The sequence below is a fragment of the Hydrogenovibrio sp. JE_KL2 genome, assembly GCF_009296185.1.
Taxonomy (GTDB): domain Bacteria; phylum Pseudomonadota; class Gammaproteobacteria; order Thiomicrospirales; family Thiomicrospiraceae; genus Hydrogenovibrio.
On record NZ_WBJR01000001.1, the window covers coordinates 688,952 to 746,622 of the forward strand.

The 57,671-nt window shown below is 42.3% G+C and carries 63 protein-coding genes (2 of these 63 running past the window's edge); 20 read left to right on the top strand and 43 right to left on the bottom strand.

The genetic code is table 11. The features are described from left to right. Positions 1–1,460, bottom strand: the 5' portion of a protein-coding gene (ycaO, locus tag F8R13_RS03245) for a 30S ribosomal protein S12 methylthiotransferase accessory factor YcaO (RefSeq protein ID WP_152831866.1). Its footprint begins 268 nt before the window's first position; only the first 1,460 of its 1,728 coding nucleotides appear in the window; its start codon is at positions 1,458–1,460; its stop codon lies beyond the left edge, outside the window. 133 nt (positions 1,461–1,593) lie between these two features. Between ycaO and F8R13_RS03250 the strand changes: the two genes are divergently transcribed. Further along, positions 1,594–1,884 (top strand): hypothetical protein, encoded by a 291-nt coding sequence (locus tag F8R13_RS03250; protein ID WP_152831867.1) that lies wholly within the window; start codon positions 1,594–1,596, stop codon positions 1,882–1,884. Positions 1,885–1,952: 68 nt separating this feature from the next. Here F8R13_RS03250 and F8R13_RS03255 read toward each other — a convergent pair whose 3' ends face one another. From F8R13_RS03255 to F8R13_RS03265, 3 genes are all read right to left on the bottom strand, one after another. Continuing rightward, positions 1,953–2,795 carry a hypothetical protein gene (locus F8R13_RS03255; protein ID WP_152831868.1) on the bottom strand — a complete coding sequence of 281 codons (843 nt, stop codon included), beginning with the start codon at positions 2,793–2,795 and terminating at the stop codon, positions 1,953–1,955. 157 nt (positions 2,796–2,952) lie between these two features. Beyond that, complete coding sequence (tsaB, locus tag F8R13_RS03260) at positions 2,953–3,633, bottom strand: tRNA (adenosine(37)-N6)-threonylcarbamoyltransferase complex dimerization subunit type 1 TsaB (protein ID WP_152831869.1); 681 nt, start codon at positions 3,631–3,633, stop codon at positions 2,953–2,955. Then, a complete protein-coding gene (locus F8R13_RS03265) occupies positions 3,626–5,560 on the bottom strand; it encodes an ATP-dependent DNA helicase (RefSeq protein WP_152831870.1) in 1,935 nt (644 codons plus the stop codon). Before F8R13_RS03265 ends, tsaB begins: the two co-directional genes overlap by 8 nt. A gap of 219 nt (positions 5,561–5,779) precedes the next feature. Here F8R13_RS03265 and ykgO point away from each other — a divergent pair, with 219 nt between their 5' ends. Then, complete coding sequence (gene ykgO / locus F8R13_RS03270; protein ID WP_011370693.1) at positions 5,780–5,905, top strand: type B 50S ribosomal protein L36; 126 nt, start codon at positions 5,780–5,782, stop codon at positions 5,903–5,905. A gap of 88 nt (positions 5,906–5,993) precedes the next feature. Here the strand turns inward: ykgO and F8R13_RS03275 are convergent, their stop codons facing one another. The 15 genes from F8R13_RS03275 to rpsB all read right to left on the bottom strand — a co-directional run bounded on the left by F8R13_RS03275 (position 5,994) and on the right by rpsB (position 20,158). Then, positions 5,994–6,965, bottom strand: a complete 972-nt coding sequence (locus tag F8R13_RS03275; RefSeq protein ID WP_152832102.1) for a chemotaxis protein CheV — start codon at positions 6,963–6,965, stop codon at positions 5,994–5,996. A gap of 72 nt (positions 6,966–7,037) precedes the next feature. Beyond that, a complete protein-coding gene (gene rnhB, locus F8R13_RS03280; RefSeq protein ID WP_152831871.1) occupies positions 7,038–7,640 on the bottom strand; it encodes a ribonuclease HII in 603 nt (200 codons plus the stop codon). A gap of 9 nt (positions 7,641–7,649) precedes the next feature. Beyond that, on the bottom strand, positions 7,650–8,807 hold the full coding sequence (lpxB, locus tag F8R13_RS03285) for a lipid-A-disaccharide synthase (protein WP_253806308.1): 1,158 nt from the start codon (positions 8,805–8,807) through the stop codon (positions 7,650–7,652). A gap of 4 nt (positions 8,808–8,811) precedes the next feature. Next, positions 8,812–9,582 (bottom strand): acyl-ACP--UDP-N-acetylglucosamine O-acyltransferase, encoded by a 771-nt coding sequence (gene lpxA / locus F8R13_RS03290; RefSeq protein WP_216642580.1) that lies wholly within the window; start codon positions 9,580–9,582, stop codon positions 8,812–8,814. A gap of 22 nt (positions 9,583–9,604) precedes the next feature. Then, positions 9,605–10,045, bottom strand: a complete 441-nt coding sequence (fabZ, locus tag F8R13_RS03295; protein ID WP_152831873.1) for a 3-hydroxyacyl-ACP dehydratase FabZ — start codon at positions 10,043–10,045, stop codon at positions 9,605–9,607. 2 nt (positions 10,046–10,047) lie between these two features. Further along, positions 10,048–11,088, bottom strand: a complete 1,041-nt coding sequence (gene lpxD / locus F8R13_RS03300; protein ID WP_152831874.1) for a UDP-3-O-(3-hydroxymyristoyl)glucosamine N-acyltransferase — start codon at positions 11,086–11,088, stop codon at positions 10,048–10,050. 11 nt (positions 11,089–11,099) lie between these two features. Next, positions 11,100–11,633: an OmpH family outer membrane protein gene (locus F8R13_RS03305; protein WP_029909101.1), complete on the bottom strand. Its 534-nt coding sequence runs from the start codon at positions 11,631–11,633 to the stop codon at positions 11,100–11,102. A gap of 82 nt (positions 11,634–11,715) precedes the next feature. Continuing rightward, positions 11,716–14,004 (bottom strand): outer membrane protein assembly factor BamA, encoded by a 2,289-nt coding sequence (bamA, locus tag F8R13_RS03310; RefSeq protein WP_152831875.1) that lies wholly within the window; start codon positions 14,002–14,004, stop codon positions 11,716–11,718. Beyond that, entirely contained in the window at positions 13,997–15,391 is a 1,395-nt protein-coding gene (gene rseP, locus F8R13_RS03315; RefSeq protein ID WP_152831876.1) for an RIP metalloprotease RseP, read from the bottom strand. Before rseP ends, bamA begins: the two co-directional genes overlap by 8 nt. Positions 15,392–15,395: 4 nt before the next feature. Further along, positions 15,396–16,199, bottom strand: a complete 804-nt coding sequence (locus F8R13_RS03320; RefSeq protein ID WP_152831877.1) for a phosphatidate cytidylyltransferase — start codon at positions 16,197–16,199, stop codon at positions 15,396–15,398. Further along, the gene (locus F8R13_RS03325; RefSeq protein ID WP_152831878.1) at positions 16,186–16,905 is read right to left on the bottom strand and encodes an isoprenyl transferase; all 720 of its coding nucleotides are present in this window, start codon (positions 16,903–16,905) and stop codon (positions 16,186–16,188) included. Before F8R13_RS03325 ends, F8R13_RS03320 begins: the two co-directional genes overlap by 14 nt. 118 nt (positions 16,906–17,023) lie before the next feature. Continuing rightward, positions 17,024–17,581 carry a ribosome recycling factor gene (gene frr, locus F8R13_RS03330; protein ID WP_152831879.1) on the bottom strand — a complete coding sequence of 186 codons (558 nt, stop codon included), beginning with the start codon at positions 17,579–17,581 and terminating at the stop codon, positions 17,024–17,026. A gap of 18 nt (positions 17,582–17,599) precedes the next feature. Beyond that, on the bottom strand, positions 17,600–18,313 hold the full coding sequence (gene pyrH / locus F8R13_RS03335; RefSeq protein ID WP_152831880.1) for a UMP kinase: 714 nt from the start codon (positions 18,311–18,313) through the stop codon (positions 17,600–17,602). A gap of 143 nt (positions 18,314–18,456) precedes the next feature. Next, positions 18,457–19,341: a translation elongation factor Ts gene (gene tsf, locus F8R13_RS03340; RefSeq protein WP_152831881.1), complete on the bottom strand. Its 885-nt coding sequence runs from the start codon at positions 19,339–19,341 to the stop codon at positions 18,457–18,459. Between the two features lie 76 nt (positions 19,342–19,417). Further along, complete coding sequence (rpsB, locus tag F8R13_RS03345) at positions 19,418–20,158, bottom strand: 30S ribosomal protein S2 (protein WP_152831882.1); 741 nt, start codon at positions 20,156–20,158, stop codon at positions 19,418–19,420. Between the two features lie 324 nt (positions 20,159–20,482). Between rpsB and map the strand changes: the two genes are divergently transcribed. Together map and glnD are read left to right on the top strand one after the other, a co-directional pair. Beyond that, on the top strand, positions 20,483–21,265 hold the full coding sequence (map, locus tag F8R13_RS03350) for a type I methionyl aminopeptidase (RefSeq protein WP_152831883.1): 783 nt from the start codon (positions 20,483–20,485) through the stop codon (positions 21,263–21,265). Between the two features lie 23 nt (positions 21,266–21,288). Next, positions 21,289–23,922, top strand: a complete 2,634-nt coding sequence (gene glnD, locus F8R13_RS03355) for a [protein-PII] uridylyltransferase (protein WP_152831884.1) — start codon at positions 21,289–21,291, stop codon at positions 23,920–23,922. Between the two features lie 2 nt (positions 23,923–23,924). Here the strand turns inward: glnD and F8R13_RS03360 are convergent, their stop codons facing one another. After that, complete coding sequence (locus F8R13_RS03360; protein WP_152831885.1) at positions 23,925–24,305, bottom strand: VOC family protein; 381 nt, start codon at positions 24,303–24,305, stop codon at positions 23,925–23,927. Positions 24,306–24,396: 91 nt separating this feature from the next. Further along, the gene (locus tag F8R13_RS03365; protein WP_152831886.1) at positions 24,397–25,296 is read right to left on the bottom strand and encodes a DapH/DapD/GlmU-related protein; all 900 of its coding nucleotides are present in this window, start codon (positions 25,294–25,296) and stop codon (positions 24,397–24,399) included. 181 nt (positions 25,297–25,477) lie between these two features. On the opposite strand from F8R13_RS03365, the gene F8R13_RS03370 reads away from it, so the two are divergent. From F8R13_RS03370 to F8R13_RS03385, 3 genes are all read left to right on the top strand, one after another. Continuing rightward, positions 25,478–25,819 (top strand): arsenate reductase, encoded by a 342-nt coding sequence (locus F8R13_RS03370; RefSeq protein WP_152831887.1) that lies wholly within the window; start codon positions 25,478–25,480, stop codon positions 25,817–25,819. 95 nt (positions 25,820–25,914) lie between these two features. Beyond that, the gene (dapE, locus tag F8R13_RS03375) at positions 25,915–27,048 is read left to right on the top strand and encodes a succinyl-diaminopimelate desuccinylase (protein WP_152831888.1); all 1,134 of its coding nucleotides are present in this window, start codon (positions 25,915–25,917) and stop codon (positions 27,046–27,048) included. Between the two features lie 234 nt (positions 27,049–27,282). Continuing rightward, positions 27,283–27,768: a Crp/Fnr family transcriptional regulator gene (locus F8R13_RS03385; protein ID WP_152831890.1), complete on the top strand. Its 486-nt coding sequence runs from the start codon at positions 27,283–27,285 to the stop codon at positions 27,766–27,768. A 55-nt stretch (positions 27,769–27,823) separates the two neighbouring features. Here the strand turns inward: F8R13_RS03385 and F8R13_RS03390 are convergent, their stop codons facing one another. Beyond that, complete coding sequence (locus tag F8R13_RS03390) at positions 27,824–29,176, bottom strand: sodium-dependent transporter (protein ID WP_152831891.1); 1,353 nt, start codon at positions 29,174–29,176, stop codon at positions 27,824–27,826. A 59-nt stretch (positions 29,177–29,235) separates the two neighbouring features. On the opposite strand from F8R13_RS03390, the gene murB reads away from it, so the two are divergent. After that, complete coding sequence (murB, locus tag F8R13_RS03395) at positions 29,236–30,267, top strand: UDP-N-acetylmuramate dehydrogenase (RefSeq protein ID WP_152831892.1); 1,032 nt, start codon at positions 29,236–29,238, stop codon at positions 30,265–30,267. 13 nt (positions 30,268–30,280) lie between these two features. On the opposite strand, the gene F8R13_RS03400 is transcribed toward murB, so the two are convergent. The 14 genes from F8R13_RS03400 to F8R13_RS03465 form a co-directional block, all read right to left on the bottom strand. Then, complete coding sequence (locus F8R13_RS03400; RefSeq protein WP_253806309.1) at positions 30,281–31,516, bottom strand: mechanosensitive ion channel family protein; 1,236 nt, start codon at positions 31,514–31,516, stop codon at positions 30,281–30,283. 8 nt (positions 31,517–31,524) lie between these two features. Beyond that, a complete protein-coding gene (gene nagZ, locus F8R13_RS03405) occupies positions 31,525–32,601 on the bottom strand; it encodes a beta-N-acetylhexosaminidase (RefSeq protein ID WP_152831893.1) in 1,077 nt (358 codons plus the stop codon). 91 nt (positions 32,602–32,692) lie between these two features. Further along, entirely contained in the window at positions 32,693–33,538 is an 846-nt protein-coding gene (locus F8R13_RS03410; RefSeq protein ID WP_253806310.1) for an ABC transporter permease, read from the bottom strand. An 8-nt stretch (positions 33,539–33,546) separates the two neighbouring features. After that, positions 33,547–34,470 carry a nickel ABC transporter permease gene (gene nikB, locus F8R13_RS03415; RefSeq protein WP_152831894.1) on the bottom strand — a complete coding sequence of 308 codons (924 nt, stop codon included), beginning with the start codon at positions 34,468–34,470 and terminating at the stop codon, positions 33,547–33,549. A gap of 18 nt (positions 34,471–34,488) precedes the next feature. Next, positions 34,489–34,968, bottom strand: a complete 480-nt coding sequence (locus F8R13_RS03420) for a L,D-transpeptidase (RefSeq protein WP_152831895.1) — start codon at positions 34,966–34,968, stop codon at positions 34,489–34,491. A gap of 75 nt (positions 34,969–35,043) precedes the next feature. Continuing rightward, positions 35,044–35,679 (bottom strand): DUF2238 domain-containing protein, encoded by a 636-nt coding sequence (locus F8R13_RS03425; RefSeq protein WP_152831896.1) that lies wholly within the window; start codon positions 35,677–35,679, stop codon positions 35,044–35,046. Between the two features lie 2 nt (positions 35,680–35,681). Beyond that, positions 35,682–37,217, bottom strand: coding sequence for an ABC transporter substrate-binding protein (locus tag F8R13_RS03430; RefSeq protein WP_152831897.1), 1,536 nt, complete (start codon positions 37,215–37,217; stop codon positions 35,682–35,684). 70 nt (positions 37,218–37,287) lie between these two features. Next, complete coding sequence (locus F8R13_RS03435) at positions 37,288–38,703, bottom strand: TolC family outer membrane protein (protein WP_253806311.1); 1,416 nt, start codon at positions 38,701–38,703, stop codon at positions 37,288–37,290. Next, positions 38,681–39,187, bottom strand: coding sequence for a CYTH domain-containing protein (locus F8R13_RS03440; protein WP_152831898.1), 507 nt, complete (start codon positions 39,185–39,187; stop codon positions 38,681–38,683). The genes F8R13_RS03435 and F8R13_RS03440 overlap by 23 nt, the downstream gene beginning before the upstream one ends. Positions 39,188–39,209: 22 nt before the next feature. Continuing rightward, positions 39,210–40,103, bottom strand: a complete 894-nt coding sequence (gene cysM / locus F8R13_RS03445) for a cysteine synthase CysM (protein WP_152831899.1) — start codon at positions 40,101–40,103, stop codon at positions 39,210–39,212. A 21-nt stretch (positions 40,104–40,124) separates the two neighbouring features. After that, positions 40,125–41,114 carry a prenyltransferase gene (locus tag F8R13_RS03450; protein ID WP_152831900.1) on the bottom strand — a complete coding sequence of 330 codons (990 nt, stop codon included), beginning with the start codon at positions 41,112–41,114 and terminating at the stop codon, positions 40,125–40,127. Positions 41,115–41,153: 39 nt separating this feature from the next. Further along, positions 41,154–41,993, bottom strand: coding sequence for a hypothetical protein (locus F8R13_RS03455; RefSeq protein ID WP_152831901.1), 840 nt, complete (start codon positions 41,991–41,993; stop codon positions 41,154–41,156). A 28-nt stretch (positions 41,994–42,021) separates the two neighbouring features. Continuing rightward, a complete protein-coding gene (locus F8R13_RS03460; protein WP_152831902.1) occupies positions 42,022–42,684 on the bottom strand; it encodes a glutathione S-transferase family protein in 663 nt (220 codons plus the stop codon). A gap of 223 nt (positions 42,685–42,907) precedes the next feature. Continuing rightward, a complete protein-coding gene (locus tag F8R13_RS03465) occupies positions 42,908–43,477 on the bottom strand; it encodes a DsrE family protein (RefSeq protein WP_253806312.1) in 570 nt (189 codons plus the stop codon). 163 nt (positions 43,478–43,640) lie between these two features. On the opposite strand from F8R13_RS03465, the gene F8R13_RS03470 reads away from it, so the two are divergent. After that, positions 43,641–44,069 (top strand): gamma-glutamylcyclotransferase family protein, encoded by a 429-nt coding sequence (locus tag F8R13_RS03470; RefSeq protein ID WP_152831903.1) that lies wholly within the window; start codon positions 43,641–43,643, stop codon positions 44,067–44,069. Between the two features lie 101 nt (positions 44,070–44,170). Here F8R13_RS03470 and F8R13_RS03475 read toward each other — a convergent pair whose 3' ends face one another. The 3 genes from F8R13_RS03475 to F8R13_RS03485 form a co-directional block, all read right to left on the bottom strand. Beyond that, entirely contained in the window at positions 44,171–44,428 is a 258-nt protein-coding gene (locus F8R13_RS03475; RefSeq protein WP_152831904.1) for a YfhL family 4Fe-4S dicluster ferredoxin, read from the bottom strand. Between the two features lie 13 nt (positions 44,429–44,441). Beyond that, entirely contained in the window at positions 44,442–45,920 is a 1,479-nt protein-coding gene (gene yegQ, locus F8R13_RS03480; protein WP_152831905.1) for a tRNA 5-hydroxyuridine modification protein YegQ, read from the bottom strand. Between the two features lie 74 nt (positions 45,921–45,994). Beyond that, positions 45,995–46,501 (bottom strand): DNA-deoxyinosine glycosylase, encoded by a 507-nt coding sequence (locus F8R13_RS03485; protein ID WP_152831906.1) that lies wholly within the window; start codon positions 46,499–46,501, stop codon positions 45,995–45,997. A gap of 121 nt (positions 46,502–46,622) precedes the next feature. On the opposite strand from F8R13_RS03485, the gene F8R13_RS03490 reads away from it, so the two are divergent. The 3 genes from F8R13_RS03490 to F8R13_RS03500 are packed head-to-tail and all read left to right on the top strand — an operon-like array spanning position 46,623 to position 47,975. Continuing rightward, entirely contained in the window at positions 46,623–47,042 is a 420-nt protein-coding gene (locus F8R13_RS03490; protein ID WP_152831907.1) for an SRPBCC family protein, read from the top strand. Further along, positions 47,035–47,514 carry a MarR family winged helix-turn-helix transcriptional regulator gene (locus F8R13_RS03495; RefSeq protein ID WP_152831908.1) on the top strand — a complete coding sequence of 160 codons (480 nt, stop codon included), beginning with the start codon at positions 47,035–47,037 and terminating at the stop codon, positions 47,512–47,514. Before F8R13_RS03490 ends, F8R13_RS03495 begins: the two co-directional genes overlap by 8 nt. An 8-nt stretch (positions 47,515–47,522) precedes the next feature. Beyond that, complete coding sequence (locus F8R13_RS03500; RefSeq protein WP_152831909.1) at positions 47,523–47,975, top strand: EVE domain-containing protein; 453 nt, start codon at positions 47,523–47,525, stop codon at positions 47,973–47,975. Here the strand turns inward: F8R13_RS03500 and F8R13_RS03505 are convergent. From F8R13_RS03505 to rimO, 3 genes are all read right to left on the bottom strand, one after another. After that, positions 47,965–48,459, bottom strand: a complete 495-nt coding sequence (locus F8R13_RS03505) for a hypothetical protein (protein ID WP_152831910.1) — start codon at positions 48,457–48,459, stop codon at positions 47,965–47,967. The two genes, F8R13_RS03500 and F8R13_RS03505, sit on opposite strands and share 11 nt — an antisense overlap. Before the next feature lie 75 nt (positions 48,460–48,534). Further along, positions 48,535–49,185, bottom strand: coding sequence for a peroxiredoxin (locus tag F8R13_RS03510; protein WP_152831911.1), 651 nt, complete (start codon positions 49,183–49,185; stop codon positions 48,535–48,537). A gap of 163 nt (positions 49,186–49,348) precedes the next feature. Further along, positions 49,349–50,725: a 30S ribosomal protein S12 methylthiotransferase RimO gene (gene rimO / locus F8R13_RS03515; protein WP_152831912.1), complete on the bottom strand. Its 1,377-nt coding sequence runs from the start codon at positions 50,723–50,725 to the stop codon at positions 49,349–49,351. 315 nt (positions 50,726–51,040) lie between these two features. Here rimO and exbB point away from each other — a divergent pair, with 315 nt between their 5' ends. Genes exbB through F8R13_RS03530 form a run of 3 tightly spaced genes read left to right on the top strand, consistent with a single transcriptional unit; the run spans position 51,041 to position 52,713 of the window. After that, complete coding sequence (gene exbB / locus F8R13_RS03520) at positions 51,041–51,496, top strand: TonB-system energizer ExbB (protein ID WP_152831913.1); 456 nt, start codon at positions 51,041–51,043, stop codon at positions 51,494–51,496. Further along, positions 51,483–51,869 carry a biopolymer transporter ExbD gene (locus F8R13_RS03525; protein WP_152831914.1) on the top strand — a complete coding sequence of 129 codons (387 nt, stop codon included), beginning with the start codon at positions 51,483–51,485 and terminating at the stop codon, positions 51,867–51,869. Before exbB ends, F8R13_RS03525 begins: the two co-directional genes overlap by 14 nt. Position 51,870: 1 nt before the next feature. Continuing rightward, positions 51,871–52,713: an energy transducer TonB gene (locus tag F8R13_RS03530; RefSeq protein ID WP_152831915.1), complete on the top strand. Its 843-nt coding sequence runs from the start codon at positions 51,871–51,873 to the stop codon at positions 52,711–52,713. Between the two features lie 432 nt (positions 52,714–53,145). Here F8R13_RS03530 and F8R13_RS03535 read toward each other — a convergent pair whose 3' ends face one another. Beyond that, the gene (locus tag F8R13_RS03535; RefSeq protein ID WP_152831916.1) at positions 53,146–53,562 is read right to left on the bottom strand and encodes a CopD family protein; all 417 of its coding nucleotides are present in this window, start codon (positions 53,560–53,562) and stop codon (positions 53,146–53,148) included. Between the two features lie 71 nt (positions 53,563–53,633). On the opposite strand from F8R13_RS03535, the gene F8R13_RS03540 reads away from it, so the two are divergent. The 5 genes from F8R13_RS03540 to F8R13_RS03560 all read left to right on the top strand — a co-directional run. Then, complete coding sequence (locus F8R13_RS03540) at positions 53,634–54,116, top strand: peptidylprolyl isomerase (protein WP_152831917.1); 483 nt, start codon at positions 53,634–53,636, stop codon at positions 54,114–54,116. An 86-nt stretch (positions 54,117–54,202) separates the two neighbouring features. Then, positions 54,203–54,898, top strand: coding sequence for a response regulator transcription factor (locus F8R13_RS03545; protein ID WP_152831918.1), 696 nt, complete (start codon positions 54,203–54,205; stop codon positions 54,896–54,898). After that, a complete protein-coding gene (locus F8R13_RS03550; RefSeq protein ID WP_152831919.1) occupies positions 54,895–56,247 on the top strand; it encodes a sensor histidine kinase in 1,353 nt (450 codons plus the stop codon). Before F8R13_RS03545 ends, F8R13_RS03550 begins: the two co-directional genes overlap by 4 nt. Before the next feature lie 136 nt (positions 56,248–56,383). Continuing rightward, positions 56,384–57,643, top strand: coding sequence for a TolC family protein (locus F8R13_RS03555; protein ID WP_152831920.1), 1,260 nt, complete (start codon positions 56,384–56,386; stop codon positions 57,641–57,643). Then, positions 57,640–57,671, top strand: the beginning of a protein-coding gene (locus tag F8R13_RS03560) for an efflux RND transporter periplasmic adaptor subunit (protein WP_152831921.1). The gene runs 1,165 nt beyond the window's last position; the window shows 32 of its 1,197 coding nt (coding positions 1–32); the start codon lies at positions 57,640–57,642; its stop codon lies beyond the right edge, outside the window. Before F8R13_RS03555 ends, F8R13_RS03560 begins: the two co-directional genes overlap by 4 nt.

Below are 57,671 nucleotides of genomic sequence, written 5' to 3' on the forward strand. Positions count from 1 at the left end.
ACGAAATAAAAACAGTCTTGCAGTCTTTCGTGTGCCTGCTCATAGTCTTTTACTGCCAGCAGACACCACATTTCAAGCTCAACAATCTTAAACTTTTTCCAATAACTATCACCGTCTGGCAACAAGCCAATGAGATTTGCCACACCTTGATGATCTGAAAAACCAAGTTCACTCAAAGCATCTAACGTTTTTTCAAACTGCTGCATTGAAAGGTTTTCGGCAAGACTGTTAAGCACTTCTCGTAACGCCCGTCCTCTATTTTGATTATTGTCCACCAATTCTTGAAGCGGAAAAACTTCAGACATGCCGGGCACCACAATTCTGCTTGCAGGCACCCCAAAATGTTCATATTCTGTCACATAAACATCACTACCTTCTTCGTGTATTGCTTTAACCAGAAAGTCGAACTGTTCCTGCGTCGTGCCACTAAAGTCCCACTCGCAGAACTCATAGTCGTATTGATCTGAAATGAATTTAGCGTGTATCAATCCGCTCGAATCAATAAAGTGATTTTCGATATTTTCATCATCTGCAACCAATTGTTCGTCAAATATTGGCGTTTGAAAACCATCAAGGTTGGAAAGACTTCGTCCCTGTAGAGATTCAGTTAAGGTGCGTTCAAGTGCGACTTCAAAAATGGGATGCGCGCCAAATGACGCAAAACATTGCCCCGAACTTTGATCAAAGAGTGTAACGTTCATAACCGGATACTTCCCGCCAAGAGAAGCATCTCTAATGGAAACCTCTACTCCCTGCTCAACCAGTTTTTTTCTTGCCTCGACAACCTGAGGGTACTTTAGGACAACATGTTCAGGAACCTCAGGGATACATAAGTTATCCACCAAAATTTTTCTTTTCACCCAGCGTTCAAACACTTCCGAAAGCCCTTGTACTTGAGCTTCAACATGCGTATTACCTGCACACAAACCATTGCTAGCGTATAGGTTGCTAAATAAGTTCATCGGGAAATATACAGTATCTCCTGTCGATACCTGTCTCATAGGTAAGCAACGGATAGTGTTGACATCATCATTCAGGCTGAGAAAATCTGTCGCGGCCATCTCCCCGTATGGGTCATAGAATTGCCAAAGACTTGGCGTCAAAACATCTTTAAACCTTTTAAGCTCAATCGCTTTTTCATTTGGAAAGTAGAGCCACTCATGAGCCCTATCAGCTTGTCCACCGAGGAAAAAATCTGAGAAAAAATAATTGGTCTCCAAACGTTCGAAAAACTCACCCAATGCACTTGCCAAGCAAGCTTTTCGACTTGCGCCTTTCCCGTTCGTAAAAAGTGCCGGGCAGTTTTTATCACGAATATGCAGCGAATACACGTTTGGCACAGGGTTTAACCATGAGGCTTCTTCAATTTCAAAACCAGCCTCATCCAATAATCGATGCATTTTCAAAATCGAATCTTCAAGACAGGCATCTTTGCCTTTTATATACGTTTGTTCAACCATGACCTTTCTCTCATAACCGTTTGATAATATAAGACTTATTTATTATAAAAATAAAAAAAAGCAATTGATGATATAGGAAAACCGAGTAAACTGATAGGAAATTAAGGATGAATTTTATCCCGCGAGGTGCGCTATGTGGAAACATTCTTTGATCATACTTACCTGTTGTTTTAGCTTTTCTGCTCAATCTGATGACAGCATTATGCCAGGAAAAAAACTTCATGATGATGCGAATTGCATGAGGTGCCATGCCAGATTAGGCTATAACACGGACAAAACCATCCGAATGAACATTCAGTCTATAAAAGACTTGAAGCGTGCAGTTGACTTTTGCAACCACAATTTGAATGTCGGCTGGTTTGATGATGAAGTCAGCGAAGTTGTCGACTACCTCAACAAAACCTATTACAAGCTACCGAACTAAATATTTGCCCATTCACAAATAAAAAATGCAGCGAACGCTGCATTTTTTATTCAAGGCAAAAAACCTGTTTATATTTTGATGCCTAAAGCCTTTAACTGAGACTTCAGTTTCTTCAACTCTTTAGGGTCGGCTTTTTCAGTATCTTCCGACAAACAGCCCTCTGCATTTGAAACAGCCTGATCAATCGCATCCACTAAAAAGTAGGTTTTCATGGATTCATTGATCTTCTTCCAATCACGTTTTTTTGCGCGCCATAGTTTGTTCAACTCAGGGTCTTGCTTAAGCTGAGTCTGAATATAATCAAACAACTTAACTAAATGTGGAATTGATTCTTCTGGTTGATATGGAATCCCTGTGACTTTATCGTAATAGCTTTGTCTGTCAAGAATTGCAATTTCCAATGCAGGAATCATAGGAGAAATACCCGCCATTTTGGCGTCGTTTTCAGCTGTTTTGATGCGGTCGATCGATAGCACCGGTGCATTGGACTTCCATCGAGAATAAAGCACATACACATTATAGCGATCAATAAAGTTTAACTGCCCTATACGCAATGGCATGGCTCTTTTGGCTGGCACGATATAATCCAAGCCTTGAGTACGAAGTTTGGTATGGTCTTTACCCCAAATTTGCCAACCAGACTGCCCAGTATCTTGACCTTCGCTGTTGACAGCAATTGGCTGACATGAAATACCATAATCATGTCCTTCTACAAAATCTTGAACAGCGATTTGATAGTCACCATTAGGTCTGATCTTTCTCACAACACCAACAATATAAGCATCATCTTTGATGTTATTCGCAGGGAAGGCGATCAAAATAGTATCATTCACTTTGAACTGCTGTGCGTAAGCAGAAGAGACCGCAGTCAGCATTACCGACAGCAAACTAAACATTAGAATTTTTTTCATAATTTTTCTTCTTTAATTTCTAATTAAAATCAAAGCCTTACCAACAATACCTGCTAGGTAAATTAAGCTCCAAGGCACAATATATGAAGGCATTATAATTTAAGTAATCGCTAGAAAGTGTGGATAAACTCTGCAATATCTTATTTGTTAGCCAATATCATTTAGGCTTCTCAGCCACATTATTTCTTAGATAAACAGGTAAAGGCACACTATCCAAAACACTTTTCGCAGATGGAACTCTTTGCTTGGCTATGTCCACTACTGCTTCAGCACTTGGCAACCTTTCTTCCCATTGATCGAACTTTGCTACAAGCTCAGAAAACTCAGTTGTGATATCCCCTGTACCTAACAAAACATTCTCAGATTGAATTTTGACCAATGCATCTGCTTCAGATAACAATTGTGCGGGTTCTGAAGTCATTTTCCCGTCTTGCAAATAGCAAATTTGCAAGTACAACTCTCTCATTCTGGCATCCAAGCACGCCGCAACCTTGCTATTTGAGTGATTGCTCAACATAGGCCATGCAACGGCTTCCAATGTTGAAATGGAAATTACAGGCTTGTTCCACCCAAAGGCCAGCCCCTGAACCACCCCAGCAGCAATACGGATTCCAGTAAATGCTCCTGGCCCCTCACTGAGCGCCAAGCAATCCAAATCATTGCCTTCAACTCCAGCTCGTTCAAGCACACTATCAACCATCTGTAAAACGTGATTGGCATGCGTTTGTGGTGTCATCGCAAACTCAGTATATGATGTGCTGTCATATTCCAAACTGACCGAACAGGCTTGGGTTGATGTATCAATTGCAAGTATTTTTGGTTCTATTGCTTTAGTCATTTTCTCTTTCCGACATACCTTTTAGCAGTTGCTTCGCCTCGGTGGGCTCATACACCCACCTGAACCTTGGCAAACTGTTTATTATCGCCTTTCCGTAAGGCTTTGTCATAATTCTGGGGTCACATAACACCAAAACCCCTTTATCTTCCGTGGAGCGTATAAGCCTGCCCGTGCCTTGCTTAAGGGCAATAATGGCTTCTGGAATTTGAAATGCATAAAAAGCATTCAAGCCTTGCTGCTTAAGGGCCGTTTCTCTTGCTTGAACCACAGGATCATCAGGCGGAATGAAAGGAATTCTATCAATCATCACCAATTTAAGGTCATCCCCTTTTACATCAACCCCCTCCCAAAAGCTGCTTGTTCCCAGTAAGATTGATCTCGAGGACTTACGAAATTGAAGCAATAAATCGTGCTTTGGTGCGTCACCTTGTACAAACAAGCTACCATCCCAATGATCTTTCAAAATTGAATTGGCTTCCATCAAGGCGCGATGACTGGTAAATAAAAGAAACGCATTTCCTTCACTGGCCTGCAGCAACGGCCATATAGCCCTTAAGCATATCTTGATATAGTCAGGCGATTTTGGATCAGGTAACCCGACAGGATGATAAATCAAGCCTTGTTTTAAATAGTCAAACGGACTGTCCCATTGCAATGCACGCCCTTCTTCAAGCCCCAAGCGCCTTGAGAAGTAATCGAACTGCCCATTTACACTTAAGGTTGCCGATGTAAAAATCCAAGCGCCACCTAAAATATCTCTTTGCTTGCTAAAGGGTTCAGACACGCTCATCGGCGTAAAGTTCAATCTAAAACGCGCTTGAGAAGAATCAACCCAACGTACTTCGTTTTGTGTACTTGAAGTTAGCCAACGCCTCAATTGGTCCGCCATATCCTGTGCGCGCTTTTGAACTGCGGCAATTGACTTTCCTCTATCCAAAAAAGGCTTAAGTCCATCTTCTATCTTTTTGAGACAATTCAGAATTGCATCCAAGCTCTCAATTGATTTAGGGTGCGCCGAAAAGGCTTCCCAGTTCCAACGTTTTTCCCATTTACCGAGTACTTCATTAAACTGTTGTACCGATAGCTCTAACTGCTTGGCGGCATCCAACATATCTGCCGCTTCTTTTGCCTCTTGGACAACGGCATTTCGCATATCACGAGCTAGTTCATCAAACTGACCTCTGGATAAGGTAAACCCGAGGAATTGTGCGGCAATGTCTGGTAACTGGTGTGCCTCATCAAAAATATACACATCTGCTTCAGGCAGTAGCTCTCCAAACCCGTTTTCTCTTAACGCCAAGTCTGCACAAAACAGATGGTGATTGACTATCAAAACATCTGACTCTACAGCATCCTGCTTCACCTTCGGGTAAAAGCAATCAGAGTCGGCGTGACAACCATTAGCCTGACAAAATTCTAATCTGGCACACACCTTGTGCCAAATGGGATCGTTTTCATCAAGGGTGTTTAATTCTGCTTTATCACCAGCATGCGTTTTCTCCATCCAGTCATGAATTAGAGATAGTTTCTGCCAGACAGAACGTGTATTTTGTTCTGTTGTTTCGGCAATCTCAAGCCGTTGCGGGCAAAGATAGTTTTCTCGACCTTTCAAAAGCTTAACGGAGCCCTTAAAGCCACAAAGTTGTTTAATTAAGGGTATGTCCTTTGATAGCAACTGCTCTTGCAGGTTCTTTGTTGCAGTCGAAATAATGACTTTTTTCCCTGAAAGCAGCGCGGGAATGAGATAGGCAAAGGTTTTCCCCGTTCCGGTTCCCGCTTCTGCCAATAAAACACTTTTTTCTTCAATGGACTTCGCGACCTCTAGGGACATTTCTAGCTGAGAAGACCGCACTTCAAAATCGGTAATCAATCGCTTAAGCTTTGAGTCGTTTGTTAGCAGATCTTGAGTTTCTGTGATTAAAGACAAAATTTAGTCTAGCCTTCCATGAAGATGTTTAGAGTTCTGTTTTTACAGATCGTAGGTGAGATAATGACTTCCTAACGAAACGAAAATCATTATTTTTGCCGAATTCTAATAAAAAACCTACGCTAAAACTAGACATTTCGTTGAAAATCGGTAAAATTCCCACTTTCAAATTTGAAAGTCTTGAAGAAGACACTAAACTTAAAAATTGGATATCTAGTTATGAAAATTTTATCATCATTAAAATCAGCAAAAACACGTCATAAAGACTGCCAAGTCGTTAGACGTCGTGGAAAGGTTTATGTTATCAACAAAACAAACCCACGTTTCAAAGCACGTCAACGCTAATTTAAAAGCATGACGAATAAAAAAGGCACCTGATCAGTGCCTTTTTTTATATCTGCTATTTAGGACGACAACCCCAACCTGGCAGATTTTATGCAAAATACTTTTCTTCTACCTTTTTAATGGTCTCGACAATTAATGTAGTATCGACCTTCCCCACAAAAAAGTCAGCGCCCATCGAAAGCACTTCACGGCTATTGTTTTCACTGGTCATCGAGGTATGAACTATAATCGGTAGCGCACTTGTCTTTTTATTTTGACGGATTTCTTTGATCACAGTATGTCCTGAAGCAACGGGCATTTCCAAATCGGTAAAGACCATTGAAACGCTGCTTGTATCTTCAAGACTATCCAAGTGGTTCAGTAACAACCTGCCATTATCAAACGCTTGATATTTCAACCCTAGCTGCTCAAACACCATGCCCATATATTTTTGTATTGCCTTGCTGTCTTCAGCAAAGAGAATAGTTCTCTCTTTAACTTGGTCACAAAAATCATAACTTTCATTACCAACCGATTTCGCTGAAGAAAATATTTTCTCCGCCATAGTCGGCATGGCTTCAATCAATAGCTTCTCAATATCTAGAATGAAGCAAAGCTTTTCACTGTTTTCGAGATAGGTGTGATTGATGACTTGATTAGTATTCACATTGATATTGTAGTTAGATGCGGGCTTGATATCTGACCAATTCTTTTCTTCAACACCGTGAATATGGGCAACTCTCAACCCAACAAAATTATGGCTAAAGTCTGATACGATGATGATGGACTTTTCTTTCTCTTCCTCCGTCATATCAAATCCCATCCATTTCGGCAAATCAATGACGGGAAGATAGACACCACGTAATTCAACCATTCCTTCTATCAACGGATTGGCCTCAGGCATTTCAGAAACTTCAAAGGCGCGACCTTCAAGGACTTCTCTAACCTTAAATACATTCATCCCATAATAAGGTGGTTCATACCCTTCTCTTGGAAATTGAACCTGGAAAATCATCAGACTAAGCTGGTTGTTTTTACTAAGCTGAGCTGTTTTTTCAACTTGTTCTAGTGTTGTACTCATGTCTTCCACCTTTGGAAATCGTATTCAAACCAAATATTAGATTAACAAAAATTACGTAAGGCGCAAGCAATATCAAATGCTTCCGTTCTCCAAAAGGGATTTTATTGGCTTAAAACTTTGCCGATATCCATCAATCAATCCATGCATTTCAATTGCTTCCAAATGCATTTTCGTCGGGTAACCTTTATGCTTGGCATAGCCATATTGAGGATAAATTTTATCCAATTCAATCATCTCTTCATCGCGTGCAACTTTGGCCAATATCGAAGCAGCACTGATCGAGGGAACTTTAGCATCTCCTTTTACCACTGCTTCACATGCATAGTGGATTTTCGGGCACCTATTTCCGTCAACCAAGACTTTATCAAAATCGGACTTTAATCCTTCAACTGCTCTTTTCATTGCCAACATCGTGGCGTGAAGAATATTTAACTCGTCAATTTCTGCGGGTGAGGCCGAGGCAATCACATAATCGACAGCGATGGACTTGATTTCTTTAGATAGCTGTCGAAGCTTTTGCTCACTTAGTTTTTTGGAGTCAACCAATCGCAATTTACAATCTGCCGGCAGAATAACTGCAGCTGCAACCACATTTCCAACGAGAGGGCCTCTTCCAACTTCATCAACTCCCACCAAGCGCTCAACAGGTAAGTCCAGCTGATAATTCACATCCATCAACGCACCTTACCTTTTTAAGCCTGCCCAAGACTCAATCGCATCTGCTGCCAGTTCAGAAGCATTTTGTTTGAGTTGTTTATACTGTTGCTCAAAAGCTTCAATTTGCTGCTGCCTCAACTCTGGTGTAGAGATTAAAGCTCCCAGTGCATGAGCTATTTTCTCAGGCGTTGCCTCTTGTTGTATTAATTCGGGAACAACTGATTTTTGAGCCAAAATGTTCGGCAATCCTATCCATTGGGTTGTTGCCAAAAATTTCATTATCCAATAAGAGATTTGATGTAACTTGATTGCCAAAACCAATGGTTTCTTGTGTAGGGCAACTTCTAATGTCGCCGTACCGGATGTAACAATAAGTTGATTTGAGGCGGTAATAACTTCATCTGACTGACGGTCAAATAGGTGAATATTCAATTTCTTACCATACTTGTCGACAGCTTCTTGTATGCGTTGTTTTGCCTTGTCATGCACACAAGGAACAATAAATATCATATCCGGATAAATTTTCGAAAGGATCACCGCAGCCTTAACATAGACTTCCGCCATCATATTGATTTCAGACATTCTTGAGCCAGGCATAAGCCCAGTTATATTCGCGTCAAAGGGCAATCGAAGAGTATTTCTAGACTCTTGCATATCAGATGCTTCAGGGATCTGATTCGCTAAGGGATGCCCTACAAACTTTACGGGAATATCATACTTGTCATAATAAGGCGTTTCAAAAGGGAATAAAACCAGCACACCATCTACTTGGTGCTTAATTTTATTTAAGCGCTTTTCTCGCCATGCCCAAACGGAAGGTCCAACATAGTGTATAGAGGTTATTCCTGATTTCTTTAAAGTCTCTTCAACTTTAAAATTAAAGTCTGGCGCATCAATACCAATAAACACATTTGGCTTTAATTCCAAAAAAGTTCGAATAATATCTTTACGGATTTTAAGCAACTCAGGCAGGTGTTTAATGACCTCAGAAACCCCCATGACTGACAGTTTTTCCATGGGATAAAGGCTTTCAAAGCCTTCGGCAATCATTTTTGGGCCACCGATACCAACAAACTTGGCATCGGAATAACGGAGCTTAAGGGATTTTATTAACTCTGCCGCCAATAAATCTCCCGAAGCTTCGCCTGCAATCATTGCAAAAACAGGCTTTTCGACTTCAGTCATAATATTATCTGACGATTCCACGAGAGGAGTTTTTTAAAAATTTAATTAGAGATGAAAGCGTATCTTTCTCATCGTTGATACATTCGATTTCTTTAATCGCTTCTTCTAGGCGGTAGCCGGTTCGATACAAAGCTCGATAGGCTTTTTTTACCAAGTTAATCTGCTCGCGGGTAAAACCTCGGCGCTTCAGACCTTCTACATTAAGGCCTCTGGGTCCTGCAAGGTTTCCGGAAACGGTAACAAAGTTCGGGACATCTTGATTGATGACACTTCCCATTCCACAGAAACTGTGCTCACCAATATGGCAAAACTGATGAACCAAAGTATATCCACCTAAAATAGCCCAATCACTTACCGTAACATGCCCAGCTAATGCCGAAGCATTAGCCATAATAGTGTTATTTCCGACAATACAATCATGAGCAATGTGCACACCAGCCATAACCCAATTATTATCACCAATAGTAGTCTCGCCTCTATCTTGTACGGTACCACGATTGACAGTCACATTTTCTCTAAAGGTATTGTTATTACCAATGGTTAATTTTGTCGGTTCATTGGTGTACTTTTTGTCCTGCGGCGCGGCACCGATTGAACAAAACTGGAAAAAGTGGTTCCCTTCTCCAATTGTTGTCGGACCTGAAATAACCACATGGGGTTCAACAATAGTGTTCTTTCCAATCGTAACACTTCCTTGAATGACTGCATAGGCGCCAACTGAGACGCCTTCATCCAAAATTACGCTATCGTCAATTATTGCTGTCGGATGAATCAAAACTCTCATTCCTTAAAGGTCATTAAACTTTACGTTCCGCACACAACATATCGCATGATGCGATAATCTTTCCTTCAACAAAAGTTTTACATTCAAACTTCCAAATGCCTTTTTTATTATTGACAGTTTTTACTTCAAATTCTAATTTATCACCAGGAATTGCTGGCTTTCTAAAGCGACAATTATCAACAGCAGCTAAATAATACATAGATGTACCATCAGGCTTAACTTCTTGCGTTTTAAATGCAAGAATTCCAGTACACTGCGCCATAGCTTCAATAATCATAACGCCAGGCATAATAGGATTATCAGGAAAATGCCCTGTAAATTGCGGTTCATTATAAGTGACGTTCTTATACCCTTTTAAATAACTACCCGCTTCAAACTCGGTAACGCGATCAACAAGTAAAAACGGATAGCGGTGAGGTAAATACTCAAAAATTTCTTTAACGTCTAATAACATGGTTAATCTTCCAATTGTTTTTTTATACTTTCCAATTCTTTTTCTAACTGCTTAATCTGTTTACTCATTTTTTCCAGATTTTTCAGTCTTACTGTCGTTTTTTGCCAACTTCCAGTTTCTACAGCAGGAAATCCAGAATAGCTACCTGGTGCTTTTATTGAATGTGTAACACCTGATTTTGCGTTAAACATTGCCTTGTCTGCAATTTCAATATGTCCATTTACACCGACTTGTCCAGCAAACACACAATAGTTTCCAATTTTTGTACTGCCTGCAATTCCTACCTGAGCAGCTGCAGCGCAACCAGCTCCCATTTCTACATTATGAGCAATATGAATTAAGCTATCTAATATGCAATTATCGCCAATAACCGTATCTTCTAGTGCACCACGATCAATAGTGCAATTATTACCGATCCAGCAATTACTGCCTATTATGACGCGCCCTAGCTGTGGAATTCTAATCCACTTCCCTTTTTGGTTTGCAAAGCCAAAACCTTGTCCTCCAATAACCGTTCCCGACTCAACAGTTACAGAGTTTCCCAGTACACAATTATCCATAATGGTTACATTAGGATAAATCCGGCAGTTATCACCTAAAACAGTTCCTTCTTCAATCACAGAACCATAGTTGACAACACAGTTTTCTCCCATTTGAACGCCTTCTGCTATATAAGCACCGGGGTCAACTTGGCAACTGCTTGGAATAATGGCACTAGAAGCGACAAAACTCTCTGGGTGGATTCCAGGATGAATTTTTGAGGGATTCAATTTTTGCGCAATGTAGGCATAAGCGACATAAGGAACATCTACCACTATTTTATTTGCATTCGTTTGATCAGCCATCTCCTTGGTAATCAAAACAGCAGAAGCCTTTGTAGATTTGAGCTCATTGCATCGACGCTTATCAGAAAAAAAGCTAATTTCTCCATCCTGAGCATCTGTCAAACCAGCAACTTGAACTATTTGTTGTGTTTCATCCCCTATCACATAGGAGCTAATGTCACATTCAGATAACCATTCAACGATTTCAGAAAGTTTCAAACCAATTCCCTTTATTTATTAAAACCTGCTCGTTGCTGTTTATCCTCTTCTCTCAAATAATCCAAAACTTTTTGCGTGACATCTAGACTATTATTGGTATAAGCAATGCCTTCATATAAAATCAGGTCAAATCCCTCTTTCTTACCTATTGCTTTAATGCCTTGATTGACGATTTTCTGGAGTTTAGCCAGTTCTTCATTTCTACGGATATTCACAAGCTCTTGGATATCATTCCTTTTTCTTTGAATATCTCTAGTCATTAGACTAATTTCTCGCTCTGACGCACTTTTCTGAGCATCGGAAAGAATTAGTTTGTTTTTTTGATAATCTTTTTGCTTTGCTTCCAGTTTTTTTGCAAGCTGAGTTAACTCAGCTTGCTGAGGCCCAAACTCTTTTTCTAGGCTTTTGCTCGCACTTTGAGCTTGAGGTGCCTTTTCTAATAGCAATCCGACATTTACGACACCAAGCTTCATATCCTTGGCCTGAACATTGGCTGAAAGGGAAAACAGCATAATGCTTGTTAGAACCACAAGTAAACGACGCATACCAATTCCTTATTTATTTAAAATCAAACGGATTAATTGTAAACGATTTTTTTTGTGCATACCTAGCTTTATAGGCAGCAAATTAAAGCGGGACGCCAAGGTTAAACTGGAACACTTGTGTTTTGTCTCCAGGTTTATCGTTAAGCGCTTTTGCCAAACTAAATGCCAATGGTCCTACCGGGGTAATCCAAGCCATTGATATCCCTGTCGAAGCCCGAAAATCTTTTATTTTTACAGTATCAAAACCATTGAAAACATTACCAGCATCCAAGAATACACTCATTCTGATATTACTTGAGTCTTCTATAAATGGCATCGGGAAAATTAACTCCGCACTTGTAATCAATTTTACATTCCCCCCAGCTGGACTATCTGATCCTTGAGTTGCCAAATCATAAACGGGACCTAAAGAGTTTGGTTCATACCCCCTAACGGATCCCATACCTCCGGCATAGAAGTTTTCATAAAATGGCAACCCTTTATAACTACCTAAGCCATCACCATACGCAGCATTGCCTTTAACCTTAAAGGTAAAATTATCTGACATAGGAAAATAAACACTTTCATCTAAGTACAATTTATAGAATGAAACTTCAGAACTGGTTGGAATAGTGACTTCACCTGTCACGCCTGTTGACTGCCCATCAGTCGGAAAATAAAAAGAGTTCTTTGAGTCATAACTCCAACCCATTGAATAACGCACTGAATTAAAATGACTCCCATAGGTCGTAGTGTAATCTTTACATACATTGAAAGTGTCGATACACACAAGCTTTTGATCATCAAACTTCAGCCCATAACTCAAGTTACTAAATTCACTAGTCGGATATCCTATATTTACACGAACTCCATAGTTATTCGTTGTATAGTCGGACACCCCTAGCTCTGCAGCATCTATTTCACTAGCATAAACCCCACCACCCAATGACACGCCATCAGGAGTAAAGTATGGGTTAGTAACACCCAAATCTAGGGATTTGGTTGAACTACTATAAGTACTATTAATATTGGCTTTATAACCACTACCAATGACATTACGCTCGGTAACGCCAATAGTAAAATTCACGCCATCCACTTGCGAATATCCAACCCCCGCATTGAATGAGCCCGTTGATTGTTCCTCGACATTTACAACCAAATCAACTTGATCCCTAGAGATACGCTTGGTATCAATATTGACCTTCTTAAAATACCCCAATCTATTCAGTCGAGTATTAGAACGTCTAACACCTTTTAAAGAGTAAGGCGCACTTTCAAACTGACGAAGTTCGCGGCGTATGACATAATCTCGTGTTCGAGTATTGCCCTTAATAACAATTCTTCGAACATAAACTCTATCTTTAGGCTCAACTCTGAAGTCAATACTAACCAATCGATTGTTTTTATCCAGAACAGTTATAGGTTTAACATTAGCAAATGCATACCCTTCTTCACTCAACCTATCTCTCAAAGCATTCACGGTTGCAACGATATGACTACGAGAAAATAGTTCTCCGGGGTGAATTTTCAGTAATTTGTTAAGCTCCTCTTTACGAAGAATAGTTTCTCCAGAAAACTTCACATTAGAAACTGTATATTGAGGACCTTCTTTCATATTGATAGTGATAAACACCTGAGTTTTATCTAGTGACAAACTCACCTGAGTGGATTCAAGCTTAAACTCGGCAAAACCCCGGTCCATATAATAAGACCTGAGGGATTCTTCATCAGATTGAAGCTTTGGCTTTGAATATTTATCATTATTACCAATGAGCACAGACTCAGAAAGCATCATTGTGCCTTTAAGTTTATTATCACTGTAGGTTTTATTTCCCACTAGAGTAATTCGACCAATATTGGCCGGCTGCCCTTCTTCAACCTTAACTTTCAATGAAACGCGATTTCTAGGTAGTTTTTCTACATCAATCTTGACGTCAGCCGCATAATAGCCCTGATTTTGATACTGACGACGCAAATCAACAATAATTTTTACAAGTTGATTCTTGTTAAAAATACGGCCTTTCTTTACACCAAGACCGTCAAGCGCCTGCTTCAAGTCATCGGTTTTTATTAACTCATTGCCTTCAAACGTAATATCTGAAATTGAAGGCCTTTCTTTCACAACCACCTTCAGCACCCCATTGGGAAGCTGGTAAAGAGCAATGTCCTGAAAAAACTTTGTCGCATATAATTGCTTTAAGCTCTCTCTTGTGAGTTTTGTAGTCAACGTGTCTCCGACATCAACCGGTAAGTAGCTTCTGACGGTTTCAAAGCTAATTCTATGGTTCCCTTCAACCTCAATTTTTTGTATTTTGAAATCTGCTGCATATGCAACGGGGCCCAGTAAACACGAAGCCATTAACCCAAGTATAAGAAAAACACGTTTAATCATTTGAAATACGAACCAAATCATTTATTAAAGCAAAAATAGTCAAGCTGACAATTATCATAAAACCCAGTTTCTGCACAAAAAGCTCTGCACCATCACTGATAGGCACACCTTTTATGGCTTCTATTGAATACAGCACTAAGTGCCCGCCATCTAACATAGGGATGGGCAATAAGTTCAATATTCCCAGACTTAAACTTAACAACCCTAATAAGCTCAAAAAGCTTACCCAACCATTTTCTAAGGCTTTACCAGAGTAATCTGCTATTGAGATTGGGCCGGACAAATTGCGAGGAGAAACTTCTCTGTTGAACATCTTTTGAATCATATCTAACGTCATTTCTATTAGATTGGCGGAATGCGTAAAACCTTCTTGAACGGCATCAAAAAACGGAAATGAAACCATCGTTTGATATGGAGAGAACAGCGTCTCATCTATATGAAGTTTTGCTCCAAAAACTCCCTTAGATTTACCTTCAACGACCTGTTCACCTAGCCTCAAACTAATAAAATGGTGATTTCCATTTCTTAAAAAAACAACACCAATCTCTTTTCCTGGGTTAGCACGAACTTCTGTCGCAAACTCAGACCAATTTGACAACTTCCTTCCATTAAACTCCTCTAGCCGATCTCCTGGTAAGAAACCTGCCGAAAAAGCTGGCGAATTAGGCACCACTTCTCCAATAACAGGAGGAAGACTTGGGGAAAACGGTACAAAACCAAGTTGAGCTAACCAATCCTGTTTAGGGTTATTTAAATCCAACGCATTTATTGACAGCAGAATATTTTTTTGAATTGGCAGAGTTTGGGTGTCTTCCGAAAATCTTCTTAATGTTACTGCAACACTGTCTTTACCAGAAAGCCTTTCCAGCAGTAACTGTTGATGCACTGCTCTCCAAGTTTTCGTAGCCTTCTGATCTATTGCTTCAATTTGCCATAGATTGCTCGAAACACTTTGAAAAGAAGATGACAATGCTGAGTTCGGAACAACCTTTTCAAAAATAGGCTTCATTCCAGGTACCCCCCAGAAATACAACCACGAAAAGACAAGCCAGGCGAAAACCAAATTAATCAAAGGTCCTGCTAATACAATTGCAAACCGTTTGAATACTGTTTGACGATTAAATGCTCTGGTCATATCTTCATCAGAAGAGACTGCATCACTATTCCGTTCGTCAAGAAACTTAACGTACCCACCAAGTGGAAACATTGCAAGTTGATATTGAGTCTCTCCAATACGTTTCTTTAACAGTGGCTTCCCAAAGCCAATAGAAAAAGTCAGGACTTTAACATTAAAAAGTTTAGCAACAATAAAATGACCCCACTCGTGTATTGCAACGAGTAATCCCATAGCAATAACAAACCCAAGTGCAGACCAAAGAAATGTCATTAAACTAACTCACCCAAAGCCAAAAAACATAAAAGATAGGCATCGCTAATAATAGACTATCTATTCTGTCAAGAATCCCACCATGCCCTGGCAACAACGCACCACTATCTTTAATATTAGCTTGACGCTTTAATAGGCTTTCAAACAAGTCTCCATAAATTGATAGAAGACCAATACCTGCCAACACTAAAGTGACTTGTAAAACACTTGATAGGAGATAAGGCTGAATAAAATACAAACCAAAGTAAGCAACAACGAAAGCAAAAAGAAAACCTCCAAGCACACCTTCCCATGTTTTACCTGGACTGACAAAAGAAGCCAGCCTTCTCTTGCCAAAACGTCTGCCTGAAAAGAATGCACCTATATCGATTGCCCAAATAATTGCTAGACATAACAACAACAACTCAGGTGAAAATGTTTCTCTAAAAGTAATCATTGAAAGTGAAAACGGAAGGATTGAAAAGGATCCAAGTAATAACACTAACGAGTTACCAACGAGTCGCTTCCCCTTCTTTAATTGATAAACAGTCACCATCAAGACCATGACAGCAACCTCAATTGGCACTAAAAGGAAAATAAAACTATCGTCAAAGTAAACATACAGTAGGTATGAGGTTGCTGTGATAATAAATGCGTAGAGCAATTTGAATAGTTTGTTATTAACACTAGCCAGCCCGGCCCATTCCCAGCCAGCCCAGAAAGTAGCAAATAAGATAAATCCAACCCATTGCAACAAGTCAAATTTAAACAGTGCTGCTCCAAAGATCAGAACTAAAACTATTGCTGTCAAAACCCTAGTCTGAATCATTGCTTACCTGTTCACTTGTTTTTCCAAATCGTCGCTCTCTATTCGAAAAAGATCTAATCGCTAAATCAATGGATTTTTCATTAAAATCCGGCCATAACTCATCTGTAAAGTAAAACTCCGCATAAGCCATTTGCCAAATCAAAAAGTTACTGATTCTTTGCTCCCCACCCGTTCTAATTAACAGATCAGGCTCACTTTGCCCCGCAAGAGAAAGCATTTCTGAAATATCTTCTTCTGTTAAATCATCAATTGAACGGTTTGAATTTAACTTCTGCCAAGCTTTTACAGCCTGAAGAACATCCCATCTTCCACCGTAATTCGCAGCAATATTCAACTTTAACCCGGAATTATTTTCAGTTAATTTTTCTGCCTCAACAATGTGTCTTTTTATTTCGTCGGAAAAAGGTGTTTGGTCACCGATTACTGTCAACTTAACATTATTCTTATGCAGCTTCCCAACTTCACTTTGAAGTGCTGTTAAGAAAAGCCCCATTAACTTTGAAACTTCGTCTTGTGGGCGTTTCCAATTTTCCGTGCTAAATGCAAACAGTGTTAAAGACTCAATACCCAGTTCGGCGCAATGGGAAACAACTTTTTTGACAGCCTTAAGCCCTTTTTGATGGCCGACAAAACGAGGCAAAAAACGTTTTTTTGCCCAGCGTCCATTTCCATCCATAATAATGGCTATATGTTTAGGCTGATTCATGAGGGTAAATATTTAAATAAAATTTATGCTTTCAAATAAAACAAAACGGCCCACCATTTGGGTAGGCCGATTATACGACTAGCGAACCATTATGCCGTAAAAGCATTCTAAATTCAGCTTATATTTCCATGAGACTGGCTTCTTTTTCAGATAGAAGCTTGTCAATTTGAGAGATAAAGGAGTCTGTCGTTTTTTGAATATTCTCTTCAGCTCTTCTCAGCTCATCATCCGTAATTTCTTTATCTTTATTTAAGTCTTTCAAATCCGAATTAGCATCTCGTCTAACATTCCTAATAGCAACTCTTGCTGACTCAGCTTCTGTTCTTGCTAGACGAATAAACTCTTTACGTCTTTCCTCTGTTAGCGGTGGCATTGGAATTCTTAGCATGTGCCCATTGGAAACTGGGTTAACTCCTAGCTCTGACTGCATAATAGCTTTTTCAATCGGCGCTACCATTGGCTGTTCCCATGGTTGAACCATTAAAGTTCTAGCATCCTCTATATTAATATTAGCCACCTGACTAATCGGGACTTCAGAACCATAATATTCCACCATTACAGCATCTAAAATACTAGGATGAGCTCGCCCTGTACGAATTTTGGCAAAATTAGATTCTAGATTTTCAACAGATTTCGACATGCGCCCTTTTGCATCGTCATGAATCTCATTTATCATTTTTCTCTCCTTAAATTATTATGGACGAACAAGAGTGCCTTCATCTTCACCCTTAACAATTCTGACTACTGCGTCTTTTTTAAACATATCAAACACACGTATTGGCATATTGTGTTCTCTACAAAGAACAAAGGCTGCCATATCCATTACCTGCAAGTTTTTGGCAATCACCTCATCAAATGAAAGTTCAGAATAACGTTCTGCACTGGAATCCTTCATCGGATCCGCTGTGTAAATGCCATCGACCTTTGTTGCTTTCATCACCAACTGCGCACCTATTTCTATTCCTCTAAGAGCCGCTGCAGTATCTGTTGTAAAGAAAGGACTACCAGTCCCTGCAGCAAAAATAACCACTTTACCTTGTTTCAAATCCTTTTGTACCTGATTAGCATGAAAACCGTGACTAATACCCTCTATCGACATGGCAGAATACACAACCGCATCCATTCCCATATCTTCAACAACATCCCTTAAGGCTAATGCATTAATAACCGTTGCCATCATTCCCATTTGGTCGCCGGTTGTTCTAGCAATACCCGCTCCAGCAATTTGAGCACCACGGAAAATATTGCCTCCACCAACAACAATACCTACTTCAACACCCAAGCCTTTGAGTGTTTTTACCTCTCCAACCACTTGACGCAATGTTGCTGCATCTAGGCCGAAGTCGCCTGGCCCCATCAGTGCTTCTCCACTAAACTTCAGCAACACTCTTGAATACTTCAATGACATACGCGCCCTCAACCAATTATTTTCTAAAAACTATTTTTAAAGTAACCCAAAACAACGGATCTAACTTAAAAATATCTTTTACATATAAAAAAAGCCACAGCATGCACAAAATAAATATGCACGCTGTGACTTCAGAAAAAGAATTAACCTTTTATTGCTGCTGCAGCTGCTGCAACTTCATCAGCGAAGTTTGTTTGTTCAATTTCAATACCTTCACCAACTTCCAAACGTACAAAAGATTTTACTTCTGCATTGTTTGATTTAAGAAGCTTCTCAACAGTTTGATCAGGATCTTTAACAAACGATTGTCCCAACAAGGTGATCTCTTCAAGATACTTACGCATACGCCCTTCAATCATTTTTTCGATGATTTCCATTGGCTTACCAGAACTTTGCGCTTGTTCGATTTGGAAATTACGCTCTTTTTCAATCACTTCAGCATCAACATCATTCGCAGAAATGGCTGTCGGCTTAGAAGCAGCAACATGCATCGCTACATCACGAATTAGTGCATCACCACCACCTTCCATCGCAACAACAACACCAATCTTTTCACCATGCTGATACTGACCGATTTGACCATTAGTTTCAATCAATTCAATACGACGCACACCCATGTTTTCACCAATCTTTGCAATCAGTTCACGACGAGTTTCGTCAATTGATTTACCGCTAGACATTGTTTGCCCCATAAGCGCTTCTACATTTGTAGTGCCAGTGTTCAAAACAATTTTTGCGATTTCATCTGCAAAACCTTTAAACTCATCACCTTTTGCAACAAAGTCAGTTTCACAGTTTACTTCAACGATTGCAGCTTTCTTCTTGTCATCAGAAATGGCTATCGCAATTACGCCTTCAGCAGCGATACGTCCAGCTTTTTTATCAGCACCAGCCATACCTTTCTTACGCAAATACTCAATTGCCGCATCCATATCTCCGTCAGTTTCAGACAGAGCTTTTTTACAATCCATCATTCCTGCGCTTGTAATTTCACGCAGCTCTTTTACCATAGAAGCTGTAACTGCCATTCTTAATTTCCTCAATATTTAGATTTAAAAATAAGAAAGCCCAGCAAATGCCAGGCCTTGTAAAAGTGAGTCTGTATTACTCTGCTGCTTCTGCTTTCTCTTCTACGAAGTCATCACCTTCAACCGCAGTTGTAATAGTTGATTTACCTTCGTTAATTGCATCTGCCGCCGCAGACAAATATAGAGAAACCGCTCTTACAGCGTCATCATTCCCAGGAATCACATAGTCAATACCACTTGGGTCATTATTAGTATCAACAACACCAACTACAGGAATTCCCAAGTTTTTAGCTTCTTGAATAGCAATTTTTTCATTACCTGTATCAATAATGAAGATAGCGTCAGGCATTGCACGCATATCCTTGATACCACCTAGAGACAACTCAAGCTTTTCTTTTTGACGCGTACGCATCAAAGCTTCTTTTTTGGTAATTTTTTCAAAAGTACCGTCTTGTTCTTGTGTTTCCAAGTCTTTTAAACGTTTAATTGATTGCTTGATGGTTTTAAAGTTTGTCAACATACCACCCAACCAACGGTGGTTTACATAAGGCATTCCACAACGTTGAGCTTCTTGAGCAACCAACTCACCGGCAGCTCTTTTTGTACCTACGAAAAGAATATTTCCTTTTTTCGCAGCAACACCACCTAAAAAGTTCAAAGCATCGTTAAACAGTGGTAAAGTTTTTTCCAAGTTTACGATATGAATTTTGTTTCGAGCACCGAAAATGTACTCACCCATTTTTGGGTTCCAATAACGAGTTTGATGTCCAAAGTGAACACCCGCTTCAAGCATTTGGCGCATAGTAACTTTTGCCATGATTTTTCTCCATTTCTTGGGTTAAGCCTCCGCATCTCCCATCATTCGAACCCTTTTAACAAAGCCGCATGGCTTGGCTTACCGCTATCAGGTAATTAAGGCACCCCAAATGATGTATTGGAAAGCGTGTGGTTTTTTCTGTTAAAATTGCCATCTAAGTTCGATGGGCGGCGCATTTATACCATAACGCCACACTTATTTCAATTTAAACCTTGTAGTTTCATAAAAGATTAAAGCCACATGTCTTTTGTCATACGACAAACTCGACATCTCCTTTGAAAATCCCAATGAAATTTCAAGCTCCAAAATCATGGTTCCCGAATAATGGCTATAAAGATAAAAACGCAGGAAGAAATAGAAAAACTTCGCGTAGCGGGAAAACTCGCTGCAGACGTACTAGATATGCTGACACTTCATGTTGTCCCTGGAGTTTCAACAGGAGAACTTAACGAGATTGCTCATAACTACATGATCAACGAACAGCAAACCATTCCTGCGACCTTAGGTTATCATGGCTTCCCAGCATCAAGTTGCATATCCATTAACCACGTCGTTTGCCATGGCATTCCTGATTACAATAAACGCCTTAAAAAAGGAGATATTGTCAATATCGACATCACAGTCATTAAAGACGGCTATCATGGAGATACAAGCATGATGTTTGAAGTAGGTGAAGTAAAACCCTATGCAAGTCGTTTATGTCGTGTTGCTAGAGAGTGCATGTGGCTAGGCATTGAACAGGTTAAACCTGAAGCGACACTCTACGATGTCGCTGCAGCCATAGAAGATCATGCACACAAAAACAACTTTTCAGTTGTAAAAGAGTATTGTGGTCACGGCATCGGAGCAGACTTTCACGAAGAACCACAAGTTTTGCACTATAGAACACCTGAGTTAAAAAATATTGTACTTAAACCAGGAATGGTCTTTACAATTGAACCCATGATCAACCTAGGTAAATCAGATATTCGCCTCTTAGGCGATAACTGGACGGTTGTCACAAAGGATAAAAAGCTATCCGCTCAGTGGGAACACACTATCCTGGTGACGGAAAGTGGCTATGAAGCATTTACACTCAGACAAAACGAAACCCCCTTTCTTCCTTAAACTTTAATGGACTAACTAGATACATGTCTGACAATCCCGTTCTGCCAAACTTCATCTCCAGCCTACAACATGATGCAAGAAAAACTTCTCTACAAAACGGGAGAATGCTGTTGGAACACTTTAACCAACAGCAGTTTGAAAAGTTTGACAACAATGTCTCTATTGAATCCTTATTAAAGGAGCGAACATCTTTCGTTGATCAGCTCATTATCAAAATCTGGAACCATTTTCTACCGAAGGAAAACCAACAAGATGTCTCTTTAGTCGCCGTCGGTGGCTATGGACGTAAAGAATTACAGCCCTTTTCTGATATCGATCTACTTATCCTTGGTGATAATTGCGACAAATTACAAGAACCCATATCCATTTTTATTACCTATCTATGGGATTTAGGGTTCCATGTCGGACATTCTGTAAGAAGCATTGCCGAATGTATAGCGGATGCTAAAGAAGATGTATCAACAGCAACGAGCTTAATAGAGTCTCGCTGGCTTGCTGGAGACTATGAAACCTCACAAAAACTCCAAAAAATATGGCTCAATAAATCATTCTGGCCAAGCAAAGAGTTTTTTGAAGCAAAGCTTGAAGAACAACAAGCACGTCACAAACGTTACCTAGATACCTTCTATCAACTAGAACCAAACGTAAAAGAGAGTCCAGGCGGCTTACGTGACTTACATAGCATTTTTTGGATTGCTAAAAGACATTTTGGCGCACACTCACTTCAAGGCTTGCTTGAACATGATTTCATTTCCCTACGAGAGTTTCAAGAGATTCACAAAGCTTACTGGTACCTAAATAAAATTCGTTTTGGCTTACACCGATTAAAAAAACGCCATGAAGACCGCTTGCTATTTGAATACCAACAACAACTGGCAGAATTATTTGGCTTCCACGAAGAAGATATCAATAAAACCGTTGAGAGCTTCATGAAGCCTTACTATCAAAACGTTGGCACAATCGCTCGTTTAAATGAAATACTGATTCAGCATTTTAAGGAAGAGATCTTTAAGCCAGAACACGAAGTCATTAAAACGATAAACCCTAGATTTCAGCTAATCGATAGTTATCTTGATGCGAAGCAAGACAACCTTTTTGATAAAAACCCAACAGCCCTTCTCGAAATTTTTATCATTCTAGAAAACTACAAACAATCCATACAGGGTATTCGTTCTAGGACAATACGTTTAATTAGAAACAGTCTACATTTAATCAATAATGAGTTTCGTTCAGACCCTATCAACAAGGCGCTGTTTATCGAAATTTTTAGACAGCCAAAAGGCGTCTACACCTCATTAAAACGAATGTATGCTTATGGCATTTTAGGAGCTTATCTTCCTGTTTTCCAAAAAATATCAGGGTTAATGCAATTTAATATTTTTCACGCTTATACAGTGGACGAGCACACATTACTGGTGATCCGAAATATTCGACGTTTCTTTTTGGAAGAACATGCATATGAGTTCCCTACAGCTTACCAAATCGCAAAAAACATTTGTAAGCCCGAAATACTTCTTTTATCTGGATTATTTCACGATATTGCCAAGGGGCGTGACGGTGCCCATGAAGAACTGGGAGCTATTGATGCAAAAAACTTTAGCTTTAAACATAACCTGTCTGAAAAAGACACTGAACTCTTAAGTTGGCTTGTTCTCAAACACCTTGAGTTTTCCTATGTCGCGCAAAAGAAAGACTTATCAGATCCAGAAGTCATCAGTAAATTTGCAAAATTGGTAGGCTCACAAGAACAACTGGACTACTTATATCTTTTAACGTTAGCGGATGTTCTTGCAACCTCAAAAGAGGTTTGGAGTGACTGGAAAAACCAACTCTTCCTGCAGTTATACCACAGCACAACACAGGCACTAGACAAGTCAACCGCCCTACCTAGAGACAAAACAAAACAAGCCATTTTGAATAAAGAGCGCGCGCGCGAGCTTTTACAAAAAAGAGCGCTAGACACCAGCGAATATCAGGAGTTTTGGGCTGCATTTGACAATACAGAATTCTTCAACCAGTTAACTTCAGCAGAAATATCAAGAATCACCAAACTGCTTTATAAAGCAGAAACAAAAGAAACCCTTGTTAACCTAGAAAGTAAAACTCAACGTGGTGCCACTGAGTTAATTATCTACATGCCTGACCGCAATTATCTCTTTGCACAGATCACAAATGTCATTGATAAATTAGGATTAAACATAGTAGAAGCGAAAATTTATTCCGGCACTAACAGACAAACGCTTGTCATCATCTATTTGCTGGACAGAGACAATCAGTATGTGGAAACTGAGGACGACTTACATCAGATCGCAGAAACGCTTCGCTATGAGTTGAGCCTATCCAATCCAACACCAAGAGTTCAAAAACCACAACCCAGAAGAATACGTGTATTCGAGACCCCTACCGAAATACAACTAACTGAGGTAAATGACAAACTGGCAGAGTTGACCATCCACACTAAAGACATTCCAGGCTTGCTGGCAAAAATTGGGCTAGCGTTTAAACAATGTGAAATTAGAGTGCATGGCGCAAAAATCAACACTGTTGGTGAAAAAGCTGAAGATGTTTTTCTAATCAGCTCAACAACCAACACCCAGATGAATGACGCCAGTTTTAAGGAAAATTTAACCGCAACCCTACTGGAACATATCGAATAAATCTATAAATCGGGTACTTCGAAAAGTTCAAATGCATTATTGTCATCATCTCTGACAAAAAGAGCTCTCCTACCAGACCGGCTAGCGGTATAACGCACGCCACTTTCTTCAAGGCGCTTCTGAAACACCTCAATATCATCAACTCTTAGTGCAAAATGGAAGTCTCTCCCGCCATGCTCAGGCCTTTCAACACCTAAGTTTGGGTTCTCCAATTGCATCAAATGCAGACTTTGTCCCTGTGACAAATCCAACCAATAACCAGGAAACCCCAGATTTGGTCGCTCCAACACTTTGAGATCAAGTAGATTTTGATAAAACTCGAGAGATGCTTCTGCATCTTTAACAAGAATACTGACGTGATCAAGTCCTAATATCCTAGACATTTAATACCCTTGAGATGAGAAAACTATATGACTCGACGGAAAATCGCCGAGTCATTCGTGAGATTGAGGCAGGCAGCCAAAACCAAGAAGGTTAGCCGTTACTGTGAAGAACGCTGTTGAGGCCACTCCAAACTGTACCATCAGTCATAATTGCCTGAACTTGGCCCGTTTGGCTATGGCGACGGAAAAGCAACTTCGATTGACCTGACAGATCACGAGCGGAAACAATAGAACCATCAGGCATCTTCACCTTAGTACCCGCAGTCAGATAAAGACCTGACTCAACAATACAATCATCTCCAAGAGAAATGCCTAATCCAGCGTTAGCACCTAACAGATTGCGTTGTCCCATAGAGATGACTTGTTTACCGCCGCCAGACAAAGTACCCATAATCGATGCACCACCGCCAATATCAGTATGATCACCGACTACAACACCTGCAGAAATTCGCCCTTCTACCATTGATTGTCCTAAGGTCCCTGCATTAAAGTTCACAAACCCTTCATGCATGATAGTTGTTCCTGGCGCTAAATGCGCTCCAAGTCGAACACGATCTGCATCTCCGATGCGAACACCTTCAGGGACAACATAATCCACCATACGTGGGAACTTATCAATAGAAGTAATCGTTAATTGAATCGGTTGATCCGCAATTGCTTCACGAAGATTTTCAACTTCGGATGGCAATACCGGCCCGGCACTAGTCCAAGCGACATTCGTCAAAAGTCCAAACACACCATCAAGATTAATTTCGTGCGGCTTATAAGCACACTCAGACAACAAATGAAGGCGTAAATAAGCATCTTCAGCTGACTTAGGCGCACTATCAACAGAATCAATTTCAACTGTTACAAAATCGGCTTTAATGATACCCGCTTGTAATGCTAAGCAATTACGAGCAATTTCTTTGTTAGAACGCGGAAACCATACATCCAAAGTCGCCCCAGTTTTAGCATCGCTATAGCGGTGTCCAATTCGCTTGATTGTCATATATCTAGTCTCTTAAAAATCAAAAATACATAAGCCGGTAAGTATACCCTCTTGAGGAATTAGATACAAAACTACATCAATGTAAAACACGGATTTTATAGGTTTTTTATTGCTTTTAAGGAAATGGAGAAGAATAACCTATATAATCATCGACTTTTCCGGTTATCAGGTATGAAATAACATGAAAATGTATGGCATCCCAAATTGTGATACTGTCCGTAAGGCACGTAAATTCTTAGAATCTCATGATATTGATTATGAATTCCATGACTTTAAAAAACAGGGTTTAAGCCTTGATACCATTGAAACATGGCTTAAGACAGTGCCACTTGATCACCTCGTGAATAAAAGAAGCACAAGCTGGAAGCAACTATCTGACGAACAGAAAGCTGCGCTAACATCTGGAAATGACTTATCCGTCTTAACAGAAATGCCTACCTTAATAAAAAGACCCGTGCTAGAAAGCAATAAATCTCTGTTAATAGGCTTTAGCCAAGCAGAATATGAAGAACACTTAAATTAAGTCATGTAATTTGACATATAAGGATTATTTGCTTCTCAAAGCCCCGATGAAAGCCTAAAATAACTCGGAATTTAAGAAGCTATAAAACATTGAACATGAGTGAAACAATCAAACTCGCGCAACAACTGATCCAAATCGAATCCGTCACACCTGATGACAAAGGTTGCCAGAAACTCATCTCTGATTTTCTTACTCCTTTAGGCTTTAAAACTGAACAAATGAACTTTGGTGATGTATCGAACCTATGGGCTCGCTATGGAACTGAAGCTCCATTTATTGTGTTTGCCGGTCATACTGATGTAGTTCCCACCGGCCCTGTAGAAAAATGGTCTCACCCGCCATTCTCTGCCTCGATAGAAAATGGAATGTTGATTGGCCGTGGTGCTGCAGACATGAAAAGCAGTATCGCGTGTTTTATGATTGCGACACAGCGTTTCTTAAACAACTATCCGAACTGCAAGGGCTCTATTGGTTTTTTGATTACCAGTGATGAAGAAGGTCCTGCAATTGATGGCACCGTAAAAGTGATCGAAACACTAGAAGCCAGAAACGAAAAATTCGACTACTGCCTAGTTGGAGAACCATCAAGCAGTAAAAAACTTGGGGACTCCATTAAAAATGGACGCCGCGGTTCTCTTAGCGGAAAGTTACGAATTAAAGGCATTCAAGGTCATATTGCTTACCCTGAGTTGGCTCGTAACCCTATTCACACGCTCGCACCAGCATTACAAAAACTGACGGAAACTGTTTGGGATAATGGAAATGAATACTTCCCCCCAACCTCTTTCCAAGTATCCAACATTCATTCGGGTACAGGCGCCACCAATGTCATTCCTGGTGATTGTGTTTTAGATTTTAATTTCCGTTTCTCGACTGAACAAATGCCAGATTCACTTAAGTCAGGGGTTCACTCGATATTGGATAGTTATCAATTAGACTATGAACTGGATTGGAATTTATCAGGTATGCCTTTTATCACACCTGCTAAAGGTGAACTCATTCGGGCTATTAAAAAAGCGATTCAATCAGAAATGGGCTACGAACCTGACCTTTCAACCGGCGGTGGAACGTCTGATGGACGCTTTATTGCCCCAACTGGTGCACAAGTCATTGAGCTAGGTCCACTAAACGACACTATTCATAAGGTTAATGAACAAGTTAGTGTTAAGGACTTAGAAAAATTAACGAATATTTATTACCAAACATTGATAAACCTATTGGTAAACTAAGCTTATGTATATAGCCATCGAACTTCTGGTTCTAGTATTATTCCTCATCGTCATCTGGCCCAGCATTAAGAATGAGGAATGGAAAGAAAAATTTATTGATAACAAACTGGCTCGTTCTATCTTGATTATTTTTATAATCATCCTGCTGTTTTCGCTGGGAATTGGGCTGTTTTTTGATATTTTCTTTCCAGTCGAAAGACTGGATGTGATCCAAAAATAAGGAGACTCTTAACTATGGCGAAAGCTGATGTACAAGTCATTGCACAATCCCTTTTAGGCAGCGATCTACTTGAAGAAGATTGCGAAGTTTTGTCTAAAGTGGTTAAGCACAAAAAATTGGCGCAAAACGAAATATTATTTGATGCGGACACCGTTGACGGCAGCCTTTATATTCTTATCAATGGCAAGCTAGATATTCTTAAGGCCGTTGGCCCAGACAAAGAACTAAGCATCAATGCATTAAAGCCAGGTTCAATGATTGGTGAGCTAAGCTTTATTGATGGTGTTGCACACACCATGCGTTTAAGAGCACGAATTGAATCCGAAGTGCTTGTTTTGCATCGAGATGACTTTGAAGCCTTGGCGGAAAGTAATAACCGAGTTGTTTTCAATGTCATGAAATCAATTCTGAGATATTCACATACGTTGCAACGCAAAATGCTTCAAGAAAATATTGAAATGCAGCGTATGGTATTGAACGAGTACACATCCCAATACTAACAAACACCCACTTTAATGATCCGCTTAGGAGCGCGCTTTCCTAGGCGGTACAGTCTTATAACAAGTTATATAGAAATACGATTAAAATCGCCAATGGTGTAATGTATTTAAGAACATTACGATAGATATCTTTCCAAGGCGAAGCTAAAGACATTTCATCGTCACGCTGAGCTTGTGTCATCACCCAAGCGACAAACATAGCCATTAATAATCCCCCTAAAGGCAACATGATATTTGTCGTTAGAAAATCAAGTGACTCAAATATAGTTCGATTTCCTATCAGGTGAAACTCTTTCCATTCGTTAAAAGACAAAATCGTTCCAATCCCCATCACCCAAGTTGTTGAACCAATTAACAGGGTTGCTTTCTGGCGTTTAATGCCCCAATTCTGTTCAAACCAGCTCACAGCAGGCTCAATTAGGGAAATAGCTGAGCTTAATGCAGCCAAGATAACCAATGCAAAAAACAAGGTTCCAAAAAACCAACCTCCAGACATTTTTCCAAAAGCTACCGGCAACGTCTGAAATAATAACCCTGGCCCTGATCCTGGTTGTAAATGATTAGCAAATACGACTGAAAAGATAACCAATCCGGCCATTAAGGCTACCAAGGTATCAATCCCTGCAATCCAAAGACCGGCCTTGGGAATGGAGTATTCTTTCGACAAATAAGACCCATAAACCATCATGGAACCCATCCCGATACTTAAGGTAAAGAAAGCATGCCCCATGGCGACAAGCACACCATCCCATGTCAATTTAGAGAAGTCTGGATAAAACAGGAAATGGAAACTCTCAGCAAACGCTGCAGAAGACGCCGCATATCCCAACAAAATCAACAAGATGATAAATAAGCCAGGCATCATGATATTAATTGCCCTTTCCAGTCCGCTTTTTACACCTTTTGAAACCACGTAAACGGTAAACACCATTGCCAGCGTGTGCCACAAAGCCAATTCCCATGGCGAAGCAATCAGGTTTGAAAATCGCTCCCCTACTGATTTCGCAGAAATATTAATGAAATCACCGGATAAACTTTCAAAAAAGTACGCTACCCCCCATCCGGCGATTACCGTGTAAAAGGACAAAATCAGACAGCCCGCAATCAGTCCATTCAAGCCTAATAGCCACCACCATTTCGAAGATTTTGTTTCAAGTGCGAGATTGAGCAATGCTTGAGGTGGATTAGCGGCACCTCGTCTGCCTAACGTAATTTCAGCGATGAGAACAGGCAATCCAATAAAGAGCACGCACAGAAGATAAACAATGACAAACGCTCCACCGCCGTTTTCTCCTGTGATATAAGGAAATTTCCACAAGTTTCCAAGCCCAACCGCCGAACCGGTCGCAGCCATAATAAATGCCGTTTGATTCGACCAAGATGAAGTGGAAAGTTTCAACCGCGACATGAGGTTTCCTTTATAATTGCCCTTATTGTGATTAAAATTTTCAAAAAATTATAACAGATATGCGTATTCAGGCTAATTATTCCCTAAAAAACCGAAATACCTTCCGTATTGATGTCAAAGCGCATTATTTTGTTGAAATAGAAAAACAATCAGACATCACCACTTTGCGCTCAGACCTTAAGATTGCCGCCCTTCCGTGGATGATTATGGGCGGCGGAAGTAATTTGCTTTTTACCCACGACCTCGACAAAGTGGTTGTAACCTGCCGTTTTAAAAAAATTAAAGTCGTTAAAGAAGACGCTGATAATGTTTGGCTGTCTGTCGGTGCTGGGATGGATTGGCATACTTTTGTAGAGCACACAGTAGATCAAGGCTACTGGGGTCTAGAAAACCTCGCACTCATTCCAGGAACAGTCGGCGCTGCCCCCGTGCAAAACATCGGCGCTTATGGCGCAGAAGCCGAAGACACCATCACACGTGTCCAAGCTCTCAACCTGTTTAACGGCGAGCGCAAGGAGTTTCGACATTCCGATTGTCAGTTTGGTTATCGTCAGAGTATTTTTAAAACTGAATATGAAAATTCATTATTGGTACACCGCGTTACTTTCCGCTTGAGGAAAGCACATGCAGGGCAACCAAACCTCTATTACGAGCCCCTAAAAGAAGCGCTCAGTGACCGTGAGAAGAGTGAGCTAACATCCCGTGACGTATTTGATGCGGTAGTCAAGATCAGGCAAAATCGCATCCCTGACCCTCACATCTACGGTAATGCAGGCAGCTTCTTTAAAAACCCTATTGTTTCAGAAGAATACTTCCAAGAGCTCGTTGAAAAACATGGCGACATCCCATATCACAAAATGTTGGACAACCAATATAAGATTCCAGCCGCTTGGCTAATAGAGCAAGCCGGTTGGAAGGGGAAAAAGACCAGAAATAAAGCAGCGGGTGTTTCAGAAAAGCACGCTCTATTCTTAGTTAACTATGGCGATGCAAAGGGAGAAGATATTGTTATGCTCTCCCAAAGCATTCGTGAAGATATTGATCACAAATTCGGTATCCACTTAGAACGTGAAGTGATTATATTAAAGTAAGTACACCTCGCGCTTACTTTTCCCCTCGCTCGGCATTCGCTAGCTGCTCAAGTTTGACTGAATCTTCCATATAAAGCGTTCTGGTCGGGAAGGCAATTTCCGCGCCGTAATTATCAATAATTTCCGCTATTTTAAGCAGTATCTTTTCCTTCACTTCATGGTACTCAATCCAAACTGTCGTTTTGGTAAAAGTGTAAACCAATAAATCCAAAGAAGATGCCCCAAACCCATTGAAACTGACAATCAAGGTTTGGTTACTGTCGATGTCAGGATCTTCCTGAAGCATCGTTTTAATTTCAGAAGTAATTTTCGACACCTGGCCGATATCACAATATCGAACACCTATCGTTTCCTTGATACGTCTATTGGTCATCCGCGATGGGTTTTCAATAGAAATGGTGGCAAACATGCCGTTTGGAATATACAGCGGCCGTTTATCAAATGTTCTGACGATCGTCATTCGCCAGCCGATACTTTCTACGGTTCCTTCAATTTCTTTATCAGGCGATCTAATCCAGTCCCCTGTCACGAAAGGCTTATCCATATAAAGCATCAAGCCCCCCAATACATTACTGACCAAATCCTTGGCGGCAAAACCGACAGCGACACCACCAATACCACCAAAGGCGATCAACCCCGTCAGATTAACCCCAAAAGCACTCAACACAACAATACCCGTAACAATGAATACCGTCAGCTTGAATATTTTTGCCAACGCCTCAAGTGTTACCGGATCCCATTTGTTATTCGAGCGTTCTAAATGCTTTAAATAACTCTCTATGCGCTGAACCCAACGAATTGAGAACCAAGCCACCGCAATCAAGGCGAGGGAAGATTTAAAGCCATTAATATAGGGAACGAAATCGGTAAAAACCTTAAAAGTCACCAGTATCGTGTTCAACGCGAACACTGTACCGGACAACCAGATGTAGAAGGAAAACGGCGACTTCAACGCAACAAAAAAAGTCTTTGCAACTTCCTTTTTCCGGCGCTGTAGATAGCGAACCACACGAGACAATACCATGCGAATCACAAAATCGATAACAAAGGTAAAGCCTAGAATAATCAGCAACAACAACAGCCAAACATAAGAGCCAAAAAACTGTGTTAACGCAAGCCAAGTGTCTGGAAACATTTTAATCAGCTCAGAAAATCCTGAAAACGTAATATCCTCAAACAACGTTGGAGAATGATGCTTCATCGGCTCCGTTACCAAATCAACTGCGGATGGATCTTGCAAACTACTCATAAAACTTCTTACCCTAACAATGCCTGTTGATTGGATTCGTTAACAAAATGGTTGACCGCGTAAGACTTCGCTTGCCATATTGGGTCTTTATGCAACTGTGAATAGCTTAAGTGCGGCTTGCCGTGTAGGCGGATCAGTCTTGCATGAGACAAAACATCCCCTTGCCAGCGAACATTGGCCAAAACATCATCCGCTGCCGTTGAATCATTACAAACCAAAACCAAGTCACAACCTGCTTCCAAAGCCATTGTCACGCGTTTGGATGGCGTACCGAAAACCTCTGCGGCTTTCATTGACAAATCATCACTGATAATCGCCCCTTCAAAATGACATTGCTTACGCAAGACATCTTGCAACCAATGCTTGGAGAAGCCCGCAGGTAATGCGTCCACTTTTGGGTAAATAACATGTGCAGGCATCACCGCCTCCACTTGATTTTCAATCAAGCGTAAAAATGGCTGTAAATCGTGTTGAGAGATTTCATTGAAACTTCTCTCATCCACTGCAATTTCATAGTGGGTGTCTGCTTCAATATAACCGTGCCCGGGAAAATGCTTTGCAACTGATGCCATGCCCGCTTTATGCATACCATTCATCAAATGCCAGGTTAAGTCAGCCACCACTTGAGGATTAGAGTGAAATGCACGATCCCCGATGACTCTACTACCACCAAAATCCAAATCAACAACCGGCGCAAAGCTGAAGTCTACCCCTACCGCCAAAAGCTCTGTTGCCATTAACCAGCCAACATTTGATGCCACTTCTTGTGCCTTATCCGGCGAGGTATCATAAAGCTCACCAATCAAACGCATGGCGGGCAAACGACTAAAGCCTTCTTTAAATCTTTGTACCCTTCCACCTTCATGATCAACGGCTATCAACAGCCTAGGGTGACGCAAACTATGAATTTCTTGCGTCAGCTTTTGTAACTGCTCGACTGATTCAAAATGACGAGAAAATAAAATCACTCCGGCAACCAAAGGGTTCATCAGTCGTTCACGATCGACTTCTGTCAGCCGTGTTCCTTCAATATCAATCATGACACTACCAAGTGACATCGCTTTTCCTTGGATGGTTTTTTCCATAAATTTATCGTACTTTTTCGTGTAACTTTTCAAACATTATAAATAGCTTTCGGGTAAAAACCGAAATCGGTTTTAAAAACCAATTGCGTAGTCATTCTCTACGGGATTTTGCTTTAACATCCAAGTGATCTCGCCACTGATCCCCCAATAAGTTGACCGCTAAGACCACCAACATCAATGCCAAGCCTGGTGCCAGCACCAAATGTGGCGCAACCAGAAGGTATCGAGTGCCTTCTCTAATCATGCTTCCCCAAGAAGCATCGGGCGCTTGTACCCCTAGCCCCAAGAAAGAAAGCCCGGCTTCAGAAATCACCGCGCCGGCAATACCAAAGGTAGCCTCAACCCCTAAAGGAGCCAAGATTAATGGCAACAAGTGGCGCCATAAAATCAAATAGGTCGGTACACCAAAAGCTTTTGCGGCTTGAATGTGCTCACGGTTACGCAAGCTTAACGTCTGTGCCCGCGCCAATCTCGCGTAACTTACCCAGCCTACCGTTACCAACGCAAAGACAACATTCTCAATTCCCGGCCCTAATATGGCTGCCAACGCAATGGCCAACAACAACCCCGGAAAGGCCAAAAAGACATCTATTATCTTTAGAATAACCTTATCCGTCCAACCGCCGACATAAGCACTATAAACTCCAATGGTTGTGCCGATAATGGAAGAAAAGACCACAACACCCAACGCCACCAAAAAAGAGGTTTGTGCGCCCATGAGCAGTCTATCCCACACCGGACGACCCAACTCATCGTAACCCAACCAGCTTTGATCAACACCAAAAGCCAGTAGTTTCTTCAAATCAATTTGCGTTGCTTCATCCCCGACAAACGCACCCGATACGGCCATCATTAACCATAAAAGCACCACCATCAAAGGCAGTACTTTAAAGCTCATCAGATAGTTGCGAAGATCGCGGATAGATTGAAACTGCATTAACCTTATCATTTCGCTAAACGTATCCTTGGGTCTAGCCAGGCATAAACCACTTCCGTCAAACCATTCACCAAAATATAAGCCATACTGATAATCAAAATACATGCTTGCACAACAGGATAGTCACGACGTTGTATCGACTCCACCAAGAGTTGTCCTAATCCCGGCCAATCAAATACTACTTCGGTGATAACCGCTCCACCCAACAAGGTACCAAGCTGTAAACCCAACACCGTAATAACAGGCAACATAGCATTCATTAATGCGTGCTTCCCATAAACCGCAGTGCCAGACAGACCTTTTGCCCTTGCCGTTCGGATAAAATCTTCATGGTAGATTTCCAACAAAGACGCGCGCAACATTCTCGCCAATATCGCAGCCAAAGCCGTTCCCAAGGTGATAGCAGGCAACACCCATGAAAAAGGTTGCTCGGCACCACTCACCGGTAGCAATGACAAACCGATGGAAAACGCTAGAATCAGCATGGGTCCCAACCAAAAATTCGGCACAGAAACCCCAACCAGTGACACCGTCATGGCCAGATGGTCGGGCCATTTTCCTGCACGGATAGATGCCCAGATACCTAATGGAAAGGCAATCAACACCGCTATTAGCAAAGACAGCAACGCCAACTGCAACGTGTAAGGAAAACGATTGGCAATCAACTCGGAAACAGGTTGTTGATAAAACAATGACTGACCAAAGTCCCCCTGGACGATACCTGTCAGATAATGAATATATTGCTGAAATAGCGGCAAATCCAAGCCCAATTGATGACGCAGTGCATCAGCATCAGCCGGACTCGCCCAATCACCTAACATGACTTCAACAGGGTCACCCGGTACCAGATGAATCAAAAAGAAGACCATCGAACCGACGACCCAGGAAATGAAGATAAGCGAACCTACCAAACGAACGAGGTACTGGATCATTAAACAATCGCCCCATTCTTAAGCATTGACGATTTCCACTTCACAACCAATAGGCACCCTATCAAATAACTCCATCACATCTTCATTACGCATACGAATACAGCCGTGCGACAACGCAACACCCATTGGTTCGCTATCTGGCGTGCCATGAATGTAAATATAACGCTGCATCGTATCTTGATTGCCTAAACGATTTGTCCCTTTTTCCAGGCCAGACAACCATAATATGCGGGTCAATATCCAGTCTCTATCCGGGAACTGTTGTCCCAAAGCATCGCTATAGATTTCTTCCGTTGGGCGTCGCCCAACAAAAACACTGTTGATAGGCAATCCATCACCAATCTTTGCACGAATCTTGTGCTTACCTAAAGGCGTTTGCCCCGAGTTTTTTTCATTGCCTACACCCGCCAAACCCGTGCTCACAGAATAACGCTTAACTTCTTTTTCGCCATCAAGCAACGTTAAAGTCTGTTGTGGAATGGAAATGAGAATCTTCAAAATAAATTATCCGGATGCATTAAATTCGTTAAAAATCTACCAGGTTGGGGTAAGAACCACTCTTTAAAGTTTATACTAACGACTTGAAAAATAAAGCAATTGCTGATCATGCCGCTTAGACAAAGTCATTAGCGCAACGATACCACCAATCAATGCAAACAACATATCGGTTTGCGTGTCCCATTCATCACCCTGCGTTCCGAGAAAGGCTTCGGCACCCGTTTTCAAAATCATCGCCGCACTCCATTCTACCAACTCGTAAAATGCGCTGAAAGCCAATACAAAACAGACGATAAAAAAGCTCATCCATGCCTTGGATGAAAACACTTTTTGCCTTAGAAGTAATTCTCTAGCAATCATTGCAGGTACAAACCCTTGCAGAAAGTGCCCTATCTTGTCGTAATTGTTCCGAGTCTGTTGCAACCAATGCTCTAAATCTGAAAACAACGGAACTTCTGCATAGGTGTAATGAGCGCCGACCATCAAGACAATGCAATGCAGTAAAATCAGCCAATATACCAATGGGGTGATACCGACAATCACTCGATAACGTATCACCAACACAAAACCAATTAAAGCAGGTAGCGCTTCCATCCACCATGTAGGCCAGTCTTTGGGATGATAGATTGACCATAACAAGACCGCGATGAATATCCCAGCCCATAAACCAACTGCACCATGATAATGTTCTTTACGAGTCACCGTCGGCATATTCAAACCATTTTTTTGACTTTAAGCAGCCCATCAAAACGGCCATCAGAATACAGTTGATAGCCTTCGACCCCCTTTCTCATAACCGCATACTGATTTTCATACCACAAAGGCATCGCCGCCAGTGTATCTTGTAAATGACGTTGCAGCTGTCGATAGAGTTTCGCTTCTTCTGCTATGGATTGTGCCTCTCCTGCTTCACGAATCAAGGTGTCCGCTTCCGCGTCACGATAACGCCCTCGGTTCGCTCCTCTAGGCGGAATCGCATTCGAGTCAAACACATACTGAAAAATATCCGGGCTCTTAATACCGACCCAAGCAAGGCTATAGAGCTGGAAACGCCCTTTTTTAATATCGCTGTAAAAGGTTCCCCAATCATAACTTTGAATATCAAGCGCGATACCGATTTTCTTCAACTCGGCTTGGTAGATGGTCGCCAATCGAATCCGCGTTGGGTCAGATGAGGTTTTATAGCTCAACTGGATTTCTCCAGCTTCGTTTAGATAAGGTTTGATTAAATCGGTTTGTTTTCTTAGCTCCGACAACAACGCTCGGGCTTTATCAGGATCATAATCAAACCCTTTTAAATCAGGTACACCGCACCAATGCTCCGGCACCAATAACCCGCCAGCCAAACGCGCTTCGCCAGCGAACAGCGTATCAATTATCAATGGTCGATTAATCCCGTGCGCCAGCGCCTGCCGCATCTCAAGTTTGGATAACAAAGGATCTTCAAAATTAAAGCCGATATAGGCAAAGCTGGTACCGAAATGAGACGACACAACCAAATCATCACGGTGATGGCAGTAGTTCAACAATTCAGGCGACAAATCGTTTTGTATGAGGTCCAGTTCTCCTTTACGGAGTTTCAACACCCTGACGGTAGCATCCTTAACGGGAATGAATTCCAGCGTTGTTTTATCTGGCCGTTGTAAAACAAGCCTTTGTTCGTCCATAGAGAGAAAACGACAGGCGCCACAACCAACAGGCTTTGACAAAAACGAACGACCTTGTTCAACCAAGTCTTTCGGCAAAATACCGATGACCAAACGACCAACAAATAACGTATCCGGGTGTGCTAAATGAAAATCAAACTGGCTGTCGTTAAGTGCTACAACTGAAGTGATATGCTTCAACGATCCTCTTAGCGGCGAGCCTTGTTTAGGATTCAGAATCGAGTCGAATGTCGCCACCACATCTTCAGAAGATAATCGCTTACCATGGTGAAACTTTGGACGATCTTTGAGTGTAAAGCGATATTGTGTTGGTGAAATCATTTCCCAAGTCGCTAAATCTGGAATTGGCTCAAAGGACTCGTTGAAATCGATTAATTGGCGATAAATCAGGCGGTTCAGGCGGCTCGACAACGCATCTGTCGCTTGCCTAGGGTCTAACACACGTGTTCGTGAGGTAACGCCCACTAGAATTTGGCTAGCACTGGACTGAGTTTCGCAACCCGCCAATAGAGATATGGATGGCAAAACTGCTAAGCCCGCCAGTCCACTAGAAGTTCGTTTAAAAAAAGTTCGCCTATCCATCTGCTAAAGCATCACAACTTGAAACACATAGAAATGGCGACTTCATAGAAAAGACTCAAGTAGATAAGGACTACTGAGTGCTGTCACTACCGGCATCTACCGGCGGATTCGCGTCGTCAACAGGGTCGGATAAAATACTGTCATATCTTTGCAGTTTATCAGCATCTAGCGTGCCCACTGCCGCCTCTAATTTCAAACGGCTCAATACAACATTTTGTAACGACTGCGCCAAGTTACGTCTTGCTTGGAACTTATTGGTACGCGCGGTTAGGACTTCCAACAAGTCTTTCAAGCCGACTTTGTAACCTTCTTCTGCTGCTTCAAGGAAAGCATCATTCGATTTCACCGCAGCACGGTTAGCGGCGACTAATTCAACGCCTCTTTCAACATTACGCACTTGAACACGCGCATTCAACTTGGCGTTTTCTCTAGCGTCACGCACCCCGATTTCCGCTGCTTGATAGTTTGAACGAGCTTGTGAGACCAATGCTGACGTTCCACCACCTGAATATAGCGGCAAAGAAGCGACAATACTGGCACTCAGGTTATTCGGATATTGAGAACTGGACGAATAACTCGGGATAGCCGACCCTTCAGTATGCTCATATTGTGCTTGTAAGCTTAGATTGAACCAATGCCCTGACTTCTGAACTTCAACTTCTTCACCAGCGACCTTAGCCTGTTCTTCTGCTTGCAGCACCGTCAAGTTACTATCTTGGGCTTGTTGTTCATAGGTATTGATATTCAATTTAGGTTGAGGCAGCTTCACACTTAAAGCGATGACTTTTAAGTCTTTTACAGGCTTGCCCGTCAACTTAGTCAGCTCTTCGTAAGCCACATCCAAATTGTTCTCCGCAGAAATGCGATCAGATTTTGACAAGTCAAAACTCGACTTGGCTTGCAATACATCTGTCCTGCTCGCCAGACCAACCTGAGCGGAAGCTTTAGCGCGATCCCATTGCGTCTCGTCGGCCTTCTCTTTCGCCTTCGCCAGTTTGACATCTTCCTGCGCCAGCAGCACTTTGAAATAAGCATCTGCCACCCGAACAATAATGTCTTGCTCCGCGCTTTTAATCGTGTATTCGGCCTTCTTCAAACTATATTGCGCTTGAGAATACTTTGCCCAGGAATCATGCTGGTAAAGCGACTGCTTCAAAGTGATATCAGCGGTTTTGGTATCCACTGCTTTTTCATTCACATAGCTATCATTATAGGCTGCATTGGCACTAATTTGAGGTAATAACGAAGCACGTGCGATTTTGACTAATTGTTGATTGGCCTGATAGGTCGCTTGAGCCTGCGCCAAAGTCGCATCATGGGCAACAGCCATCTGGTAAACATCAAACAGGCTATAAGCCGCTTGCGATTGAAAAGAAGTCATCGTTAAACCGGCAGCCATCATGCTGGAGATCACTAATGTGACGGCTTTCTTTTTAAATGGATTTCCCATTGATTCAACGGAATTATTCAAAGCAGTTTTTTTCATCATCACTCCAAGTTGTATATGGCTTTTGAGTCAGACTGATATTGTAATAACGAACGATATTCGTCACTTCGCGTCCAATCCATTCAGGCAGTTCCAGCGCTTCATCTTCGCTGTCTAGTTCCACTTCTGCGACAATCAGTCCGTCATTATCCCCTAAAAATTCGTCGATTTCCCAGGTATGTTCTTCAATGTCTACTAAATAACGCACCTTCTCGATCACAGGGCCAACCGCAAGGGTTTTTAGCATTTTTTCGGCATCTGAAACATCAATCGGATATTCATATTCATCCCGACTGAGACCAATTTCCAAACTCTTGATATTGATCGTTGCTTCATCCCCCTCTAAACGGATGCGAATGGAGCTTTTGCTTCCCGGCTGTTGAATATCATTCAAGTAGCCTTGAGCCATGTGCGTTTTCTTTTTCGCAAGCTGTTTCCAGTCAAAGTTTGCGACCAGAAACTTTCTTTCAATCTCTCTTGCCATATTTTTATATTTTCTTCTGTATTTAGTTTTTTGGGTCAAAAACACCCGTTGAAAGGTAACGATCCCCTCTATCGCAAACAATAGTCACGATCAGCGCATTTTCCGTTTCATTGGCAATTTGCAAGGCTGCTGCCATCGCACCACCAGATGATACACCAGCGAAAATACCCTCTTCTTTCGCCATGCGTTTCATAGTGTCTTCCGCAAGGGCTTGCGACATATCGATGGTACGGTCTACACGTGAGTCGTCATAGATACTGGGCAGATATTCTTTCGGCCAACGACGAATGCCGGGAATGGAAGAACCTTCTGTGGGTTGCACACCCACCACCTGAATATCGGAATTTTGTTCTTTAAGGTACATGGAGGTTCCCATAATGGTTCCCGTCGTCCCCATGGCACTGACAAAATGCGTGATTTTGCCTTCCGTTCCATTCCAAATTTCCGGGCCGGTGGTGAAATAGTGCGACAATGGGTTATCCGGGTTGGCAAATTGATCCAAAACCGTTCCTTGCCCTTCTGCCTGCATCTTCTGCGCAAGATCACGGGCGCCTTCCATGCCTTCTTCCTTCGACACCAAAATCAATTCAGCACCATAGGCAGCCATAGAAGCTTTGCGCTCCATGGACATATTGTCCGGCATAATCAATTTCATCTTATAACCCAACATCGCGGCAACCATCGCCAAAGCAATCCCCGTGTTGCCACTGGTCGCTTCAATCAGCGTATCACCCGGCTTGATTTCTCCACGCAGTTCGGCCTGCTTAATCATATTTAGCGCAGGTCTGTCTTTCACCGAACCGGCTGGATTATTGCCTTCAAGTTTTGCCAGAATCACACTATTGGTATTCGCATTCACCAAACGTTGGATTTTAACCAAAGGGGTGTTTCCAACCACATCCATTAAGGTTTTCATGAACTATCCACTTTTAATTTTTTAAATCAACGACAGATACATACCCGTCGCAATAACGATGGGCAACAAAATTGTCACGCCGACATTCATTGCCATCACAGAATTCAGTTTATCTTTCCAAACCGCCGTATTCTGGACGCTTTCAAACTCTGTTAATGCGTCATCACCTGCATCTTTTGAAATGGCGGTTTGCAGGTATTTTACCTTATGCACCATAGGCACAAACAACAATAGCAACAAAAATCCAGCGCTTCCCGCAACAGGTAACGCCCCTAGAAAAATCGCCATTGCCAAAACCACAAATGCCAGCACACCCTGTAATACGAAAAGCTTCAACCCAAACGAAACGCCATATCGATGCCACAGGTTAAAACGCCCAAACTGCTTATCTGCTGCCCTATCCGGCAATTGATTAATCAGCAATAGGTTGTTCACCAGAAAAAAGGGAATTAAAGAAACCAAGGCCACTTGCCAAGAAAACTCACCAAACAGTACAAAATAACCGCCGACCATCATCAAAGGACCAAATCCCAAGCCCGATGCCATAAAGCACAACCAAGGAAAACGGGTCAGCAATGATGTGTAAGACAGGATGACAAACACCCCTAACAAGCCTAAAGGCAACAAGCCCCAGCCTCTCAAATAAACGAAATAGACTCCCAATGCGATAATCAACCCAATCAGAGCATAGGCAACTGCCGCTACCCACTCTTGTGCGCTGGAAAATGCCTGCAAACCGCCACTGCCACCACTAAATGGGGTTCTATCGGTAGAGGCATCCAGCCCCGATTGATAATCTTCGTATTCATTGAGCATATTGACACTGATATGCGCCGCCAAAGCACCAATGCAAACCAGTGCAAACAGCCCAAAAGAAAAGTGCAATATCCTTATGCCCGCTTGATCAATGGACACTGCCAACAGCAACAACATAATAGACAACGTCAATACCAGAAAAGGCGGTCGCATCGTCATGAAAACGGTTTTTAACTTTAAAGAAGTGTCGTTCATTTAACCCTCGTAGCAAGGCAATGTCTTGAGCCAATCGACTTATTCAACAGCATGTTCTTTAGCAAGCTTAAGATAAGAGTTCAATCTGTGGTTCCAGCCGACCAACCATTTCTGCTCAATGGCGCGTTGTTTTTCTGTCGGTGCATTATTCACCCTATCTTTTAACAGCGTTTTTGCGGTGGCAACAAAAGCCTCCAAGCGTGTCTGTTTAGTGACGGACGGCATTGCCAACAACACGTCCAACAACCCCCACCCCTGTTCTTTATAACGCTCTTTAGAATTTTCTCCTAACCCTTTGAAATTAAAGTAATCCAGTAAAGCATAGGCACTCACTTTATGGGCTGACATCAACTCAATGGTTTCTTTTACTTTCCACTGATCGGTTAAGGATAAATTGGCTATAGAGGTATTCAAAGCCTGCTGAAATCGCTGCAAAATAAATGCCACCTGCTCATCTTTGGTTTGCAACAACCATTGCCGGAGTGCCTGCATTTTTGGCGACTGTTGCTCACGCATAAATGCCTCTCTGTTTGACCAAGGCGGCTGCATCGGATTTAGGCTTAGTAACCAATCCGGCGCAGGAGTTTTGTGGGAAACAAACTTTACCATCTGTGGAAAAGTTTCTTCAAACGGCACATCAACGCCTTTTGGAATCCAAATAAAATGCCCTATCCCAAAGGAAGGAAAAGGCTCTTTCGCATTCCAAAACGTCAGGTTCTCTACTTTATCTGCAGTTTCATTGAATGAAATACGTTCGGCAATCCAATGCAAGTCTGCATCCGTCAGATTGAATTTGATCTTTGGTGATGCCTTGGCATTCAATGCCAACATCAGCATGGCAACCATTATGCCAAGGGGAGTTAACTTAAGTTTCCTCATGTCTGTGAATAACACCATATAACTTGGATTAGAAGGCCAGAGACGCAAGATACCCGTCTGTCTTTTGCAAAGCACCGGCATAGAGTTGTGGCAACTCGTCCACTACCGACTCTTTCACACAAGGCATTGCCAATAAGGTATCTGCCCAGCGTTTGATTTTCGGCAAGCTGTCGAGAAAGGTTACGCCGCAAAGCTTCTCGAAAATCTCCAGTCGCATCAACAATGGCGCATAGGCTGCATCAATCAAGGCAAAGTCATCACCGTTGAAATAAGTTCCGGCAGAATGCACGACTTCCAAACGAGAGAGTTTATCAATCAGCCCTGCTTTTGCTTCTTCAAAAGCGTCTTCTGTCTTGGCCTGCATCATTTGCGGCACAAACATCATCATCTCACCGCCAAATGCAATCCAAGCGCGATTTTTGGCTTTAACAAGCGGATCGGAAGGCATTAAACAAGGTGGCGTGATTTCATCCAGATATTCCTGAATGACCGATGACTCAAACAATACTTCATCGCCGACCTTCAACACAGGCACCTTGCCCAGTGGAGAAACGGTATTAAACCACTCCGGTGGATTACTCAAATCGATATAAGTGACATCAAATGCCACGTTCTTGAAGTTCAACACAATAACGGCTCTTTGTACGAAAGGACACAGCTTGAAACTGATGATCTCGAGTTTTTCCGACATACGTCACCACCTTTGATTGATGAACAATGGGTTTTAGCGCGAAAAAGAGTGACATGGCAATATGCCTTCCGCGCCAGCGCTTTTGTCATCATACAAAGAATCAAGACGAGGTCAACCGTTGTGACGGTAGATTCACAGAGATTTAAGAATGTATTTTTGTATAAAGCTTGGATAGTTGCCCTACATCAAATATCATGCATCCAAAGTGACTTTAAAAGACTTGCTACTTTAAGTATTTGCTTGGGTGCTCAAACAACTCGTCGCGTTGCTGCTTGTTCAACTGACGAATCGGCACCACGGTATAGCCCAAGGCTTTATAGTCATTCAACTGTGCCATGCCGGAAGTAGAAAAACTCACAAAGTCAGGAAAATCTTCTTGAGTAAGCTGTTTTAACCCGGCGACCGCACCGCACACATGCACACTCACTCCTTCATCCTTAACCATTTGATTGAACAAGTCATGCAGTTTGTGATTTTTCGCCTCTTCTTTTTTTTGCAGCGCAAACTCTTCGGCACCATGCGTCACCACTGCGATATCGACATCAGGGAACTTTTTACGGATCAGCTGGATTTGCTTACTGACATAAGGCGCAAACCTTGGCAACGCGTTTTCATCCAGTGTTTCGATATCAAACACCACCCCATCAGGTTGGTGCTGCATAGCAAGAATTTTTGCCACCACGGGAGCGACCTCTGGTAAAGATTTATCGTCACCATAAGCGCTGAAAGAAAGAGACATCAATGCTAGGCTGAGCACGCCAAACACACTTAACAATCCCATAGAACGTTTCATAACCACCTCCCGCCTATACTGGATAGACTTATAACCAACAGGCCTCATTTCTATTTTAATTAGCTTAGATTCTTTGCGCGAATACATTAAGATAGCCTTATGTAAGATCACCTTATGTAAGATCACCTTATGTCATTTTATTTCATTTGTTTGGAATCACACCATGAACGACACACCCAAACACATATTCACCTATGGCTCACTCATGTTCCCGGAAGTCTGGTCTCGTGTTGTAAAAGGCGATTACACCTCTTGTCATGCATGGTTATCCGGCTATGCCCGACGCCAAGTTCACCAGAAAGATTACCCAGCACTCATTCCCGCTCATGCCGAAAATGTGGTTCAAGGTAAAGTGTATTTTGATGTTGCTGCTGAAGACCAAATTGCTCTAGACGCATTTGAAGGTGAAGAGTACCAACGGCGCACTGAAAAGCTGCTCACGCCAGAAGGAAATAAAATAGAGGTCGAGGTGTATCTATTTAAGCCAGAATTTTTGCATCAAATTCAAGATACCGAATGGGATGTCAGTCATTTTGAACAAAACCTACTGCTGCGTTTTCTTCACCAAGAAGGCTTGAACAAATCACCTTAGTTACAACACCCTAAAACAAAAAAATCTGCCAGGTTGGGGGTAATCATGCACTCCCCCAACCTGGCAGATTTTAAAGATAAATAACGCTGTAAGCGGAATGGTTAAATCTTGTCCGTCAGTACCAGATGCTCAAACTTCTTAAGCAAAGTTTCCTGATCTTCAACCCGGTTCGGATCGGTGATAATGCAATCCACCGGGCAGACGCTCACACAGGTTGGTGTGTCGTAATAACCAACACACTCCGTACATAAATCAGGATTGATTTCGTAGATTTTCTCGCCATAGTAGATTGCTTGGTTCGGGCACTCAGGCTCGCACATATCGCAATTTGTACAGCCTTCAAGAATTTTTAACGCCATGTGACTTCCCGAATCAAACCTGAGCTGCTTGCTGTTCTTTTTGCATCTTCGCTGCAGCATCGCGCTTGGCGTCACCGCCCCAAGCTTCGTTACGCATAATCAAACCGAACTTCAAGGTATCAATATCGATATTCTTGAATGGGTTTGGAATACGTGCAACCCAGCCGGAACCTAATGCCGCTTCAATGTCTTTGTCATGCTGATCACGCATTTCAGGCAACACCATTGTCACATTACCCGCAGGCGTCATGATTTCAATGGAATCCCCCACGCAGAATTTGTTTTTCACGTCGATTTCCAAGAAGCTTTTGCCATCACGCTCGAGCACATCCACTACTTCGCCAACAAAACGCTGACGATCTGACTTGGATACACCATACTCGTAGTTTTGATATTCAGAGTGCACATGACGACGCAAGAAACCTTCGGTATAACCACGGCTTGCCAGGCTTTCCAAATCTGCCAACAAATTGGTGTCAAAAGGTTTGCCTTCTGCCGCATCGTCAATCGCTTTACGATACACCTGCGCGGTACGCGCCACATAGTAGTGAGACTTGGTGCGCCCTTCAATTTTCAACGAATCTACACCCATATCGACCAATTCAGGAATCAATTCCACTGCCCGAAGGTCTTTCGAGTTCATGATGTAAGTACCATGCTCGTCCTCAAACGCAGGCATATATTCACCCGGACGCCCTTCTTCTTCCAACAACATCACTGTATCAGTCGTTTCACCTAAGCCTAAGGTCGGTTCATTGAAATCTTCTGCTTCATGAGTGGCAACTGCATCCCCCGTCAAATCGGTGATATTGCCGATTTTCTCGACCGGAATCCCAACGATGTCACCTGACTCGTCTTCTTTACCTTCATAAGTGTTGTAGTTCCAACGGCAAGCGTTGGTGCAAGTCCCTTGGTTGGCATCACGCTTGTTGATATAACCAGACAGCAAACAACGCCCAGAGTAAGCGATACACAAAGCACCGTGAACAAATACTTCCAGCTCCATGCCCGGCACGGCTTCACCGATTTCACGGATTTCCTGAATCGACAATTCGCGAGACAACACCACACGACTAATGCCTTGGTCATACCAGAACTTTACGGTTGCCCAATTCACTGCATTCGATTGCACTGACAAATGAATTTCCTGTTCAGGATATTCCGCACGCACCATCGCAATCAGCCCCGGATCGGACATAATCAACGCATCCGGCTTCATCGCGATAATTGGCGCGATGTCACGCATATAGGTTTTGATTTTCGAGTTATGCGCCGCGATGTTACTCACCACATAAAACTTTTTCCCCAACTCATGCGCACGCTTGATACCTTTTTCCAAGGTGGCTTCATCAAACTCGTTATTACGAACACGCAGGCTGTAGCGTGGCTGACCGGCATAAACCGCATCCGCACCGTACGCAAAGGCGTATTCCATGTTTTTATAAGTGCCGGCAGGCGACAAAAGTTCGGGTTTAAAGTTTTCTGCTTTCAAGGCAAAGTCCTTTAATAAAATGATGTAAAAGTGAATTCGGAATAATTTCCGACTAGATAACCGGGTATTTTACTTTATTTGGATAACACTTGCTCAAGTGTTTCATGCCATAAAACCCTTTTGTTTTCAAAGGTTAATTGGGCATTCGCAGGGCTGGTTGAAGGCAGCGAAAAGAAAATCAAATCACTAGGTAAAGTTTGCTTTTTCATCACCTGTTTTTCAAACAGATTTTGAGCTGCTTTACCATTGAATAGAACCACTTTTAAATCAGGATAATTTTTAAACAAGACTTCAAAATCATTGGCTTCGGGTTGCTTGATAGCAGAATCCAAGCTCCCCTGTCGTTCACAACTTGAGAGCACATCCCAAAGCAAAATACCGCCTTGTTTGCAGAGCGCGATTTTCTGCTCGACTGTTTCAATCGGCTGCTTAAAGTAATCGGATAGTATTGGCCAAAAGCCATTGCGCGGATGCGCATAGTAAAAGGACTCTTCCAAGGAAGCGACACTCGGCATGGTGCCTAGTATCATGCATTTAGGATGATTAGAAAGTATGGGGTCAAAACCGTTACATTTAAACATCACGCTATTTTATAACGAAGTCTCCCCCCAACCTGGCAGATTTTTCTCACTCAACATAACGTTGACGATAAATAGTAAACTGGTTTACAATTATTAAAACTACACAAAAGAGGATCAAACCATGTGGGAAAAAGCACACCAAGTAATCACTCAAAATGTCACTATTGAACAACTCTGGCGAGTTTGGTCAGATATCAACCATTGGGGAGAGTGGCAACCCGGCTTGGACTATGCAAAACTCGAAGGCAAGTTTGAAGCTGGAAATCACTTTTTACTCAAACCGAAAGGAAAATCCCCAGTTAAAATTGAACTCGTTGAAGTAGAACCACACCAAAGCTTTACTGACTTGACACGCTTGCCCTTAGCTAAAATGTTAGGCCACCATCAATTCAAGCAAATCGGAACTGGTATTGAAATCACCTCCAGCATCCGTTTAAACGGCCCGCTGGCTTTTTTATGGCGAAGAATCCTAGGTGAGAAAATCGCTGACAAAATGCCCGCTCAAACTGAACAATTAATCAAACGAGCTTCTGATGTCTGAACAACCCAACGATTCTTCCGGTTTTAAATACAAAACAGCAGACCAAAGCCCAGGGTTTGTGCTATGGCGACTCACCACTTTGTGGCAAAAAGAAGTTCATGATTGCTTAAAGGCATTTTCGATCACGCAAACTCAGTTTGCTCTACTCGCTTCATTGAAATGGCTGACGCAAAACCATCAACCAAGCACCCAACAGCACCTTAGCACGCACACCAAAATCGACAAAATGACCTTGTCCAAAGCGATACGTCAACTGGAATCAGCTGGCTGGGTGAGACGCATCGCTTCAGAACAAGATAGTCGCGCGGTGGAAGTCAGACTAACCCCAAAAGGTGCTGAAAACATCCAAAATGCCATCATGGCGGTTGAAAACATCGACGAACAGTTTTTCAGTCGATTGCCGACGGAAGAACTCAAACAATTTATGGCATCGTCATTGCATTTAATTAACGCAAATAAAGACAAAGACTAGGAACAGCAATGCGATATTGGATAGGCGTCGCTTCAAGAGATCATGTCGAAAAAGGCGTGAAAGGTGGTTTTTGCCAACTCTGCCACGGCAAAGCCACCCCGCTCAAACGCATGATGCCCGGAGACTGGATTATATACTACTCGCCCAAAGAAACTTTTAACGGAAATGAACCCTGTCAACGCTTTACCGCACTTGGGCAAATCTCAGAGAGTGAAGTGTATCCTTTTGAAATGTTTCCTGGGTTTATCCCCTTTCGTCGTAACGTAGCCTTTATCACCCCTTGCAAACCAACTCCCATCCGGCCTCTTATCCCTCGCCTGCTATTTATAGACGACCCGAAAAAATGGGGTTACAAATTTCGATTCGGGCATTTTGAAATCCCTAAAGAAGATTTCGAGTTGATTGCCGGTCTGATGCGCGCAACACCAGTTTCCGAGTCAAATCTTGATCTTAGGGAGTGATTGTCATCAAAAAGTCCTCCAAAGCGACTTTGCTTGGAAAGGTTTTTGATTCAACAATTTTTAGATTATCCAGCTTGTAGACGGAAACCGTATCTTCTTTTTCCGGCCAGTTTTGAGTGTTCACTTCGTCATAGGACAAGGCGATTGGGAAATCATATTTACGCATTTTTGGCAGTGCAAAGATTTTGGTAATCAAGCTTGGCATACCAGAAATATCCGCAACATAAAGCCAATGACGTTCTTCCAGGTTTTTGATACCCAATTCATTTAGTGCATCTCTAACCCATTCGTTACCATCTTTGTGGTGTGAGAAAATCACCCATTGAACAGAAGCATCAAGCTTTGCAGGTTTGTCCCATTGGTTTTTGAATTCGTGTGCAGTCAGTTGCACAGCATCCGGTTTGTCGGCATAAGCCGCACCAAACAGGCCAAATACAAGTGTGAGCATGAGAAGTGGTTTAAAAATAGAGCGTTTGAACATCATTTTAATTCTCCAAATAAAGGCTAAGCCGCCAGTGATAATACCTGACGGCCTATCTTTAAAGTATTGATGAAATGGTTAGATTGATTTCTTACAGAAGTAGAAATCAACACACTCATATTCACCCGATGCCATTCTGGCTTTGGCTTCTTCTGCGGTCGCCGCTGGAGGAACAATAACCTTATCTCCTGGCTGCCAACCTTCAGGAGTCGCCACACCATGCTCATCGGAGGTTTGCATGGCTTTGACAAGACGCACAAACTCATCCATAGAGCGACCGTTGCTCATTGGGTAATACATCATTGCGCGCAACACACCTTTGTCATCAATGATGAAAGTCGCACGTACCGCTGAAGTATCTGCCGCACCTGGATGAATCATGCCGTAAGTTGTCGCAACTTTCATATCAAGGTCGGCAATGATTGGGAACTCAATTTCCACACCAAATTTTTCTTTGATGTTCAACTCCCATGCGATGTGAGAGTGATGAGAGTCGATTGAAAGACCCAAAAGTTCGCAGTTCAACGCATCGAACTGAGGCTTACGCGCTTGGAATGCCATAAATTCGGTGGTACAAACTGGCGTAAAATCAGCTGGATGAGAGAAAAGGATTAACCACTTGCCTTTGTAGTCTTCAAGCGACTTGCGGCCGTGGGTTGTCACCGCATTGAAAGCCGGTGCTTTTTCATTCAAACGAGGTAGAGCGATAACTTGAGATTGGTTTTCCATTTTGGAGTCTCCTGTTTTTAAGTCGTACTAATCACCAATAATAAATTTTATTTATCTATGCATTCGTTTTGTTAATGCATGGATGTACTATATCGATTTAAAAACAGAGTATCCAATTAAATGTTTTTGAATTTTTGATAGCCAAAAACTATCATAAGAACATTTAGCCTAGCTCAATAAATGACGTTTCCTGCGGCACAAAGTCTCCAATAGGGTTCGCCCACAAATCATATTCGTCCGCAGCAAAGACTTCAACCTCGACAAACTCACCAGGATTGAGGTGGTGCCCGTCAGGGATGAAAACCAATCCATCAATCTCAGGCGCATCCGCTCTTGAGCGCGCAATCGCGCCCTCTTCATCAACCTCATCCACCAGTACTTGGATGCGCTTGCCGATTTTGGCTTGCATCTTCTCGGCACTGATTTGTTGCTGTAGTTGCATAAAGCGATCAAAACGGTCTTGTTTAACGTCATCCGGCACTTGTTCTGCCAAGTCATTCGCCACAGCACCTTCAACAGGAGAGTATTGGAAGCACCCGACTCTATCCAGCCTTGCTTCTGCAATGAAATCCAACAGGGTTTGGAACTCTTCTTCCGTTTCGCCCGGGAAGCCAACAATAAAAGTCGAGCGAATGGTCAGGTCTGGTACTTGCTCACGCCACTTTTGGATACGTTCCAGAGTCTTTTCGACATTCCCTGGGCGTTTCATCGCTTTAAGCACACGCGGGTGCGCATGCTGCAATGGCATATCCAGATAAGGCAGGATTTTCCCTTCCGCCATCAAAGGAATGACATCCTCTACATTCGGATAAGGGTAAACATAATGCAAACGCACCCAGAACTCATCCACCCCGCCCAATTCACCAAGCGCTTCAGACAAGCCAACCATTGAAGTTTTGGTAGGACGGCCATCGGCAAACTCGGTTTTGTATTTCACATCCACACCATAAGCCGCTGTGTCCTGTGACACCACCAACAACTCTTTCACACCGGCTTCTTTCAAGCGCTTGGCTTCGGCAATGACATCCGACACAGGTCGACTGACGAGATCACCTCGCATGGACGGAATAATACAGAAGGTACAACGGTGGTTACAACCTTCAGATATTTTCAGATAAGCATAGTGTTTTGGGGTGAGCTTAATACCTTGAGGGGGAACCAAATCCACAAATGGGTTGTGTTGCGGTGGCGCAATCACATTATGAACGGCAGTCAACACCTCTTCATAGGCAGCCGGGCCGGAAACCGCCAATACCTTAGGATGAATTTCTTTGATTTGATTGTCTTCTTTGCCGCCCAAGCAACCGGTAACGATAACTTTACCGTTCTCAGCCAATGCCTCGCCAATGGTATCCAACGATTCCTGTACGGCACTGTCGATGAACCCGCAGGTATTAACGATAACGGTATCGGCATCTTGATAACTGTTTGTCAGGTGATACCCTTCTGCTTTTAATTGCGTCAAAATGCGTTCCGAATCGACCGTAGCTTTAGGGCAGCCTAAGCTGACGATACCGACCGTAGGTTGTGATTGCGACATAAAACTCTCTTTTCTTAAAACTGTATTCCGGTTGCCGTTTTGCTCTGATAACCGTCAATAAAAAACTGCGTCTATTTTACTCAATTTGTCTTGATATTTTTGGGATTGCTTGCCGGTGCTTTTCAATTATTCTTCAATAAATTTTGCTTTTATCTGAGTGGTGATTAACCCTACAATTTATATATGATATTCTGAGCGCTTTGAGTTGCACTGCCTGTTTGGCGTTTTCTATCATTTTTTTTGCAAACGAGTCTTGCACGCAATTCATTTTCAAAATATAATGATTCTCATTTCAATACTAACAAAGACATTTTCATGGACATTCTTAAGCATTATCTGGACTTCAGTGTTTTCTCCATATTGGGCCTAATGGCCTTTATCGCAACATGGTTCATTATCGAACGCCTTCTTTTTTTCAGACAAGTGAATGTCTCAGACTATGATCACTTCGATCTACTGACCATTGACCTAACCAAGAATCTGACTTATATCTCCACCGTGGGTGCAAACGCCCCTTACGTTGGCTTATTGGGAACCGTACTGGGGATTTTGATCACTTTCTTTGATTTGGGGACGACAAAAACCATCGACACTGGGCAAATCATGGTCGGCCTTGCATTGGCACTGAAAGCCACCGCAGGTGGTATCGCACTAGCGATTCCAAGCATTGTTGCCTACAACGCGTTAATGCGAAAAGTCGAAGTTCAACAAGCAAAATTCCGAGCTCATCGGGATTTTTTGGCAGAAAAGTCCGCACATGAAAAAGTTTGATTCCATCAATGTCATTCCACTCATCGACGTTATGTTGGTGTTGCTGGCGATTGTACTGACAACCGCAAGCTTTATTGTGCACGATTCTCTGAAACTGGATTTGCCTAACACACAAAGCACATCGTCCTATCAACCGACAGATAACCCGACCAAACATTTGGCAATTAACGATAAAGGAACGCTGTTTTTGGAAGATAAGCGGATTAGCTTTGAGGATTTCAAAACTGAAGCGGCTAAGATTGACCACAAATCAGACATTGTCATTAAGGTCGATCGCCAGGCAACTTTCGGCAAAGTGGTCGAGTTGGTGGATATTCTAAAAACGAATCACCTGAATCGACTCACGTTCCTTACCGATAAAGCGACGGATTAACATGACAACAGCGACATCAGACATGTACTACAGCTATCACACCCCGACACTTTCGCTTTCCAACAGCCAGAAAGCATTTGCGATTACGTTGGTGCTTTACTCTGCTGTTGTCGGTGCGTTTTATGTATCCTTTCAGCACGTTGCCCATAGCACCGAACAAAAATCGAATTTAAAGCAGGTAGCCATTAGTGCGAGCATGTTCTCCGTTGCACCACCAACGCCTAAGGTAAAACCTGTCGCTAAACCGGTACAAAAGGTTCAACCTACTCCTGTCAAACCAGTACACAAGCTGAAAAAGGAAGTTGTGAAAAAAGTGCCTGTGCACAAACCTATTAAAAAAGTCATTCCAAAACCTGTGCCTGTCAAAAAGGTGGTCAAACCAACTCCAGTGAAGCACATTGAACCAGCTAAAATAGAACCACAAAAGACAATAACTAAACCTGTTGAAAAGCCGGTACAGAAAACACCTGCGCCTCCAGTGAGTCAAGCGCAAACCATGACCAAACAACGCTCATCTGGCGTGTCGCCGGCACAACAAGCTAAAGCAGAAAAGGTATACCTTGCAGAGTTACAAGAGGCTTTATCACGCTATGCCCAAAACACCTATCCTTTTATGGCTAAGCGTCGCCATTGGGAAGGCAGTGTGCAAATCAGCTTCACCCTTCACCACAATGGTGACATTACGGATGTAAGAGTCTCTAAGCCGGATTTGCGCGATATGTTCAACGATGCTGCCATGACCATTTTCACTGATGAAATGCAGATGCACTACAAACCCTTCCCTAAAGAAATTACCCGAAATAGCTGGGAAATCAGTGTTCCTATTAGCTACTTCCTTCGTTAACGCTACCCCCTTCTTTTTCTAAAATAAAACCTATATGAAAAGACGGGCTACTATCAATCAGCACAACCAAAAGATAAATGCCATTCTCAATGACACTTTGATTTGCATTAATAATGGTATTTTAACCTTTGATAAATACCGTGTTTTTTAGTATCGATTTTAGCTTTATCTATAGATGTGCAAGCACAAACCAAAGTACCCTCCCCGTTAGAGCTTCATGCTTACGCGACAGCTATCTATCAACACCCTTTTGACAAAACGATAGAAGCTGACGCCCTCCGTACAATACTTCAAAAATCCGTTTCATGATTCAACGATTGCACCGAATCTTGCCAATGAAGTTTGGGCTGCTAATTTGAGGGTTAATTTTGCATTTTAAAAGCAAAAAGGCTTTAAAAAGATTTAAAACCTTTTTGTAAGAAATTGATTTTATTAGAAAGGTTTAAGAACAACCAAAATCAAAATACCAATTGTCAGCACTAATGGAATCTCATTTGCCCAACGGTAGTAAACGCCAGAATGATCCAAATGACCTTCCTGCATTTCTTTCACACGACGCTTGGTCCACAAGTGATAAACCAGCATCAAAACCACCAAAGTCACCTTGGCATGGATCCACCCTGTCGCACCTGGAAAATAGGCGATCCATAGCCAAATACCCGTTCCTATCGCCAACATCATCATAATCGTCATAAAGCGATACAACTTCTGCCCCATGATCGCCAAACGAGTCACCTGCTCACCGGCTGCCTGCCCTTCAACAAAATGCACAAAGATACGCGGCAAATAAAAAATACCCGCCATCCAAGACATGACAAATAAAATATGAAAGGTTTTCAGCCACAACATCAGTTTTCTCCTAATTGCTTTTTGAATTTTGTATGATACCTATTTTAAAAAAAGCAAAACAGGAATCTGTCATGAAAATCGAAAAAAACACGGTCGGTCTTTTCAACTATACCCTTACGGATAAAGATGGAAATGTGATTGACGCCTCGAATGGTCAGCCACTGGCTTATCTTCACGGATACTCGAACCTGATTCCTGGTTTGGAAAACGAATTAGAAGGCAAAACTGTCGGCGATAAGTTCACAACCACCGTCAAAGCTGCAGAAGCCTATGGTGAAATCGAACCGCATTTGATTCAATCTGACGTTCCAAAATCCATGTTCCAAGGTGTTGAGAACTTGGAAGTCGGCATGCGTTTTGAAGCGCAGTCAGAGCACGGTGTGCACTCAGTGGTGATTACAGAAATTTTCGACGAACACGTTACGGTTGATGGTAACCACCCTCTTGCTGGTCAGGATTTGACATTTGAAGTTGAAGTTACCGGTGTTCGTGATGCGACTGACGAAGAAATCGAGCACGGTCACGCACATGGCGATGGCGGTCACCACCACTAATTGCTCTCTCCACACCTTTCAGGCCAGACGTTTGAAAGGTGTTGTCTTTCCCGCAAAACCTCTCTTTATAAAATGATGATTACGCCATGAAACTGCTACTCGTAGAAGACGAACTTTGGTTGGTTAATCATTTGCAAACCCAGCTGGAACAAGCTGATTTTATTGTCGATACCGCAACCGACGGCGATCAAGCTACCTATCTTATTCAAGAATACGACTACGACGTTATCATTCTCGATTTAGGGCTACCCAAAAAACCCGGTTTGACCGTGTTATCCGAAATCCGTGACATGGGAAACACAACCCCTGTATTGATTCTCACCGCACGTAATTCGTGGCAAGAACGGGTTGAAGGGTTGAAAAAAGGCGCAGACGACTATCTAGGCAAACCTTTTCATTTCGAGGAGTTGCTCGCTCGCATTGAAGTCTTATTGAAGCGTCCACACAATCGAATTGACGACACGCTTCAGGCTGGCCCTTTTGAGTTAAACCTCAACACACGTGAACTCAAAACCCCCGAGGCAAATCACGCCCTAACCAAAACCGAGTTTGGCTTAGCTCGATTATTGATGAGCCAACCGAATAAAGTGTTTGCCAAAGACACTTTATTACAACAAGTGACGGATCAGCACTATGACCGCGAAAGCAATGTGATAGAGGTCTATATCAGCAAACTGCGCCATTATTTCGGTAAGCCAAGCATTGAGACTTTACGCGGACAAGGTTATCGTTTTGTTTTGCCAGAAAACACCACTAATGATAACGAGGCCACTACATCATGAAGTCAATTGAAAAAAGCCTCAATATCTCGCTATTTGTCAGCCTGCTCATTATCTTCGTGGTGTTCTGGATGATTTCGGTTTTCAGCATTCATCACCTGACGGAAGATTATGTGCTCACGCGTCTCCATCACGACAATGACTCCATTACCGAGCATTTAAAAGTCGAACCGGATCGTTTGACCATCAACCTCAATAACATCAACCCGATTTATTCACGTAAAGACTCAGGTCATTACTTTGTGGCTAAAGTTTCGCTACGTACGCTAACATCCCCATCTCTCGAAGGCTATCCGCTTTACCTAAAACCAATCCATCGTAACCCGGAAGTTTATGAGACATTGGGACCGAATAAACAAACGGTGCTCGTACGCGCTTACCAAAGCGAGTTCCATGGTGAAACGCTTACACTCTACGTTGCTGAAGATCATAGTCCGATTCAACATATGATTCATTTGTTCGATATCGTTTTTGCGGTACTGACTTTGCTCAGCCTGATAACACTTTATCTATTGCAACGCTATCTATTGCAGAACGGATTTAACCGCTTAACGCCTATCAATACCGCATTACAAGCATTGCATAAGGGTAAGGCCGTCAAGCTCAAACCAGAAGACTATCCAACCGAAGTTTCCAGTTTGATTGAAAGTTTGAACCAAGCGGTATCCAGTGCCACTGCGCTATTGGAAAAATCCCGTCAATCCAATGCAAACCTCGCGCATAGTTTGAAAACGCCATTGAATATCATCTTTCAAATCTCAGACAGCCCGATTCTCACAGATTACCCGGAACTACAAAAAACACTGTCGGAACAATCGCAAAAAATCCTGCGTTTGATTGAGCGGGAGCTAAAATCCGCCAGGTTGGCCTCTGGCATGATTTCGATGATTCCCTTTTCCCTCAAGGTACAAAACACACCTGATGCTTCACCAAGCGATTTGGAAGATTTGCTCAGCTCATTCGCGCAGCTTTATCCTCAACGTCATATTGAAGTCATCGACAACACCGAACAAAAACAACTTCCTTTGGAGAAAGAGGATGGTTTCGAATTGCTGGGCAATCTTATCGATAATGCCTGTAAATACGGAAACCATCATGTGCGCTTGACTCTAAACGGCAGTGACAAGCAATTAACCATTCAAGTTGAAGATGATGGCACAGGCGTTCCTCCAGAAGCCGTTGAACAAATTCAACAACGAGGTTTCCGTTTAGATGAAGAGCAACCCGGGCATGGTATCGGGCTGTCCATCGTCAAACAAATCGTCTCAGCTTACCGCGGCAATATTGATTTTCAACTCTCCGAACTAGGCGGTTTGTCCGTCACTCTCTCTTTTAATCTGGATAACGACTGAACAACTTTTTAATCTTTTTTAAGGTTCAATTCAGTTTCCTTTTCTAAGCTTAGACATAAGTATTAAAAAACCGCTTTGATTCAATAAGCCATCGTCATCGAATTAAAGCGATAAATTCACTTTTTATGGAAAGCATATGAAAAGTATCAGCACGATCCCTAACTTTGGAACCGCTCTAAAGAAACCTTTGTTGATTGCATCCTTCGTGGCCATGTCATCATTCGGTTCTTTGACAATGGCGGCAGAAAGCACCAATCAAGTGGCGCCAAGTCTTCAACAATTGTTGGAGCACGTCAAAACCCAACTTCCCGAACAAGAGAAAAAGCAGGCATTGCAACAGTTGACACAAGCCAACGGCAATGCCGCTGACTCATGGATTGCCGGCGATGTGGATTTGGTCGTTCGCCATGAGAATGATGGCATGACCGGCAATCAGGGCTATCAATCCTGGGAAGTCGGTGCGGCTTTCCCTATCTGGTTACCGGGTCAGAGTGGCGCTAAACAACAGCTCTCAGAAGACTATCGCTCTTTGCAAAGTGCGCAAACTGCACGCTTGGCACTGATGGCTTCCGGCAAGATACGCAACTTGGTCTGGCAGTTGAAAAAGGCGGAAACAACCCTTGCCTATCGCCAAAAAAGCCACCAACAAGCGCAAGCTTTGGAGCAATTGGTCAAACAGCGTGTCGATGCGGGCGAAAACCCAAAAATGGACTTATTGATGGCGCAGCAAGTCACACTTAACGCCATGAAACAACTGACACTTGCTGAACAGGATTATCGTATCGCCTTGAACGCCTATTCAACTTGGACAGGGAGCGAGCAATTGCCTAAAACCTTTGCCGAACATGAACAATCCTTACCTCTAGCGGAACACCCTGACATAGCTTTCCTGCAAAGCCTTCAATCCATAGAGGCTGAAAAACTGCAACTGACCAAATACAGCCAAAAACAAAATCCGAATCTTTATTTGGGCTCCAAAACAGAAAAAAGCCACCAAATGTCGGACAACACGATGTTGATTGCGCAAATCAGCTTTCCTCTGGGCGTTAACAAACAAAGTGCCATTGCGGTTTCAGAACAAAACCAAAACAAGGTGAATGCCGATATTGCATTAGCTAAAGCAAAACAGCAGATTGCCATTGACCGTCGTAATGCCGAAACCCGTTTACAACAAGCACAGCAGACACAAACGTTGGCAAAGTCTCAATTTGACCTTTCCAGCCAAAGCGTCTTACTTGCCAAACAGGCTTACCAGCAAGGAGAAACTTCCATTCAGATCTTGCTTCAAGCCACACAACAGCTTTATGACAACGAACTGAACTATCGTCTCAGCCAGTTAAACACACAACAATCACTTTCAGACTATAACCAAGCACAGGGAGTTAGCCTACAATGAGCGCGCTGCAAACCCCATCCATGAAGAT

Coding starts and splice junctions, on each gene's coding strand:
- F8R13_RS03320 (WP_152831877.1), bottom strand. CDS start 16,199: ATGATTCAGACTAGGGTTTTGACAGCAATAGTTTTAGTTCTGATCTTT.
- frr (WP_152831879.1), bottom strand. CDS start 17,581: ATGATAAATGAGATTCATGACGATGCAAAAGGGCGCATGTCGAAATCT.
- F8R13_RS03410 (WP_253806310.1), bottom strand. CDS start 33,538: ATGCAGTTTCAATCTATCCGCGATCTTCGCAACTATCTGATGAGCTTT.
- F8R13_RS03435 (WP_253806311.1), bottom strand. CDS start 38,703: ATGAAAAAAACTGCTTTGAATAATTCCGTTGAATCAATGGGAAATCCA.
- F8R13_RS03495 (WP_152831908.1), top strand. CDS start 47,035: ATGTCTGAACAACCCAACGATTCTTCCGGTTTTAAATACAAAACAGCA.
- F8R13_RS03400 (WP_253806309.1), bottom strand. CDS start 31,516: ATGAGTAGTTTGCAAGATCCATCCGCAGTTGATTTGGTAACGGAGCCG.
- rnhB (WP_152831871.1), bottom strand. CDS start 7,640: ATGGATGTGAATTATCAGCTGGACTTACCTGTTGAGCGCTTGGTGGGA.
- F8R13_RS03490 (WP_152831907.1), top strand. CDS start 46,623: ATGTGGGAAAAAGCACACCAAGTAATCACTCAAAATGTCACTATTGAA.
- rpsB (WP_152831882.1), bottom strand. CDS start 20,158: ATGGCAAAAGTTACTATGCGCCAAATGCTTGAAGCGGGTGTTCACTTT.
- F8R13_RS03365 (WP_152831886.1), bottom strand. CDS start 25,296: ATGACAATCAAGCGAATTGGACACCGCTATAGCGATGCTAAAACTGGG.
- dapE (WP_152831888.1), top strand. CDS start 25,915: ATGAGTGAAACAATCAAACTCGCGCAACAACTGATCCAAATCGAATCC.
- F8R13_RS03460 (WP_152831902.1), bottom strand. CDS start 42,684: ATGTCGGAAAAACTCGAGATCATCAGTTTCAAGCTGTGTCCTTTCGTA.
- F8R13_RS03370 (WP_152831887.1), top strand. CDS start 25,478: ATGAAAATGTATGGCATCCCAAATTGTGATACTGTCCGTAAGGCACGT.
- tsaB (WP_152831869.1), bottom strand. CDS start 3,633: ATGACTAAAGCAATAGAACCAAAAATACTTGCAATTGATACATCAACC.
- F8R13_RS03430 (WP_152831897.1), bottom strand. CDS start 37,217: ATGGATAGGCGAACTTTTTTTAAACGAACTTCTAGTGGACTGGCGGGC.
- F8R13_RS03535 (WP_152831916.1), bottom strand. CDS start 53,562: ATGTTGTGGCTGAAAACCTTTCATATTTTATTTGTCATGTCTTGGATG.
- F8R13_RS03540 (WP_152831917.1), top strand. CDS start 53,634: ATGAAAATCGAAAAAAACACGGTCGGTCTTTTCAACTATACCCTTACG.
- F8R13_RS03455 (WP_152831901.1), bottom strand. CDS start 41,993: ATGAGGAAACTTAAGTTAACTCCCCTTGGCATAATGGTTGCCATGCTG.
- F8R13_RS03525 (WP_152831914.1), top strand. CDS start 51,483: ATGAAAAAGTTTGATTCCATCAATGTCATTCCACTCATCGACGTTATG.
- F8R13_RS03510 (WP_152831911.1), bottom strand. CDS start 49,185: ATGGAAAACCAATCTCAAGTTATCGCTCTACCTCGTTTGAATGAAAAA.
- F8R13_RS03425 (WP_152831896.1), bottom strand. CDS start 35,679: ATGCCGACGGTGACTCGTAAAGAACATTATCATGGTGCAGTTGGTTTA.
- nikB (WP_152831894.1), bottom strand. CDS start 34,470: ATGATCCAGTACCTCGTTCGTTTGGTAGGTTCGCTTATCTTCATTTCC.
- rseP (WP_152831876.1), bottom strand. CDS start 15,391: ATGACATTTCTTTGGTCTGCACTTGGGTTTGTTATTGCTATGGGATTA.
- F8R13_RS03465 (WP_253806312.1), bottom strand. CDS start 43,477: ATGAAACGTTCTATGGGATTGTTAAGTGTGTTTGGCGTGCTCAGCCTA.
- F8R13_RS03450 (WP_152831900.1), bottom strand. CDS start 41,114: ATGAACGACACTTCTTTAAAGTTAAAAACCGTTTTCATGACGATGCGA.
- ykgO (WP_011370693.1), top strand. CDS start 5,780: ATGAAAATTTTATCATCATTAAAATCAGCAAAAACACGTCATAAAGAC.
- F8R13_RS03500 (WP_152831909.1), top strand. CDS start 47,523: ATGCGATATTGGATAGGCGTCGCTTCAAGAGATCATGTCGAAAAAGGC.
- lpxB (WP_253806308.1), bottom strand. CDS start 8,807: ATGACTGAAGTCGAAAAGCCTGTTTTTGCAATGATTGCAGGCGAAGCT.
- exbB (WP_152831913.1), top strand. CDS start 51,041: ATGGACATTCTTAAGCATTATCTGGACTTCAGTGTTTTCTCCATATTG.
- nagZ (WP_152831893.1), bottom strand. CDS start 32,601: ATGGAAAAAACCATCCAAGGAAAAGCGATGTCACTTGGTAGTGTCATG.
- F8R13_RS03475 (WP_152831904.1), bottom strand. CDS start 44,428: ATGGCGTTAAAAATTCTTGAAGGCTGTACAAATTGCGATATGTGCGAG.
- F8R13_RS03440 (WP_152831898.1), bottom strand. CDS start 39,187: ATGGCAAGAGAGATTGAAAGAAAGTTTCTGGTCGCAAACTTTGACTGG.
- F8R13_RS03470 (WP_152831903.1), top strand. CDS start 43,641: ATGAACGACACACCCAAACACATATTCACCTATGGCTCACTCATGTTC.
- tsf (WP_152831881.1), bottom strand. CDS start 19,341: ATGGCAGTTACAGCTTCTATGGTAAAAGAGCTGCGTGAAATTACAAGC.
- pyrH (WP_152831880.1), bottom strand. CDS start 18,313: ATGTCATTGAAGTATTCAAGAGTGTTGCTGAAGTTTAGTGGAGAAGCA.
- F8R13_RS03545 (WP_152831918.1), top strand. CDS start 54,203: ATGAAACTGCTACTCGTAGAAGACGAACTTTGGTTGGTTAATCATTTG.
- map (WP_152831883.1), top strand. CDS start 20,483: ATGGCTATAAAGATAAAAACGCAGGAAGAAATAGAAAAACTTCGCGTA.
- bamA (WP_152831875.1), bottom strand. CDS start 14,004: ATGATTAAACGTGTTTTTCTTATACTTGGGTTAATGGCTTCGTGTTTA.
- rimO (WP_152831912.1), bottom strand. CDS start 50,725: ATGTCGCAATCACAACCTACGGTCGGTATCGTCAGCTTAGGCTGCCCT.
- F8R13_RS03505 (WP_152831910.1), bottom strand. CDS start 48,459: ATGATGTTCAAACGCTCTATTTTTAAACCACTTCTCATGCTCACACTT.
- glnD (WP_152831884.1), top strand. CDS start 21,289: ATGTCTGACAATCCCGTTCTGCCAAACTTCATCTCCAGCCTACAACAT.
- F8R13_RS03255 (WP_152831868.1), bottom strand. CDS start 2,795: ATGAAAAAAATTCTAATGTTTAGTTTGCTGTCGGTAATGCTGACTGCG.
- F8R13_RS03390 (WP_152831891.1), bottom strand. CDS start 29,176: ATGTCGCGGTTGAAACTTTCCACTTCATCTTGGTCGAATCAAACGGCA.
- F8R13_RS03360 (WP_152831885.1), bottom strand. CDS start 24,305: ATGTCTAGGATATTAGGACTTGATCACGTCAGTATTCTTGTTAAAGAT.
- F8R13_RS03550 (WP_152831919.1), top strand. CDS start 54,895: ATGAAGTCAATTGAAAAAAGCCTCAATATCTCGCTATTTGTCAGCCTG.
- F8R13_RS03555 (WP_152831920.1), top strand. CDS start 56,384: ATGAAAAGTATCAGCACGATCCCTAACTTTGGAACCGCTCTAAAGAAA.
- F8R13_RS03385 (WP_152831890.1), top strand. CDS start 27,283: ATGGCGAAAGCTGATGTACAAGTCATTGCACAATCCCTTTTAGGCAGC.
- F8R13_RS03250 (WP_152831867.1), top strand. CDS start 1,594: ATGTGGAAACATTCTTTGATCATACTTACCTGTTGTTTTAGCTTTTCT.
- F8R13_RS03305 (WP_029909101.1), bottom strand. CDS start 11,633: ATGCGTCGTTTACTTGTGGTTCTAACAAGCATTATGCTGTTTTCCCTT.
- F8R13_RS03530 (WP_152831915.1), top strand. CDS start 51,871: ATGACAACAGCGACATCAGACATGTACTACAGCTATCACACCCCGACA.
- F8R13_RS03485 (WP_152831906.1), bottom strand. CDS start 46,501: ATGTTTAAATGTAACGGTTTTGACCCCATACTTTCTAATCATCCTAAA.
- F8R13_RS03275 (WP_152832102.1), bottom strand. CDS start 6,965: ATGAGTACAACACTAGAACAAGTTGAAAAAACAGCTCAGCTTAGTAAA.
- fabZ (WP_152831873.1), bottom strand. CDS start 10,045: ATGTTATTAGACGTTAAAGAAATTTTTGAGTATTTACCTCACCGCTAT.
- cysM (WP_152831899.1), bottom strand. CDS start 40,103: ATGAAAACCTTAATGGATGTGGTTGGAAACACCCCTTTGGTTAAAATC.
- F8R13_RS03325 (WP_152831878.1), bottom strand. CDS start 16,905: ATGAATCAGCCTAAACATATAGCCATTATTATGGATGGAAATGGACGC.
- murB (WP_152831892.1), top strand. CDS start 29,236: ATGCGTATTCAGGCTAATTATTCCCTAAAAAACCGAAATACCTTCCGT.